The sequence below is a fragment of the Sphingobium xenophagum genome (assembly GCF_031457465.1).
Classification (GTDB): Bacteria; Pseudomonadota; Alphaproteobacteria; order Sphingomonadales; family Sphingomonadaceae; genus Sphingobium; species Sphingobium xenophagum_A.
In genome coordinates, this window is sequence record NZ_JAVDWV010000008.1 from 55940 (window position 1) to 112618 (window position 56679).

The 56679-nt window shown below is 64.1% G+C and carries 54 protein-coding genes and 1 tRNA gene (2 of these 55 only partly in view); 31 read left to right on the forward strand and 24 right to left on the reverse strand.

Features of this window, described 5'->3' with window-relative positions; translation table 11 throughout:
- The 21 genes from J2W40_RS09695 to J2W40_RS09795 form a co-directional block, all read left to right on the forward strand.
- Positions 1-773: the end of a CDC48 family AAA ATPase gene (locus J2W40_RS09695; protein WP_310224048.1), read on the forward strand. The gene continues 1519 nt to the left of window position 1, outside the view; 773 of the gene's 2292 nt are visible here — the last part of the coding sequence; its start codon lies off the left edge, out of view; it ends in the stop codon at positions 771-773.
- 142 nt (positions 774-915) lie between these two features.
- Positions 916-1551, forward strand: a complete 636-nt coding sequence (locus J2W40_RS09700; protein WP_310224050.1) for a class I SAM-dependent methyltransferase — start codon at positions 916-918, stop codon at positions 1549-1551.
- Positions 1552-1624: 73 nt separating this feature from the next.
- On the forward strand, positions 1625-2890 hold the full coding sequence (locus tag J2W40_RS09705) for a glutamate-5-semialdehyde dehydrogenase (protein ID WP_310224053.1): 1266 nt from the start codon (positions 1625-1627) through the stop codon (positions 2888-2890).
- A 311-nt stretch (positions 2891-3201) separates the two neighbouring features.
- Positions 3202-3462: a CopG family ribbon-helix-helix protein gene (locus J2W40_RS09710; RefSeq protein ID WP_310224055.1), complete on the forward strand. Its 261-nt coding sequence runs from the start codon at positions 3202-3204 to the stop codon at positions 3460-3462.
- The gene (locus tag J2W40_RS09715) at positions 3459-3758 is read left to right on the forward strand and encodes a type II toxin-antitoxin system RelE/ParE family toxin (protein WP_310224057.1); all 300 of its coding nucleotides are present in this window, start codon (positions 3459-3461) and stop codon (positions 3756-3758) included. The genes J2W40_RS09710 and J2W40_RS09715 overlap by 4 nt, the downstream gene beginning before the upstream one ends.
- Positions 3759-3941: 183 nt before the next feature.
- The gene (locus J2W40_RS09720; protein WP_310224059.1) at positions 3942-4742 is read left to right on the forward strand and encodes a hypothetical protein; all 801 of its coding nucleotides are present in this window, start codon (positions 3942-3944) and stop codon (positions 4740-4742) included.
- Positions 4743-4899: 157 nt separating this feature from the next.
- Positions 4900-5181, forward strand: coding sequence for a terminase small subunit (locus J2W40_RS09725; RefSeq protein WP_310224061.1), 282 nt, complete (start codon positions 4900-4902; stop codon positions 5179-5181).
- Positions 5182-5617: 436 nt separating this feature from the next.
- On the forward strand, positions 5618-7069 hold the full coding sequence (locus J2W40_RS09730; RefSeq protein WP_310224063.1) for a helicase HerA domain-containing protein: 1452 nt from the start codon (positions 5618-5620) through the stop codon (positions 7067-7069).
- A gap of 44 nt (positions 7070-7113) precedes the next feature.
- A complete protein-coding gene (locus tag J2W40_RS09735) occupies positions 7114-8238 on the forward strand; it encodes an 8-amino-7-oxononanoate synthase (protein ID WP_310224066.1) in 1125 nt (374 codons plus the stop codon).
- A complete protein-coding gene (gene bioD, locus J2W40_RS09740; RefSeq protein WP_310224068.1) occupies positions 8235-8864 on the forward strand; it encodes a dethiobiotin synthase in 630 nt (209 codons plus the stop codon). Before J2W40_RS09735 ends, bioD begins: the two co-directional genes overlap by 4 nt.
- A 102-nt stretch (positions 8865-8966) precedes the next feature.
- Positions 8967-11012, forward strand: a complete 2046-nt coding sequence (locus tag J2W40_RS09745; protein ID WP_310224070.1) for a M13 family metallopeptidase — start codon at positions 8967-8969, stop codon at positions 11010-11012.
- 213 nt (positions 11013-11225) lie between these two features.
- Positions 11226-11609: a DUF4168 domain-containing protein gene (locus J2W40_RS09750; protein ID WP_310224072.1), complete on the forward strand. Its 384-nt coding sequence runs from the start codon at positions 11226-11228 to the stop codon at positions 11607-11609.
- Positions 11610-11730: 121 nt separating this feature from the next.
- On the forward strand, positions 11731-13542 hold the full coding sequence (locus J2W40_RS09755; protein ID WP_310224074.1) for a cation:proton antiporter: 1812 nt from the start codon (positions 11731-11733) through the stop codon (positions 13540-13542).
- Complete coding sequence (locus J2W40_RS09760) at positions 13539-14144, forward strand: OmpA family protein (protein ID WP_310224076.1); 606 nt, start codon at positions 13539-13541, stop codon at positions 14142-14144. The genes J2W40_RS09755 and J2W40_RS09760 overlap by 4 nt, the downstream gene beginning before the upstream one ends.
- A gap of 32 nt (positions 14145-14176) precedes the next feature.
- Positions 14177-15466, forward strand: a complete 1290-nt coding sequence (locus J2W40_RS09765; protein WP_310224078.1) for an adenosylmethionine--8-amino-7-oxononanoate transaminase — start codon at positions 14177-14179, stop codon at positions 15464-15466.
- A 57-nt stretch (positions 15467-15523) separates the two neighbouring features.
- Positions 15524-15742, forward strand: coding sequence for a translation initiation factor IF-1 (gene infA / locus J2W40_RS09770; RefSeq protein WP_003049127.1), 219 nt, complete (start codon positions 15524-15526; stop codon positions 15740-15742).
- A gap of 10 nt (positions 15743-15752) precedes the next feature.
- Positions 15753-16325 carry a Maf family protein gene (locus J2W40_RS09775; protein ID WP_310224164.1) on the forward strand — a complete coding sequence of 191 codons (573 nt, stop codon included), beginning with the start codon at positions 15753-15755 and terminating at the stop codon, positions 16323-16325.
- 8 nt (positions 16326-16333) lie between these two features.
- Positions 16334-17323: a ribonuclease gene (locus tag J2W40_RS09780; protein WP_310224166.1), complete on the forward strand. Its 990-nt coding sequence runs from the start codon at positions 16334-16336 to the stop codon at positions 17321-17323.
- Positions 17313-17507: a DNA gyrase inhibitor YacG gene (locus J2W40_RS09785; RefSeq protein WP_310224168.1), complete on the forward strand. Its 195-nt coding sequence runs from the start codon at positions 17313-17315 to the stop codon at positions 17505-17507. The genes J2W40_RS09780 and J2W40_RS09785 overlap by 11 nt, the downstream gene beginning before the upstream one ends.
- Before the next feature lie 48 nt (positions 17508-17555).
- Positions 17556-17631 (forward strand) — tRNA-Phe (locus tag J2W40_RS09790).
- Positions 17632-17783: 152 nt separating this feature from the next.
- The gene (locus J2W40_RS09795) at positions 17784-20591 is read left to right on the forward strand and encodes a putative bifunctional diguanylate cyclase/phosphodiesterase (protein ID WP_310224170.1); all 2808 of its coding nucleotides are present in this window, start codon (positions 17784-17786) and stop codon (positions 20589-20591) included.
- Positions 20592-20601: 10 nt separating this feature from the next.
- Here the strand turns inward: J2W40_RS09795 and J2W40_RS09800 are convergent, their stop codons facing one another.
- Positions 20602-21216 (reverse strand): TetR/AcrR family transcriptional regulator, encoded by a 615-nt coding sequence (locus J2W40_RS09800; protein ID WP_310224172.1) that lies wholly within the window; start codon positions 21214-21216, stop codon positions 20602-20604.
- Between the two features lie 162 nt (positions 21217-21378).
- Here J2W40_RS09800 and J2W40_RS09805 point away from each other — a divergent pair, with 162 nt between their 5' ends.
- The 4 genes from J2W40_RS09805 (at position 21379) to J2W40_RS09820 (ending at position 26100) form a co-directional block, all read left to right on the forward strand.
- Positions 21379-23733, forward strand: a complete 2355-nt coding sequence (locus tag J2W40_RS09805) for a TonB-dependent receptor (protein ID WP_310224175.1) — start codon at positions 21379-21381, stop codon at positions 23731-23733.
- 94 nt (positions 23734-23827) lie between these two features.
- Positions 23828-25087, forward strand: a complete 1260-nt coding sequence (locus J2W40_RS09810; protein ID WP_310224177.1) for a spinster family MFS transporter — start codon at positions 23828-23830, stop codon at positions 25085-25087.
- A gap of 48 nt (positions 25088-25135) precedes the next feature.
- Positions 25136-25543: a SufE family protein gene (locus J2W40_RS09815; protein WP_310224178.1), complete on the forward strand. Its 408-nt coding sequence runs from the start codon at positions 25136-25138 to the stop codon at positions 25541-25543.
- Positions 25544-25608: 65 nt separating this feature from the next.
- On the forward strand, positions 25609-26100 hold the full coding sequence (locus tag J2W40_RS09820) for a hypothetical protein (protein ID WP_310224180.1): 492 nt from the start codon (positions 25609-25611) through the stop codon (positions 26098-26100).
- Here J2W40_RS09820 and J2W40_RS09825 read toward each other — a convergent pair.
- The 5 genes from J2W40_RS09825 to J2W40_RS09845 form a co-directional block, all read right to left on the reverse strand.
- Positions 26069-26605 carry a sterol desaturase family protein gene (locus J2W40_RS09825; RefSeq protein ID WP_310224182.1) on the reverse strand — a complete coding sequence of 179 codons (537 nt, stop codon included), beginning with the start codon at positions 26603-26605 and terminating at the stop codon, positions 26069-26071. The two genes, J2W40_RS09820 and J2W40_RS09825, sit on opposite strands and share 32 nt — an antisense overlap.
- Before the next feature lie 45 nt (positions 26606-26650).
- Positions 26651-27907, reverse strand: coding sequence for a mechanosensitive ion channel family protein (locus J2W40_RS09830; RefSeq protein WP_310224184.1), 1257 nt, complete (start codon positions 27905-27907; stop codon positions 26651-26653).
- Positions 27904-29109: a cystathionine beta-lyase gene (gene metC, locus J2W40_RS09835; protein WP_310224187.1), complete on the reverse strand. Its 1206-nt coding sequence runs from the start codon at positions 29107-29109 to the stop codon at positions 27904-27906. Before metC ends, J2W40_RS09830 begins: the two co-directional genes overlap by 4 nt.
- Positions 29106-29951: a 3-mercaptopyruvate sulfurtransferase gene (gene sseA, locus J2W40_RS09840; RefSeq protein ID WP_310224189.1), complete on the reverse strand. Its 846-nt coding sequence runs from the start codon at positions 29949-29951 to the stop codon at positions 29106-29108. Before sseA ends, metC begins: the two co-directional genes overlap by 4 nt.
- 69 nt (positions 29952-30020) lie before the next feature.
- Positions 30021-31220 (reverse strand): hypothetical protein, encoded by a 1200-nt coding sequence (locus J2W40_RS09845; protein WP_310224191.1) that lies wholly within the window; start codon positions 31218-31220, stop codon positions 30021-30023.
- 100 nt (positions 31221-31320) lie between these two features.
- On the opposite strand from J2W40_RS09845, the gene queF reads away from it, so the two are divergent.
- Positions 31321-31782 carry a preQ(1) synthase gene (gene queF / locus J2W40_RS09850; protein WP_310224193.1) on the forward strand — a complete coding sequence of 154 codons (462 nt, stop codon included), beginning with the start codon at positions 31321-31323 and terminating at the stop codon, positions 31780-31782.
- A gap of 7 nt (positions 31783-31789) precedes the next feature.
- Here queF and J2W40_RS09855 read toward each other — a convergent pair whose 3' ends face one another.
- Positions 31790-33001, reverse strand: coding sequence for an FAD-dependent monooxygenase (locus J2W40_RS09855; protein ID WP_310224195.1), 1212 nt, complete (start codon positions 32999-33001; stop codon positions 31790-31792).
- An 84-nt stretch (positions 33002-33085) separates the two neighbouring features.
- The gene (locus J2W40_RS09860; RefSeq protein WP_310224197.1) at positions 33086-34177 is read right to left on the reverse strand and encodes a branched-chain amino acid aminotransferase; all 1092 of its coding nucleotides are present in this window, start codon (positions 34175-34177) and stop codon (positions 33086-33088) included.
- Between the two features lie 138 nt (positions 34178-34315).
- Between J2W40_RS09860 and J2W40_RS09865 the strand changes: the two genes are divergently transcribed.
- Positions 34316-35335 (forward strand): threonine aldolase family protein, encoded by a 1020-nt coding sequence (locus J2W40_RS09865; RefSeq protein ID WP_310224199.1) that lies wholly within the window; start codon positions 34316-34318, stop codon positions 35333-35335.
- Positions 35328-36224, forward strand: a complete 897-nt coding sequence (locus tag J2W40_RS09870; RefSeq protein ID WP_310224201.1) for a DMT family transporter — start codon at positions 35328-35330, stop codon at positions 36222-36224. Before J2W40_RS09865 ends, J2W40_RS09870 begins: the two co-directional genes overlap by 8 nt.
- On the opposite strand, the gene J2W40_RS09875 is transcribed toward J2W40_RS09870, so the two are convergent.
- From J2W40_RS09875 to J2W40_RS09930, 12 genes are all read right to left on the reverse strand, one after another.
- A complete protein-coding gene (locus tag J2W40_RS09875; protein WP_310224203.1) occupies positions 36221-36376 on the reverse strand; it encodes a hypothetical protein in 156 nt (51 codons plus the stop codon). The two genes, J2W40_RS09870 and J2W40_RS09875, sit on opposite strands and share 4 nt — an antisense overlap.
- Before the next feature lie 50 nt (positions 36377-36426).
- Complete coding sequence (locus J2W40_RS09880; RefSeq protein WP_310224206.1) at positions 36427-37269, reverse strand: Rossmann-fold NAD(P)-binding domain-containing protein; 843 nt, start codon at positions 37267-37269, stop codon at positions 36427-36429.
- A 10-nt stretch (positions 37270-37279) separates the two neighbouring features.
- Positions 37280-37639, reverse strand: a complete 360-nt coding sequence (locus J2W40_RS09885; RefSeq protein WP_310224208.1) for a HesB/IscA family protein — start codon at positions 37637-37639, stop codon at positions 37280-37282.
- Positions 37639-38103: an SUF system Fe-S cluster assembly protein gene (locus J2W40_RS09890; RefSeq protein ID WP_310224451.1), complete on the reverse strand. Its 465-nt coding sequence runs from the start codon at positions 38101-38103 to the stop codon at positions 37639-37641. Before J2W40_RS09890 ends, J2W40_RS09885 begins: the two co-directional genes overlap by 1 nt.
- Positions 38103-39308, reverse strand: a complete 1206-nt coding sequence (locus J2W40_RS09895) for a cysteine desulfurase (protein ID WP_310224210.1) — start codon at positions 39306-39308, stop codon at positions 38103-38105. The genes J2W40_RS09890 and J2W40_RS09895 overlap by 1 nt, the downstream gene beginning before the upstream one ends.
- 130 nt (positions 39309-39438) lie before the next feature.
- Positions 39439-40191: a SufD family Fe-S cluster assembly protein gene (locus J2W40_RS09900; RefSeq protein ID WP_310224212.1), complete on the reverse strand. Its 753-nt coding sequence runs from the start codon at positions 40189-40191 to the stop codon at positions 39439-39441.
- Positions 40192-40288: 97 nt separating this feature from the next.
- Positions 40289-41035 (reverse strand): Fe-S cluster assembly ATPase SufC, encoded by a 747-nt coding sequence (gene sufC / locus J2W40_RS09905; protein ID WP_310224214.1) that lies wholly within the window; start codon positions 41033-41035, stop codon positions 40289-40291.
- 173 nt (positions 41036-41208) lie between these two features.
- Positions 41209-41664 (reverse strand): hypothetical protein, encoded by a 456-nt coding sequence (locus J2W40_RS09910; protein WP_037476824.1) that lies wholly within the window; start codon positions 41662-41664, stop codon positions 41209-41211.
- Between the two features lie 28 nt (positions 41665-41692).
- On the reverse strand, positions 41693-42046 hold the full coding sequence (locus J2W40_RS09915) for a hypothetical protein (protein ID WP_310224217.1): 354 nt from the start codon (positions 42044-42046) through the stop codon (positions 41693-41695).
- A gap of 127 nt (positions 42047-42173) precedes the next feature.
- Positions 42174-43673 carry a Fe-S cluster assembly protein SufB gene (sufB, locus tag J2W40_RS09920; protein WP_310224219.1) on the reverse strand — a complete coding sequence of 500 codons (1500 nt, stop codon included), beginning with the start codon at positions 43671-43673 and terminating at the stop codon, positions 42174-42176.
- On the reverse strand, positions 43670-44080 hold the full coding sequence (locus J2W40_RS09925) for an RrF2 family transcriptional regulator (protein WP_043149212.1): 411 nt from the start codon (positions 44078-44080) through the stop codon (positions 43670-43672). The genes sufB and J2W40_RS09925 overlap by 4 nt, the downstream gene beginning before the upstream one ends.
- Positions 44081-44162: 82 nt before the next feature.
- A complete protein-coding gene (locus J2W40_RS09930) occupies positions 44163-45107 on the reverse strand; it encodes a helix-turn-helix transcriptional regulator (protein WP_310224222.1) in 945 nt (314 codons plus the stop codon).
- 352 nt (positions 45108-45459) lie between these two features.
- Here J2W40_RS09930 and J2W40_RS09935 point away from each other — a divergent pair, with 352 nt between their 5' ends.
- On the forward strand, positions 45460-46527 hold the full coding sequence (locus J2W40_RS09935) for a quinone-dependent dihydroorotate dehydrogenase (protein ID WP_310224224.1): 1068 nt from the start codon (positions 45460-45462) through the stop codon (positions 46525-46527).
- A gap of 58 nt (positions 46528-46585) precedes the next feature.
- Positions 46586-48286 (forward strand): gamma-glutamyltransferase, encoded by a 1701-nt coding sequence (gene ggt / locus J2W40_RS09940; protein WP_310224226.1) that lies wholly within the window; start codon positions 46586-46588, stop codon positions 48284-48286.
- 152 nt (positions 48287-48438) lie between these two features.
- Here the strand turns inward: ggt and J2W40_RS09945 are convergent, their stop codons facing one another.
- From J2W40_RS09945 to acs, 3 genes are all read right to left on the reverse strand, one after another.
- Positions 48439-51084 (reverse strand): M1 family metallopeptidase, encoded by a 2646-nt coding sequence (locus J2W40_RS09945; RefSeq protein WP_310224228.1) that lies wholly within the window; start codon positions 51082-51084, stop codon positions 48439-48441.
- A gap of 155 nt (positions 51085-51239) precedes the next feature.
- Positions 51240-51752, reverse strand: coding sequence for a cytochrome b (locus tag J2W40_RS09950; protein WP_310224230.1), 513 nt, complete (start codon positions 51750-51752; stop codon positions 51240-51242).
- Between the two features lie 25 nt (positions 51753-51777).
- Positions 51778-53721, reverse strand: coding sequence for an acetate--CoA ligase (acs, locus tag J2W40_RS09955; RefSeq protein ID WP_310224232.1), 1944 nt, complete (start codon positions 53719-53721; stop codon positions 51778-51780).
- 185 nt (positions 53722-53906) lie between these two features.
- On the opposite strand from acs, the gene J2W40_RS09960 reads away from it, so the two are divergent.
- On the forward strand, positions 53907-54578 hold the full coding sequence (locus J2W40_RS09960; protein ID WP_037476369.1) for a glutathione S-transferase family protein: 672 nt from the start codon (positions 53907-53909) through the stop codon (positions 54576-54578).
- On the opposite strand, the gene J2W40_RS09965 is transcribed toward J2W40_RS09960, so the two are convergent.
- Positions 54575-56679, reverse strand: the 3' portion of a protein-coding gene (locus J2W40_RS09965) for a class I SAM-dependent DNA methyltransferase (RefSeq protein ID WP_310224234.1). 715 nt of this gene lie beyond the right edge of the window; the window shows 2105 of its 2820 coding nt (coding positions 716-2820); its start codon lies beyond the right edge, outside the window; it ends in the stop codon at positions 54575-54577. The genes J2W40_RS09960 and J2W40_RS09965 overlap by 4 nt on opposite strands.

The window sequence follows — 56679 nt, forward strand, 5'->3', positions numbered from 1 at the left end:
TCGGCATCCGCCCGGCCAAGGGCTTCCTGCTCTACGGCCCGCCCGGCACCGGCAAGACGCTGTTGGCCAAGGCGGTGGCGCGTGAGGCGCAGGCGAATTTCATCGCCACCAAATCGAGCGACCTCTTGTCCAAATGGTATGGCGAGAGCGAGCAGCAGATCGCCCGACTGTTCGCCCGCGCGCGGCAGGTGGCCCCGACTGTCATATTTATCGACGAGCTGGACAGTCTGGTCCCCGCACGCGGCGGTGGCCTCGGCGAACCGGCGGTGACGGAGCGGGTGGTCAATACGATCCTTGCCGAGATGGACGGGCTGGAGGAATTGCAGTCGGTGGTGGTGATCGGCGCGACCAACCGGCCGACGCTGGTGGACCCGGCGTTGCTGCGGCCCGGCCGGTTCGACGAGCTGATCTACGTCCCCGTGCCGGACGAGGCCGGGCGCGCGCGCATCCTGTCGATCCACACCGGCAAGATGCCGCTGGCCGAGGATGTCGATCTCGCCTCGCTGGCGGCGCGGACGCAGCGCTTTACCGGCGCGGATCTGGAAGATCTGTCGCGGCGCGCGGGCCTGTTCGCGCTGCGCCAGTCAATGACGGTCGAGACGGTAACGATGGCGCATTTCGAGGCCGCCCTGCTGGAAACCCGCGCATCGGTGACGCCCGAAATGGAGCGGGAATATGAGCAGATCCAGGCGACGTTGAAGCAGAGCGCGATGCAGATCGACCCGATCGGCTTTGTGTCGCCAGGCATGTTGCGCGGGCGCGACCGGGCCTGATTGGGGTCTGATCCTGGCGGTGGCAGGCGGCGGATGGGAAACCAATCGCCGCCTGCGCGTTCCTGCCCGATGCGCGCAATGCGGCTTGCAAGGCTTGCCGATTTTTGCGACGCCCGACCGTAATGACAACAGGCGGATATTGATGGCCTCCATTCCCATGAAAAAGACTGAAAATCGCGGCCGCAGGAGCGCGTTCCTGAGCCAGTGGAGGCTGTTTTTCCGGCAGTTCGTCAAGCATCCCGGCATGATCGGGTCGATCATTCCTTCGTCCGCGACGCTGGTGAAGCGCATGCTCGACCCCGTCGATTGGCACAATACCCGCCTGTTCGTGGAATATGGGCCGGGGGTCGGTACTTTCACGCAAGCGATCCTCGATCGGATGCACCCCGATGCGACGCTGTTGGCGATCGACCTCAATGTCGATTTCGTCGCCTATCTCGAAGCGCAGATTGATGATCCGCGTTTGAAGGTCGTGCATGGATCGGCCGCCGATGTGCGGCGCTTCATCCGGGAGGCGGGCCATGTTCAGGCCGATTATATCCTGTCCGGCATCCCCTTTTCCACCCTGCCCGACGGCGTGGGCGAGGGCATTGCGGCGGAGACCAACGCGGCGCTGCGACCCGGCGGCGCGTTCCTCATCTATCAATATTCGGCCTTTGTGCGCCGCCTGATCGACCCCCTGTTCGGCGATGTGCGCGGCGAGATGGAATGGCGCAATATTCCGCCTTGCCGCCTGTTTTACGCGGTGAAGGCGGACCGGCTGGCCAAGGCCGCCTGAGGCCGGTCCTGTCGTCTTCGCAACTGCCTGCGTTCATGCTAAGCCGCCGCCGAGCTAAATGGCGAGAGTAGCGATGAACGACCTGACCCAGACCCCTGAAATGCTGATCGCGACGATGGGCGCGCGTGCGCGCCGCGCCGCCGCCACAATCGCGCAGGCGAGCGACGTGCAAAAGGCCGACGCGCTGCGCCGCGCGGCGCAGGCGTTGCGGGATCAGGCACCAGCGATCATCGCCGCCAATGCGCGCGACATGGACAATGCGGTCGCGAACGGCCTGTCGCCCGCTTTGCTCGACCGGCTGCGGCTGGACGCGGGCCGGGTAGAGGCCACAGCGGCGGGCGTGGAGCAGGTCGCGGGCCTGCCCAATCCGCTGGGCAGCGTGATCGACCAGAGCGTGCGCCCCAATGGGCTGGATCTGCGCCGGGTGCGGGTGCCGCTGGGCGTGATCGGCATCATCTATGAAAGCCGCCCGAATGTGACCGCCGATGCGGCAGCGCTCTGCCTGCGCGCGGGCAATGCGGTGATTCTGCGCGGCGGCAGCGAGGCGAAGGAGAGCAACCGCGCGATCCACGCCGCGATCGTCGAGGGGATCGTGGCCGCTGGCCTGCCCGCCGATGTCGTGCAACTCGTGCCCACCACTGATCGCGCGGCGGTCGGCGCGCTGCTCAAGGCGGCGGAGTTCGTCGACCTGATTGTGCCGCGCGGCGGCAAGAGCCTGGTCGCGCGGGTGCAGGACGAAGCGCGCGTGCCGGTGCTGGCCCATCTCGACGGCATCAACCACAGCTATGTCGATGGCGCGGCCGATCCGACGATGGCGCAGCAATTGGTGGTCAATGCCAAGATGCGCCGCACCGGCATTTGCGGCGCGACCGAAACGGTGCTGATCGACAGCGCCTATGCCTATGCCCCCGCGCTGGTCAGGGCGTTGCTCGATGCGCAATGCGAAGTGCGCGGCGACGAAGCGGTGCAGGCGATGGACGCGCGGGTGAAGCCCGCCGACGAGGCGGATTGGGACACCGAATATCTCGACGCGATCGTGTCGGTCCGGCTGGTCGATGGCGTGGGGGAAGCGATCGCCCATATCGCCGCCCATGCCAGCCACCATACCGACGCCATCATCACCGACGACCCCGCCACCGCCGAGCGCTTCCTGAATGCGGTGGATAGCGCCATCGTGATGTGGAACGCCTCCACCCAGTTCGCCGATGGCGGCGAATTCGGGCTGGGCGCGGAAATCGGCATTTCCACGGGGCGGCTGCACGCGCGCGGGCCGGTCGCGCTGGAGGGGCTGACGACGTATAAGTGGATCGTGCGGGGGACGGGGCAGGTTCGGCCGTGACCGCATAGAGGGCGACGCAAGGGCGGCATCTACACCTCTCCCGCCTTCGCGGGAGAGGCTACGAAGACTTGGCACCTTGCTGCCTAGTCGCAGTCGGTGAGGGTCTTTCTTGCCGACTTCCAAAAGTTCATCAGGCTGAAAAAACCGGAGGCTGTTCAATCGGGAGCGCCCGGATTGATGGGACGATCGGCGGCTAAGGTTAGCTTCCACGGGCCAAACATGCCCGCCTCGACCAGGCTGATATAGATGCTTTGCTGGCAAGCGCAGCCACTTGTGTTACAACGTATGCGATCAGCGAAAAGGAATGCGACATGGCTGCCAGCACGACGATGACGATCCGGGTCACGCCCGATCTTAAGGAAAAGCTCGGCCGCCTCGCCCACAATACCCGCCGCACCAAGTCCTACCTCGCCGCCGAAGCGGTCGAAGCCTATGTGACTCGCGAATTGCAGATCATCGAGGGTATAGAGCGGGGGCTTGCCGACGTGGAGGCGGGCCGGGTCACGCCGCATGACGCCGCGATGGACCGGATCGACGCCGCGATTGCCGCAGCCGCCAAAAATGCTGCATGAGGCATGTGCAATGGTCGGATGACGCGCTTGACGATCTGGAACGGCAAATCGTCCATATCGCCAGAGACAATCCGGCGGCAGCGCGGCGGGTCGCGAAGCGGATACGCGAGACGGGCGACGCCTTGGCCGACTATGCGACCGGCCACCCCGGCCGGGTCGGCGGCACCTACGAAAAATCCGTCCACCGGCTCCCCTATATCCTCGCCTACGCGCTAAGCCGCGACGACACGGTGCTGACGATCCTCCATGTCATCCACACATCGCGCAACTGGAGCCCCGATGATTGGCCCGAATGAGGGGAATTGCCTGATTTTTGTTGTAATGGCCGATTTCGGTCGGGCAGGTTTTCGGACGGGTCAGCGGTATAGCGGCCATTTGCTGGGGCAGCAGCGAAGCGACCAAAAATTTAATAGAAGTGTTATAAGATCGCAGCCATTCTATCGTCGGTGCGTCAGCTAATGACGGGATAATCGAAATATATGCAACTCGATCCAGCATTTATCGAGGCCGCCTGCTTCCTGGGTGTAGAGGAAGAAGGAAAGGGCATTACGCCCAAAGCGACCGCATTTTATGTCGTTGTTCCATTCGAACACGACCGGGCGCAGGGGCGCGGATATCTGGTTACGGCACGCCACAACATTGAGTTCGCGCAGGGGCGGCAACTTTACGTATCTATAAATAAGGGTGTGCTTGGAGGCGATCGGATTGCCGAATGGCTGCCTATACTTACCGAACGTTGGTTTACGGACGAAATAGAGAGTACCGATGTCGCGATTGCTGATTGGCGACCATCGGACGAACATGCGTTATCGTATAGGGGGATTCTCACGGACAATTTTGTCGATGGCCCGCCTGATGGGGTAGTCCCTTTCCCGATAGCGGAGGGATTAGAAACTGCGACAGTAGGTCTTTTCTCCTATCATGCAGGTGCAATGCGACACACCCCCATCGTCAGAATAGGAAACGTTGCAGCAAAGCCTGTCGATCCAATCTTCACGCGAAGAGGTCCTATCAGCGGCTATCTGATTGAAGCTCGTTCCGTAGGGGGATTGAGTGGGTCGCCCGTGTTTGTAGGAGAAAATATTTTTCAGGGGCGGAAACGGCAACCCCTTCTTGGACTGATACACGGCCATTACGACTGGAAGGAAGAATTTTCATCAGCCACCCCTAATACGATTCATACAGGAATAGCTGTAGTCACGGCTTCAAGCGCCATATTGCGTATTTTGAAAGCCCCAGATTGTGTCGCGACACGGCAATCTTACCCCTGCATATTTTAGTTAAATTCGAATTTTAATGCAATTGAACAGTCATGCATTATGCCTGCGCCTGCTTGTGGGTATTGCAATTGGCGTGCTTAGCGGCAAGTTCTGGCGCACAACTGCCCTCCAAAAAATCCCCTTTCCTACTCGCACATCCTCTGATCTATCCTTTCCGATGGACCAGCACCCCACCCCGCCGCCGCCAGCCATGGCCAGCCGCGCCCACTGGACGCCCGCCAAGCAGCGGCGCTTCCTCGTTGCCCTGCTCGAAACCGGCACGGTTGCCGCCGCCGCGCGCAGCGTCGGCATGTCGCCTACCAGCGCGCATCGCCTGCGTCGGCGGCTGGCGGGGACGATGTTCGACCAGAGCTGGGACTGGGCGCTGGCCCATTATGCGCAGAGCATGGCCGATCCCTTCGCGCCGGACCCGCCGCCGCCGGTTGCGCCATTGAGGTGATTATGTGGTTTGCGAACGAGACACCAAAATCCTCCCCTGGAAGGGGAGGGGGACCGTTCGCGAAGCGAATGGTGGAGGGGTGTCACCCTATCGAGACGGCAACACCCCTCCGTCAGGGCTTCGCCCTGCCACCTCCCCTGCCAGGGGAGGATGGGCGTTGTTCGACACGCCAGGACCGGGTTTGCAAACTGCATGATCGCTACCGGACGACAAGGCCCACGCCCGCCATCCCCCTGTCGCGTCATAGTGACCCAGGCGTGACTTCACCGTGACCCAACACGAACCTCACCGGGTCTTCACAGCGCCCTCACCTTTACGATTGGCCCCATTTTCCCGACGACGGTGTGAACTTCGGCCGATCCTCGACAGACGCGCCGCTGTCGCCCTCGCCGCACCCCTCTTGCGCTCCCCCGCCCCCATGGGCCATGGGGTGGGCGTGACCGCCAGCATCAGCATAGGAACCGACAGCCACGGCAAGCCCGTGCTGGTCGACGTGGAGGAATTGCTCGCCACCCGGCTGCTCGTTCAGGGCAATTCGGGGTCGGGCAAGTCGCATCTGCTGCGCCGCCTGCTGGAGGAAAGCGCGCCGATGGTGCAGCAGGTGGTGATCGACCCGGAGGGGGATTTCGTCACGCTGGCCGATCGCTATGGCCATGTGGTGATTGATGCTGGCGACTATAATGAGCGCGAGATCGTCACCATGGCGACGCGGATTCGCGAACATCGTGCCTCGGTGGTGCTGAGCCTGGAGGCGCTGGAGATCGACGCGCAGATGAAATGCGCGGCCTCCTTCCTCAACGCGCTGTTCGATGCGCCCCGCGACCATTGGTATCCCGCTCTGGTGGTGGTGGATGAGGCGCAGATGTTCGCCCCCGCTGCGGCTGGCGACGTGTCCGACGAAGCGCGCCGGGTGTCGCTGGCGGCGATGACCAACCTCATGTGCCGGGGGCGCAAGCGCGGGCTGGCGGGCGTCATCGCGACGCAGCGGCTGGCGAAGCTCGCCAAGAATGTCGCCGCCGAAGCCTCCAACTTCCTGATGGGCCGCACCTTCCTCGACATCGACATGGCGCGCGCCGCCGATCTGCTGGGCATGGAACGGCGGCAGGCGGAGCAGATCCGCGACCTGGAGCGCGGGCGCTTCCTGGCGCTGGGTCCGGCCATCTGCCGCCGCCCGGTGTCGGTGAAGATCGGCGCCGTCCACACCAGCACGCGCGGCGGCACGCACAAGCTGATGGCCCCGCCGGTGACCAGCGGCGAGGATTTTCAGGAATTGCTGTTCGCCCCCGAACCGCAGGATGCGGCCCCCATCGCCCCGCCGCGCGCCGATCCGCCGCCCCGCCCGGCCGAGGAGATCATCCGTGCGCTGGCCGATTCGCCCTCGGCCAAGCCCGCCGCGCCTGAACTGGATTTCGGCCAGAATGAGCCGGTGGTGATGGCGGTGCTGGAGGAAATCGTCGCTGATCTGGGCGATGCGGCCCCCAGCGTGTCGACTTTGTACCAGGATTTCGGCGTGCGCTGCCGGATGAAGGGGCTGCGCACCCCGCCGCTGGACCTGCCCGCCTTCCGCAAGCGCTTTGCCATGGCGCAGGCGGGGATGATGGACGCGGCCGATCCGCGCTGGGAACCGGCGATGCGCGCCGCCGACACGCTGCCCGAAGATATGCTCGCTCCCTTCCTGCTGATCGCGCGCGCCGCGATGCAGGGGCATCAATGCCCCGACGATGCCGCGCTGGCCCGCGCCTATGGGACCAGCTCGCCGGGCCGCGTCCGCCGCCTGATCGACTATATGGAAAAACTGGGCGTCATCGTCGCCCGCACAGATTTTTCGGGCAAACGCTCGATCGGCGTGCCGGGACTTGGCCTGTCGACGGCGGTGGCGGAGGGCTGAGCGGCGGCTTGCTCCCCTTTCGGGAGCGGCCTATAGCGCGGCCCATGACCGCCGAACCCTTCGCCAGACAGCTTGCCGCTTTGGACGCGCGCGGGCGGTTGCGTCGCCTGATGCCCCGGTCGGGCCATGATTTCGCGTCGAACGATTATCTCGGCCTCGCCGCCGATCCGATCATCGCCGGGGCGGTGGCGGATGCGATTGCAAGGGGCGTGCCGGTGGGGTCGGGCGGATCGCGGCTGCTGCGCGGCAATGCACCCGAACATGAAGGGCTGGAGGCCAAGGCGGCAGATTTCTTCCGGACCCAGGCATCGCTGTTCGTCGCCAATGGCTATGTCGGCAATCTCGCTCTGTTCGGCACCCTGCCGCAGCGCGGCGACCTGATCGTCGCGGACGAACTCATCCACGCGAGCGCGCATGATGGCATCCGCATGAGCAAGGCCGCCGCCGTCTTCGCCCGCCATAATGATGTGCAGAGCTTTGCCGACCTAATCACTGCCTTCCGCGCCGAAGGGGGCAAGGGGCGCATCTGGATCGCGGTCGAAACACTCTATTCGATGGACGGCGACCTCGCCCCGCTTACCGATCTCGCCAAGCTGGCGGCCAAACATCATGGCATGCTGCTGCTCGACGAAGCCCATGGCACCGGCGTTTTCGGGCCGGGAGGACGCGGGCTTTCGGCGGGGCTGGACGGGCTGCACAATGTCCTTACGCTCCACACCTGCGGCAAGGCGATGGGGGTGGAAGGCGCGCTGATCTGCGGACCGCGCCTGCATATCGACTATCTCATCAACCGCGCCCGCGCCTTCATCTTCTCCACCGCGCCCTCGCCGCTGATGGCGGTCGCGGTATCCGCCGCGCTCGACCGGATCGAGGAAGCGAGCGACCTGCGTGACCGATTGAAGACGTTGCGGCAGGATGCGGCCGAAGCGATCTGCGCGCCGCTCGGCCTGCCCACGCCGCGCAGCCAGATCGTGCCGGTCATCCTGGGCACGGACGCGCGCACCATGGCAGCGGCGGCGGCCTTGCAGGATGCCGGGTTCGACGTGCGCGGCATCCGCCCGCCAACCGTGCCGCCGGGCACCAGCCGCCTGCGCATATCGCTGACGCTCAATGTCGGGCGCGCCGACATCGCCGCGCTTGGCCGCGAATTGCAGAGGATTATGAGATGAGCGTCCTCGTCGTCACCGGCACCGATACGGGCATCGGCAAGACGGTCTTTGCCGCTGGCCTCGCTGCCGCGTTGGGCGCGCATTATTGGAAGCCGATCCAGGCCGGGGTCGAACCCGATGGCGACAAGGAAGAGGTCGCCCGCCTGTCCGGCCTGCCCGCCGCGCAGATCCTGCCCGAAGCCTATCGGCTGGCGACGCCCGCCTCGCCGCATCTGGCCGCGCGGATCGACGGGGTAACGATCGCGTTGGACCGGCTGGCGCTGCCGCAGGTCGATGGGCCGCTGGTGGTCGAGGGCGCGGGCGGCGTGCTGGTGCCGATCAGCGAGACGCTGTCGATGGCCGACCTGTTCGCCCATTGGGGGCAGCCCGTCATCCTGTGCGCGCGCACCGCGCTCGGTACGATCAACCATAGCCTGCTTAGTATCGAGGCGCTGCGGTCGCGCGGCGTGCCGATCGCAGGCATCGCCTTCATCGGGGAGGCGCATGCGGAGAATGAGCGGATCATCCCGCTGCTGGCGGGTGTGCGCAGCCTCGGCCGCCTGCCGCTGCTCGATCCGCTGAGCCCGGCCACGCTGGCGCAAGCGTTCGCGGCGCATATACGGCTTTCCGATCCTTTCAACGGCTGATAATATTCGACCAACGACATGGACAGGCTTGTTGGACAGGCGTTCAAGTCCCCGTCATGCCGGGCGCGTCCGATGCGCCCACTTCAAGCAAGGGATGCTTTGATGAAACACCTCCTTCTGGGCGCTGCCGCCTCCGCACTGGCGCTGACCTCTGGTATCGCCCACGCGCAACAGCCCGCCGCGCCCGCGACCACCGCCTCGGCCCCAACCAAGCCAACTTATGGCAGCTATGGTTTCGACGCGGCGGGCATGGACCTGTCGGTCAAGCCCGGCGATGATTTCTACGACCATGCCAATGGCACCTGGGCGAAAAACACGCCGATCCCCGCCGACAAGTCCAATTATGGCGCGTTCAACACGCTCGACGAATTGTCGCGCACCCGCACCCGCGCGATCCTGGACGCGGCGAAGGATGATCCGGCGAGCAAGATCGGCGCGGCCTATGCCAGCTATCTCGACACCGCTGCCGTCGAAGCCAAGGGGCTGGCCCCGATCAAGCCCTGGATGGCCGAGATCAAGGGCGTGAAGGACAAGGCCGGTTACGCGACGCTCGCCGCCAAGGCCGCCCGCGCTGGCATTAGCGGGCCGTTCCGCTTCTATGTCGGGCAGGACGATAAAGACCCCGAAACCTATATCCTGTCGATGAGCCAGGGTGGGCTGGGCCTGCCCGATCGCGACTATTATCTGGATGAAAAGCCGGAAATGGCCAAGATCCGCGCCGCCTATGTCGCGCATCTGGAATCGATGCTGACGCTGGCGGGCGAAACCGACGCCAAGGCCCGCGCCGCCGCGCTGATGGCGTTCGAGACGGAGGTGGCCAAGGTCCACTGGACCCAGATCGACAGCCGCGACGCGGACAAAACCTATAACAAGCTGACGCTGGCCGCCCTGCAAAAGGCCGCGCCGGGCTTCGACTTCGCCGCCTATTTCAAGGCGAATGGCCTGACGCCGACCGACCTGCTGGTTGCCCAACCCTCGGCTATCACCGGCGAGGCGACGCTGATCGCCAAGACGCCGATTGCCGTGTTGAAGGACGCGCTATTGCTGCGCAGCCTGCATGCTTATGCCGACAAGCTGCCCGACAGCATCGCCAATGCCGACTTCGCCTTTTACGGCACAACCCTGTCGGGCACGCCAGAGCGCGAGGCACGGTGGAAGCGGGGCGTCGATTTCCTCAAGGATTCGCTCGGCGAAGAAGTCGGCAAAGTTTATGTCGCGCAATATTTCCCGCCCGAAACCAAGGCGGCAATGGATGTGCTGGTCAAGAATGTGATCGCCGCCATGGGCCGCCGCATCGACGGCCTGCCGTGGATGAGCGACACGGCCAAGGCGCGCGCGCACAAGAAGCTGGCCGCCTTCACCCCCAAGATCGGCTATCCCGACAAGTGGCGCGACTATGATGGCCTTGCCATCCAGCGCGACGACCTGCTGGGCAATGCGATGCGCGCCAGCCAGTTTGATTTCGACTATAATATCGGCAAGCTGGGCAAGCCCATCTATCGCTGGGAATGGGGCATGACCCCGATGGAGATCAACGCCTATGCCAATTTCGGCATGGTCGAGATCGTGTTCCCTGCGGCGATCCTGCAACCACCCTTCTTTGATCCCAACGCGGACCCGGCGGTCAATTATGGCGGCATCGGCGCGGTGATCGGCCATGAACTGAGCCATCATTTCGACGATCAGGGTGCGAAATATGACGAAACCGGCAAGCTCAACCAATGGTGGACTGATGCCGATGTCGCCAATTTCAAGGCGCTGACCGACAAGCTGGTCACCCAATATGACGCCTATGAGCCTTTCCCCGGCGCGCATGTGAAGGGGGCGTTCACGCTCGGTGAAAATATCGGCGATCTCGGCGGGCTGGCCGTGGCGCTCGACGCCTATCATGCGTCGCTGGACGGCAAACCCGCGCCGGTGATCGACGGAATGACCGGCGACCAGCGCTTCTTCCTCGGCTGGGCGCAGGTATGGCGGCGCAATTATCGCGAGGCTAATCTGCGCCAGCGACTGGTGACCGATCCGCACGCGCCATCACAATATCGCGCTGACATCGTGCGCAATTTCGATAGCTGGTATGAGGCGTTCAAGCCTGCGCCGGGCGGCAAGCTCTATCTGGAGCCCAAGGAGCGCGTCAAAATCTGGTGATGACGAGCGTGCGCCGACTCCATTTCGGAGTCGGCGCACGCTTGTTGCTGTATCGCAATGATATACGTGGCGGACGGCCCGTTGCCCAAAAAGGACGAGCCGTGGGGAACCTGTCCATCGTCCCCCTTATGCCACGACTCGCCGGAACGGGGCTTCTCATTGCCCGCCATTCTTCACAGCTTATCCGGGTAATCATGTTCAAGGAGATGCATTTTGAAGAGCCTCACCCTTTCGCACGCCCTCAAGGCTGGCATTGCCTCGGCCGCTCTTTTCGCCGTTGCCCCGCTCGCCGCCCAGATGACGGATCCAGCCCCGGCCGCGCCCGCTTCCCCTTCGGCACCCGCCGCCGACGCCAGCAGCTTCAGCGATAGTGACATCCAGCAGTTCGCTGCCGCAGCCACCGAAGTGACGAAGATTCAGGCGGACGCATCGATCCCGGCCGACGAGAAGCAGCCCAAGATGCTCGCCGCGTTGCAGGCGTCCGGCCTGCCGCCTGAAAAGTTCAACCAGATCGGCCAGGCGGCCGCCACCGACCCTGCGCTTCAGCAGCGCATTCAGGCCGCCGCGCCGGCTGCCCCCGCGCAGCCGCAGCCCTGATAAAAGAGTGATGGGCCGGTCCTCGACCGGCCCATTTCTTGTGCCTTCCCCGGTAGTTCCCCGACCGGTTAAAAATATCAGGGGGTGACGGCGGCCGCGCTGTCTGTCTATCGTGCCCGCCATGCAGCAACTGGCCCTTTCCATCGCGCTGATCGGCATATTGGGGATCGGCGCGCAATGGATCGCTTGGCGCACGGGCTGGCCTGCCATTGCGCTCATGCTGGCGGCGGGCGTCATCGGCGGCCCCGTTCTCCACATCATCAATCCCGAACATGTGTTCGGCGAACTGCTCGAACCCATGGTGTCGATCGCGGTCGCGCTGATCCTGTTCGAAGGTGGCCTCAGCCTCAACTTCCGCGAGTTGCGCAAGACCGATGGCGCGGTGATCCGCCTCGTCCTGCTCGGTGCGCCGATCGGCTGGGTGTTGGGCGCGATCGCCTGCTATTATGTCGCCGGGTTGGTCTGGCCGGTCGCGATCCTGTTCGCCGGGATATTGGTGGTCACGGGTCCGACCGTCGTCCTCCCGCTGCTGCGCCAGTCGAATGTCGCCGCACGGCCGCGCGCCATCCTGAAATGGGAAGCGATCGTCAACGATCCGGTCGGAGTGCTGTTTGGCGTTGTGACCTATGAATATCTGCGCCGGGCGGGGGAGGGCGGCACGCTGGCGTCGGTCATTCTTTCGCTGCTGGGCGCGGCGGTCATAGCGGGCCTGATCGGCTGGCTTGCCGCCCGTGCGATCGGCTGGGCCTTTCCAAGGGGCCATGTGCCCGAATATCTCAAGGCACCGATATTGCTGGTCGCGGTGATCGGCGTCTTTGTCGGATCGAACATGATCCAGCAGGAAACCGGATTGCTGGCGGTCACCGTCATGGGTGTGGCACTCGCCAATATGCGTTTCGATTCGCTGCGCGACATTCAGCCGTTCAAGGAAAATGTCACCGTCCTGCTGATATCCGGCGTGTTCATCATCCTGTCCGCCTCGCTCAATCTGGAAGTGCTGCGCCAGTTCGAGTGGCGCTTTATCGGGTTCCTGCTGGCGCTACTGTTCCTGGTGCGGCCCGCGACGGTATTGTTCAGCCTGGCCTTTTCGCCTGTGCCCTGGAATGAACGGTTGCTGATCGCGTGGATCGCGCCGCGCGGCATCGTCGCGGTGGCGATTTCCGGCCTGTTCGCGCTGCGGCTCGATCGGCTCGGCTATGGCGACGGGTCGATCCTCGTCACCCTGTCCTTCTCCGTCGTCATCGCGACGATCGTCTTCCATGGTTTTTCGATCAAGGCGGTAGCCCGGTGGCTCAAGGTGACCGGTGCGTCGGAACAGGGGCTGCTGATCGTCGGTGCGACCCCATTTACGCTGGGACTTGCCGATCAGTTGCGCCAGCTCGACATACCCGTGACGATCGCCGACAATAGCTGGCAGCGGCTTGCTCCGGCCCGGCAGAAGGGCATTCCCACCTATCATGGCGAAATCCTGTCGGAAGCCACCGAGGAGCGGCTGGACCTGACCCAGTTTCAGGTGCTGGCCGCCGCGACCGGCAATGAGGCCTATAATGCGCTCGTCTGCAACGAATTCGCGCCGGAGATCGGGCGCGATAATGTCTATCAGCTGGGCGACGCCAGTGATGACGAAGATCCGCGCACCTTGCCCGAATCGCTGCGCGGCCGGACGCTCTTCACGTCGGGCCATGGCGTGGAGGAGATCGTGGAGCGCGAGGAGCAAGGCTGGACTTTCCGAAAGACGAAGATCAGCGAGCAGTTCGATTATGAAGCCGCCCGCGCCGCCTTGCCGCCGGAAGGGGACATGCTGTTGCTGCTCCGCCGGACCGGAGCGCTGCGTTTCTTCTCCCATGCTTCGCGCCCCACGCCCCAGCCCGGCGACACCATCCTGTCCTATGTGCCGCCCGCCCCGATCCGATCGAAAGGAAAGGAAGAATGACCAAATTGGCCCCAACCGCGCTGCTCCTGTGCGCGAGCCTGGCTGCGTGCCAGCCGCCAGGCGGGCAGGAGGCTGCCAATAGCGCGATCGCCGACAATGGGCTGGCGAATAATGGCGAGGACAATATGGTCGAGCCGCGACGCTCCATCCTGCGTCCCGAAGTCGTGCCGACAGTGGAAGAACCCAAAATCGAGCCGGAAGAGGCGCTGATCGGGTTCGGTGCCCTGTCGCTCCAGCTGGACGATGCGGCGAAGGCGGCGCTCGACGCGCTCGTGACGACCCCGGCGATGCAGGCGGGGGGCAGGGTTGCGTTGCGCGGGCACAGCGATTCGCGGGGCACTGACGGCGACAACCGCGTCGCCTCCCGCCGCCGCGCCGAGCGGGTACGCGATTATCTGGTCGAAAAGGGCGTGGCGGCTGAGCGCATCACGCTGGTTGCGCTGGGGGAAACCCGGCCGATCGCGCCCAATGCCAAGGAGGATGGCAGCGACGATCCCGAAGGCCGGGCGAAGAATCGCCGGGTCGAGGTGCGCGTCACGCCGCCGCCAGTCGTCATCCCGCCCCCCGTGCCGGTCGGCGCGCCGGACGCGGAGAAGCCATAGCCTTGCAAGCGGCTCTCGCCTAAAGGCAAGCCATGACCTCTCCTGTCTGGCACCCCTTCACCCAGCATGGCCTGAACGAGCCGATCCCCCACGTCGTGCGCGCCGAGGGTGCGCTGTTGCATCTGGCCGATGGCGGTACGTTGATCGACGCGATTTCGAGCTGGTGGGTGACAACCCATGGCCATTGCCACCCGCGTATCGCCGCCGCCATTGCGGCGCAGGCGGGGCAACTCGATCAACTCATCTTCGCGGGCTACACCCATGCACCGGCCGAAGACGTGGCGCGCGGCCTGATCGACCTCGCCCCGCACGCGCCCGATCAGCCTAGCCTTGCCCATGTCTTCTATTCCGACAGCGGTTCCACCGCCGTCGAAGTTGCGCTGAAAATGGCGCTTGGCTATTGGCATAACCGGGCGCTGGACGGACTGGGCGACGCGCGCAGCCGCATATTGGTGCTGGACCATAGCTATCATGGCGATACGATCGGCACGATGTCGATCGGCGAGCGGGGCGTCTATAATGCCGCCTGGACGCCGTTGCTGTTCGATGTCGGGACCATTCCCTTTCCTGCACCGGGCCAGGAGCAGGCCTGTCTCGACGCGCTTGACGCCGCATGCCGGGAAAAGCCCGCCGCCTTCGTCGTCGAGCCGCTGATCCTGGGGGCGGGCGGGATGCTGGTCTACCCGCCTGCGATCCTTCGCGAAATGGCCGCGATCTGCCGCCGCCACGACGTGCTGTTCATCGCCGATGAAGTGATGACCGGCTGGGGCCGCACCGGCACGTTGTTCGCCTGCGAACAGGCAGGGGTCGTGCCCGACATCATGGCCGCGGCGAAGGGCATTACCGGCGGCGCGATCCCGCTGGCGGTGACGCTGGCGACCGCGCCGATTTTCGAGGCGCATCGCTCGACCGACCGGGCACGGCTCTTCTACCATTCGTCCAGCTATACCGCGAACGCCATCGCCTGCGCGGCGGCGGCGGCCAATCTCGCCATCTGGCGCGAGGAGGATGTGCTGGGCCGCATCGCCATGCTGGCCAATGGCATCGCGACCCGGTTGGCAGACCTGGCGCAGCATTCCGCCTTCGCCAATCCACGGAAACTGGGCACGATCGCCGCGATCGACCTGATCGCGCCGGATGCGGGCTATCTGTCGGACCTCGCGCCCCGGCTGCGCGCCTTCTTCCTGGAGCGGGGCATATTGCTGCGGCCCTTGGGCAACAGCATCTACCTCATGCCGCCCTATTGCCTGGATGAAACCCAGCTCGATCACATCTTCGCAGCGCTCATCGCGGCAGGGGATCGGTTCGGCGTGAAAGCGTGACTTCCATTTTGCGGAGTTTAGCGCTATGGCGACGCGATTTTGCGAATTTGGGATATTATGGCGAAAGAAGAACTGCTTGAAATGCGCGGACAGGTTGTGGAGCTTCTCCCCAACGCCATGTTCCGTGTCCGGCTTGAAAATGACCACGAAATTCTCGGCCACACCGCCGGCAAGATGCGCAAGAATCGCATCCGCGTGCTGGTGGGTGACGAAGTGCTTGTCGAGCTGACCCCTTACGACCTGACCAAGGGTCGGATCACGTACCGTTTCAAATAAGTCGTATCTGATGCGACTCATATTGGCTTCGGCATCCCCCCGGCGGCTCGCGCTGCTGGGGCAAATCGGCGTTGTCCCTGACGCGGTCGATCCCGCCGACTTGGACGAAACGCCTCACAAGGCCGAACTGCCCGCGCTCTATGCCGCGCGCATTGCTGCTGAAAAGGCGGTGGTGGTGGCGGCGCGCCATGACGGGGCGCTGGTCCTGTCTGGCGATACGGTGGTGGCCGCCGGGCGGCGCATCTTGCCCAAGGCGGAAAGCGAAGCGGAGGCGCGCGCCTGCCTGACATTCTTGTCGGGCCGTCGCCATCGCGTGCTGAGCGCCATCACGCTGATCGACGGCGCGGGCGTGGCGCGCCATCGGCTTTCTACCAATATCGTGACGTTCAAGCGGCTGGAGGCAGCGGAGATCGACCGCTATATCGCCAGCGACGAATGGCGCGGCAAGGCGGGCGGCTATGCCATCCAGGGCAAGGCCGCCGGGCTGATCCGGGCGATCCAGGGCAGTCATAGCGCGATCATGGGCCTGCCACTCTACGAAACCCGCACGCTGCTCAAGGCAGCGGGCCATCCCCTCGATTAGGAACCGACATGGCCGAGTGGCTTTATGAAGAAGGCATTGGCGAGGCCCGTGCCGCGCTGATCGAAAAGGGTCAGTTGGTCGAGGCGCTGATCGAGCGCGAGGGCGATGCCGCGCGCGCAGGCGCAGTGATGCAGGGCAAGCTCATCACTACGGTCATTCCCAAGAAGCGGGGCATCGTCCGCCTGATCAGCGGCGAGGAAGTGCTGATCGAACCGATCCCGCCGCGATTGGCGGAGGGCGCGAACCTGCTCGTCGAAATCCTGCGCGAGGCAATCCCCGAAGAAGGCCGCCCTAAGCGCGCCAAGGGGCGCAGCACCCAGCCGGGCATGAAAGCGCAGGCTGGCCCCAGCCTGCTCCAGCGTATCCGCGCTACCGGCGTCCCTGTCGTTCCATGCCCCGCGCATGAGGAAGACCGGCTGGAAGCCCATGGCTGGAGCGAGCTGATGGAGGAAGCGATCAGCGGCGAAGTCGGCACCGAGGCCGCTGCTTTGCGCCTCTATCTGACGCCCGCGATGCTGTTGATCGACATTGACGGGTCGCTGCCGCCCGCGCAGCTAGGGCCAAAGGGCGCAAAGCTCGCGGCGCAAACGGTGCGGCGTATGGGCCTGAGCGGATCGATCGGCATCGACCTGCCGACAATGAACAACAAGGACGAACGGATCATCGCCGCCGCCCAGATCGACAAATATCTGCCGCTCCCGTTCGAGCGCACGGCGGTCAACGGTTTCGGTTTCGTCCAGATCATCCGCCGCCGCGAACGCGCCAACCTGATGGAGCTGTTGCGCGAAGATCCGGTGGCTACCGTTGCGCTGGCACTCTTGCGGCGCGCCGAACGGCATGGCCAGGGCGGTCCCGCGACGCTGGTCGCCGCGCCTGCCATCATCGACTATTTGCACAAGCGGCCCAACTGGATCGAACAGCTTGCCAAGCGTCGCGGCGGCGCGATCAGCATGCAGGCCGATGCCACCCTCGCGATCGCGGGTGGCCATGTCGCCTAAAGCCGCCGCTTGTCCGGTCTGCAAAAAGCCCGCCAGCGCGGAAACGCGCCCCTTTTGCAGCGCCGCCTGTCGCGACCGCGATCTGCTGCAATGGCTGGGCGAAGGCTATCGCGTCGCCGGGCCACTTGCCGAGGATGACACGCAAAAAATCGGCGATTATGGGCTAGACAGCGAACGGGATTGACGCCTATAGGCACCCCTCCATCGAGCGGAACCTTCCGCGGTTGGCTGTGCCTGGATAGCTCAGTTGGTAGAGCAAGCGATTGAAAATCGCTGTGTCGGCGGTTCGAATCCGTCTCCGGGCACCATTTTTACGCTCCCCGTTAAAATACATGATCAGATAATTGGATGCTCACGCGCGTCGGCCATGTTTCTGACATGAACGTTCGATGCTGCGAGCTCTATGCGTTTGTTAACGGGTTGCTCCTATGCGTGGCGAGGGAGAGCTTGGTGCGCATATATGGTATTTGCTCGGTTCAGACGGATTGCTGAAAAATCGCAGGTGGCGTTGCACGAGCAGTATAAGGCGCTGACGGGGCAGGTTCCCCTGATGTATGCCTTGATGTTCATCAACGTCTTTTGCCTGGGCATGGTGACCTATGGCGATGTGTCGATCTGGCTGAGCCTCGGCGTTCCGGCCACCCTATCCGTCATTATCTTCATCCGGGGTCTCCTGTGGATGGCGCGCAAAAAGACCGTGCCCTCCCCAAGCAAGATGCGGCGGCATCTTGCCGGCACCATCGTCATGTCGGCGGTCCTGAGTGCCGCGTTCGGTGCCTGGGGGCTATTCCTACTCAATGAAGTGGCGACCGACCGGATCACATCGGTTGCGCTCTATGTGTTCGTTGGCTCGATCAGCTGCTGCTATTGTTTACAATCCTTGCCCGTCGCCGGACGATTTGTGCTGATGTTCGGTGCGGCGCCGGTCACCTTGTGCCTGCTGACATCGTCCGACGTCTATCTGATCGGGATCGGCGTCACCTTCCTCATCATTGCGGCGGTGATCATGCGGACGCTTGCCACCAGCCAATCGGCGTTTAGCAAGCTTTTGATCTCGCGGTCCGAGATGAGCGCGCTGGTCACCGCGCTTCGGCAGAGCGAAGATCATTACCGCTATTCGGTCGACCTCAATCCGCAAATGCCGTGGATTAGCGATCCCGTCGGCGCGATCCTCGAACTCAGTCCCAAATGGGAGGCGGTGACCGGCATGCCCACGACGGATGCACTGGGTAGTGGGTGGACGGCCGCTGTCCATCCCGCCGATCTTCCTCCGGTTCTCGACCTGTGGCACCGAACGACGAGCGCGCCCGATGCCTCGGCGGTGGATGTGCGCTATCGCCTGCGCGACCGCGGTGGCGTGTATCGCTGGCATCGCGCCCGCGCGCAGCCGCGTCGGGCTGAAGACGGCACCATCCTGAAGTGGTATGGGACGCTTGAGGATATCGACGATCAGGTCAAAGCGGAAAACGCGCTGAGAGAGAGCGAAGAGCGGTATCGGCTGGCGTCGCGGGCAACCAACGACATCATCTGGGACTGTTCGCTCGAACAGGATCGAATCGATTGGAGCGAGGCTGCTTTCGATGTTCTGGGTTATGCCGAAACCCGCACGGGCACGTCCCGGTCATGGTGGGTCGATCATATCCATGCTGACGATCAGAAGCGCGTGGTCGATAACCTTGCCAGCCTGGACGACGCGCATTTCAACCAATGGGTCGAACAATTCAGATTTCGCGCGGCCGATGGCCGCTATCTCAATCTCGTCGCGCGGGGCTATGTCGTGCGCAACAAGGATGGCAAGCCGATCCGTCTGCTGGGGTCGCTGCATGATGTCACTGCGCAGTTGCAATATGAGGCCAAGCTCAAATGGTCGGCGTCGCATGATGCCCTGACCGGGTTGCCCAATCGCGCGATGTTCGCCGAGCGCCTGGACCAAGCGTTAGAGGAGGCGCGCCGACAGGGGCAGTGCGTCGGCCTGATCGTGCTGGATGTCGACCGGTTCAAGACCATCAACGATACGCTTGGCCATCATGCGGGCGATGCGGTGCTGCATGACGTGGCGGCCAAACTGAGCAAGCGTTTGCCGATCGGCGCGACATTGGCGCGTCTGGGTGGGGACGAGTTCGCGATCATCCTGCCGGGACTGACCCCGGAACAGGCGCGACAGGAAACCGTCGACACCATCATGGGCAGCCTGACGGGCTCCCTGCTGCATGATGGACGCCATATCGATGTCAGCCTGAGCGCGGGTGGCGCGCTGGCATTTCGGGACGGGTTGGACGCCGAAGAACTGCATAAATGCGCGGACCTGGCCCTCTATGCCGCCAAGAGCGAGGGACCAGGTCAGATACGGGGCTTCACGCCTGCCATGCGCGAAGCGGTAGACATGGAAAAGGCGATGTTGACCAAGGCGCGGGCGGCCCTGACCAACAACCATATCATCCCCTTTTACCAGCCGAAGGTGAACCTGCGTACCGGGGCGCTGGAGGGTTTCGAAGCCTTGCTGCGCATTCACGACCAGCAGCAGGGGCTTCAGCCGCCCGGCGCAATCCGTGCCGCGTTCGAGGACGCCGATCTGGCGGTCCGGCTGACCGATCGGATGCTTGATTGCATCATGGCAGATATGGTCGCCTGGCGCGACCAGGGCCTTGCCTTTGGCCGGATCGCGTTCAACGGCGCACCGGGCGATTTTCGCCGGGGTGATTTCGTCGATCGCATCCTGGGGCGGATGCACAAGCTGGGACTGCCCGCCAGCCTGCTGGAACTGGAAGTCACAGAAACCGTGTTCGTGGGGCAATTGTCCGATCGGGTCCATAATTGCCTGGAGACGTTGGCCGAGGCGGGCGTGACGATCGCCTTGGATGATTTCGGGACGGGCTATGCGTCGCTGACGCACCTGCAGCAATTTCCGGTTCACACGATCAAGATCGACCGGTCGTTCGTGTCGCGCCTCAATGCCGCGGAAACAGGTGATGCCGCCATTGTCGGGGCGGTCATCGACCTTGCGAAAAATCTGGGCATAACCACGGTCGCCGAAGGCATAGAGACGGCCGCCCAAGCGGCGCATCTGATGGTCAAGGGGTGCGATGTCGGTCAGGGCTTCCTGTTCGGGCGCCCCATGGCACGATCGCAAATCGCCCCTATCCTGGCGCAGTGGGATGCGCCTGGGATGATCGGTTTGTGCGCCGGGTCTGATTGGGCGGATATGCTGCGGTCCAGCATGGGGATGCACGATAGCGGGCCGCTCTCCCTCTCGGAATCGGGACGCTGATCCGGCTCGATCAGGCTTTGGTGCCGATGCCGCGTTCCACCAGCGCGTTGGCAATGGCGGCGACCTCCTCGGCCGGGCGGCTGTCGTCCCATACACCAAAGCGCAGGCCCAGAAACACGTTCATGCCCATGATTGCCCAGGCATGGACCTCCTCGACGTCAGCACGCACGTCGCCACGGGCCGCCGCCTTGGTCAGGCGAGCGGTCATGCGGGATGCGGTATTTTCATAATGGGCGCGGTAGGCGGCTTGATCGACGAACTCGGCCTCGTCGATGATGCGGTAAATTTCCTTATGTTCGCGCGCGAACTCCAGGAAGCTGAGTAGGCCAATCCGTTCCGCCTCGATACCATTGCGAGCGTCAGCAATACGCGGCCCGACGTAATCGCGCACCTGGCCCGACATGTCGGCGACGAGCGCGCGGAAGATATCATCCTTGCTGTCGAAATAGGTGTAGAAACTGCCCAGCGCACAGCCCGCGCGGCGGGTGATGCCGCTGATCGAGCCGTCGTGAAAGCCCTTTTCGCCAAATTCGGCCGCCGCGGCTGCCAGCAATGCGCGGCGAGTCCGCTCACCCCTGGCGGTGCGCGGCGTCTTGTCGTCCTTGGCGGCGGCATCCTCGGCCATGTCCACTCCTCCCAAAATCTGTGTTCTTTTTGCCGCACTGAACCGGCCTTGTCTCCGCCTCTCTATTTGAAGTTGAAAGATGGTTCAACTTTCATTATCGAATCGAGCAACGCAAAAGTGATCCGGCAGACCGGACACCGCATTTTCAGGAGAGGACCGACCATGAAGGCCCATTTCAGCATCCGCGCTCTTGCTCTCGCCTCTGTTGCGTGGAGCGGCGTATTAGCCATCCCCGCCGTCGCTCAGGACGCTGCCGCGCCTGCGGTCGAAGAAGAGGCGGCTATCGTCGTCACCGCCCGTCGCCGCGAGGAAACGCTGGTCAGCGTGCCGATTGCGGTCAGCGCCTTTTCGGGCGAAGCGTTGGAACGGGGCGGGGCGATCGACATTACCGACCTTGCCAACATGACTCCCAACACCACGCTGGAAGCCTCGCGCGGCACCAATTCGACATTGACCGCTTTCATTCGCGGCGTGGGTCAGCAAGACCCGGTTTCGGGCTTTGAACAGGGCGTCGGCATCTATCTCGACGATGTCTATCTCAACCGGCCGCAGGGCGCGATCCTCGACATTTACGATGTCGAGCGGATCGAAGTGCTGCGCGGGCCGCAAGGCACGCTCTATGGGCGCAACACCATCGGCGGTGCGGTCAAATATGTGACCAAGATGTTGCCGCAGGAATTTTCGCTCAAGCTCAAGGGCACTTATGGCAGCTATGACCAGGCCGATGGCATCATCAGCGTGTCGGCACCGTTGAGCGACATGATCCGCGTCGGTGGGGCCTTTGCCCGGCTGTCGCGCGGCGGCTTTGGCGACAATCTCACCACCGGCGATGAAAATTACAACAAGGATATCTGGGCGGGCCGCGCCACCTTTGAAATGGGTGGTTATGGCCAGCCCGTGCTGATGCGGATCACCGGCGATTATACCAAGGATAACAGTAGCGCGCGCGGTGGCCATCGGTTGATCCCCGGCCAATTGTCCGGTGCCCCAGTGCTGGGCAATGTGTTCGACACGCGCGGCGGCTTGGTCGATCCCAAGCAATATGTGAAGTCCTACGGGCTTTCCATGAACATCACGGCGGAACTGAGCGACGCGGTCACGCTGCGGTCGATCAGCGCCTGGCGCAAGGATGACAGCGCCTCGCCCATTGATTTCGATGCGTTGCCAGCAGTCGACGTGGATGTGCCGGCCTTTTACTTCAACGAGCAGTTGAGCCAGGAATTTCAGCTCCTCTATGACAAGGGGCCGCTGCACGGCATGATCGGCTTCTACTATCTCGATGCCAAGGCCGACACCGCGTTCGACGTGCGCCTGTTCACGACGGTTGCGGGGCTGACCGCCTATACGCAGGCCGATGTGGACACCGAAACCTATGCCATATTCGGCGACTTTACCTTCGACATCACGGAAAAGCTCAGCCTGTCGGCCGGTGGCCGCTACACCTGGGACAAGCGCCGGGCCGACATATTGCGGCAAAATTATCTGGGTGGCGGATCGCCATTGTTCGGCGGTGCTGGCGTGGCGTTCGGCGCGCCCAGCACCAATTTCAATGGCGAGCGCGAATATAAGAAATTCACCCCGCGCGTTTCCATCAGCTACAAGCCGACGCCGGATCATAACATCTACGCCAGCTTCTCGCAGGGCTTCAAGGGCGGCGGTTTTGATCCGCGTGGCGTCGGCACCAATGCGCCAGACCTTAATGGCGACGGCATCCGGCAGGATGACGAAATCGCGTCTTTCCTGAGCTTCGCACCCGAACAGGTCGACAGTTATGAAGTCGGCTATAAGGGCAATTTCCTCGACGGCGCGCTCTATGTTGCGGTCGCGGGCTTCTATGCCGACTACAAGGACGTGCAGATTCCGGGGTCCGTCGCCTGCACCGTCAGCGTCGGTGGCGTCGCTACGCCCTCCTTCTGCGGCGTGGTGTCCAACGCGGGCAAGGCGCGGTTCAAGGGGCTGGAGTTTGAAAGCACCGCGCGGCTGGGCCGCGACCTGATGACGCCGGGCGACCGGCTCAACCTGTCGACCGCGATCGGCTATATCGACGCGGAATATCGCGAATATATCACCAACATCGGTGGCGTGCCGACCGACGTCGCGGCCAATCGCGAAGTGCAGAATACGCCCAAATGGACCGCCAGCGGCACGATGAGCTATTCGACCCCAGTCGGCGCGGGCAGCCTCTATCTGGCGAGCAGCGTGTCGTGGCGCAGTAAGACCTATCAGTTTGAAATCCCCAACCCCTATATCGACCAGAAGGGCTATGCCCTGTGGGACGCCAGCATTGTCTATACCGCGCCAGACGATCGCTGGACGCTGGGCCTGCATGGCAAGAATCTGATGGACAAGGAATATAAGACGTCGGGTTATACCTTCGTCGGTGCCAATGCGGTGACGGGGGCCATCATCAACAATGCCGCCGGTTTCCCGACCCCGACGCTCGGCCGCGAGGGCACGCTGACCGCCTTTTACGGCAATCCCCGGCAGGTGTTCTTGACGGGGACGGTGAAGTTCTGATCTCCATCCCATCTCCGTTCGGTTCGCGCCTGTCGAGAACCCTTGCGCAACGGTTCTCGACAAGCTCGAACTGAACGGAGATGGGTGACGCCATATGACCGACCGATCCGCCACCCCCGCTTCCCCTGCCTATCGCGGCGTCGTGCTGGCGATGCTGCTGCTGGTCTATACGTTCAACTTCCTCGACCGGCAGATCCTGGGCATCCTTGCCGGGCCGATCAAGGCGGAACTGGGGCTGAGCGATACGCAATTGGGGGCGCTGGGCGGTATTGCCTTTGCGCTCCTCTATTCGACGCTGGCGATCCCGCTGGCGCTGCTGGCCGATCGCACCAGCCGGACTTGGGTCATCACCGTCAGCCTTGCTGTCTGGAGCGGATTTACCGCGCTGTGCGGTCTGGCGGGCAATTTCATGCAGTTATTCCTGTGCCGCATCGGCGTGGGCGTGGGCGAAGCGGGCGGGGTCGCGCCCTCCTATGCGGTGATCTCCGACTATTTCCCGGCGCATCAGCGGGCGCGGGCGCTGTCCATCTATTCGCTCGGCATCCCACTAGGATCGGCGGGTGGTGTGCTGCTCGGCGGCTATATCGCTCAGACAGTGGAGTGGCGCACCGCCTTCATCGTCGTCGGCTTGCTCGGCCTTTTGATCGCGCCTGTCTTTCGCCTGGTCGTGCGCGAACCCGTGCGGCCAGTGCAGGCCAGCGACGCTGCTCCGGTTTCGGCGGTGTTCGGCATCCTCGCGGCCAAGCGCAGCTTCTGGTTCCTGGCGGTGGGTGCGGCATGCAGTTCGATGTGCGGCTATGGCGTCGCCTTCTGGCTGCCCAGCCTGCTGATGCGCAGCTTCGGTCTCGACCTGATGGGGGCCGGGCAGTTTCTGGGCGGGCTGCTGCTGATCGGCGGCGTGGCGGGCGTGTTGCTGGGTGGCTGGCTGGGTGACGCGATGGGTGGCAAGGACAAGGCCTATTATGCCTGGGTGCCCGCGATCAGCTATGTGGTGGGGATGCCGCTGTTCGTGGTCGGGGTGCTGTCCGACAGCGTCGGCTTTGCCTTTGCCCTGTTCCTCGTGCCGCAGGCGCTGGTCTATGTCTGGCTCGGTCCGGTGCTGACCGCCGTGCAGCATCTGGTCCCCGCGCATATGCGCGCCAGCGCGGCGGCGAGTTTCCTGCTGATCAACAATCTGGTGGGGCTGGGGCTTGGCAGCTGGTTTGTCGGTGCTTTGTCCGACGCGCTGACCCCGGCTTATGGTATCGAAGCGCTGCGCTACGCCATCGTCGCGGCGCTTGGCTTCTATCTGCTCGCCGGGCTGTTCATGGCATTGGGCGGCCGGGCGCTGCGCAAGGATTGGGTAGCGGCCTGACCAAGTGGGGGGCTTACCTGCCGTCCTTTTCCCCCTATAGGGGCGGGCATGACGATCCTTGCCGACATCCAAGAAGAATATCAGTTTCTCGACGCGGACGACCGCTATCGCTTGCTGATCGACCTCGGCCGCGCGCTTGAGCCGATGCCGGACGCGCTCAAGACCGATGCGACGCTGGTGCGCGGCTGTTCGGCGGCCGTATGGGTCTATCCGACCGTGCTGGACGATGGGCGACTGCATTTCCTGGCGGACAGCAATGCGGCTATAACCAAGGGGATCATCGCTCTGGTGCTGCAAACGGTGCAGGATCAGCCGCCAGCCGCCATCGCAGCGGCGGATGTCGAGGAGGCGCTGGCCCCCTTCGACCTGCGCAACCAGCTCAGTTCCAACCGGACGCAGGGCATTCCCAACATGATTGCCCTTATCCGGCAAACGGCTGGTCGCTACACCGGCTGAACGCTGCAACCTGCAAGTGGCCTCGACCATTATCCTTCCGTAACCAGATGGAAGGACAAGAGCCGATGCGCATCCCCTTGATGATGACGGCCATGGCATTGCTGGCCGCCTGCTCGCAGGAACCCGAAGAACCAAGCCAGCGCGAGCAGATCGGCCAGGCGTGGAAATATGAAGGCGGGACCGGCGATGCCGCGAAGGTCGCCTATATCGGCAGTGCTAATACGGTCGCGACGATGACCGCGCCCGACACTTTTGCCGTGCTGCTGGTCCAACCGATGAGCAATGGCGAAAAGACCGTGACGGTGAAACTGGTCGGCGCGCCTTTTCAGTGCGACCTGTCGGCCTGCACAGTCAGCGCGACGGGCGATGATGGCAAGACGCATAGCTGGCAAGGTCGCATGACCGATGCGAAGGACGGCATTGAAATCATGCCGTCGCAAAATGCCTATGACGTCATCGAGAAGGCCAAGACGGTGAAGGTCGACCTAGTGGTCGGCCCGCAGGACAAGACCGCGCCTTTTGCGTTCAACGTGGCGGGGCTTGACCTGCCGGGGTGACCGGGTCGGCAGCGGAAGGCGCACGCACGCCCGCCCGGTTGCGGCGGGCGAGTTCGCGTTTCAGATCCTCCGGGCGGGGGGCGACGAGAAAGCCGAAGCTGACCGTGCCCTCCTTCGTCTCGACCACATGATGCAGGCGATGGGCCTGGACGATCCGCTTCATATAGGGCGACCGCGCGACATAGCGGTTCTTGACGCGCTGATGCACGATGATGTCGTGAAAGCCGAGATAGATGGCGCCATAGGCGGCGATCCCGGCACCCATGGCCGTCGCCCAGCCGCCCCAGCCCCATTGCACGCCGCCCAGTAGCAGCAGGATGGAGGGCACGGCGAAGATCACGAAATAGAGGTCATTGGCTTCCCACCGGCCAAGGCGCGGGCGATGGTGGCTGGCATGCAGGAACCAGCCGGGACCGTGCATGATCCAGCGGTGCATGACATAGGCGAAACCTTCCATCGCGACGACGGTGGCGAGGAAGATCAGCAGGAGCAGGACAAGATTCATGGCTCTGATATAGGCGCGCAGGACGACGGAAGCGACCCCGTAAAGTTACGGCTTTTGGGGTAGATCGGCCGCGCTATGGATGACCCGTTGCGGATAGGGTATGGTGATGCCGTTGTCGCGGAAGAGTTGCCACACGCGGCCCAGCACGTCGGACTTCACATTGCCGACCCCGCCCTCCGGGTCGCTGATCCACACCAATATGTCATGTTCGACGCGGCTCTCGCCAAAGCCGGTCAGCCAGACATTGGGCTTGGGGTTGCGCAGCACGCGGGGGCTTTCGGCAGCAGCCTGCAGCATCAGCGCCTGGGCGAGCTTGAGGTCGCTGTCATAGCCGATGCCGACGGGAATGCGGACACGGACATTGCGGTCGGAATAGGACCAGTTCTCCACTTCCTGCGTCATCAAATTTTCGTTCGGGATCAGATGTTCCTTGCCGTCGCGGGTGATGACGCTGACGGCGCGCACGCCGATCTTGTTCACCCAGCCGAAACTCTCGCCCACGACGATGACATCGCCCGGCTTGATCGACCGGTCCATCAGCAGGATGATGCCCGCGATCAGATTGCCGAACGTCTTTTGCAGGCCGAAGCCGACCGCGAGGCCTAGCGCGCCGGAAAAGACGGCAAAGGCGGTCAGGTCAATGCCCAGCATGTCGACGCCGATGAAGAAGGCTGCGATGATGATGGCGATAGCGGCGAGTTTCTGCGCCAGCAGCTTTTGCGTGGGATCAAAGCCTTCCGCTTGACCGATTGATCGGCCGATCAATTTGTTGGCGAGGCGGACGAGCGCGAACAGGGCGACGCAGGTGGCGGCGATCGACAGCAGGCTGAGCAGCGTGACCCGGCGTTTGCCAAGGCTGATGCCGACCGTATCGAGGGTGGCACCTACAGGCGCGAGGCCGCCATTAGTGCCGGAGACGATCGTCAGGAACAGCAGGAGCGCCAGCGGGAGCGTGGCCCATCGCGGGATGGAGAGCGTGCGCAGCGCATAACCCGCGAGCAAAGCGACCGAGAGGCCCAGGCCGATGCCCAGCACCAGATGCCCGACCGAATCGGCCGGCCAGAAGGCCGTGGCGATACCGATCAGCAGCGCCGAGAAGGCATAGCGCAACATGGCGCGCAAACGGGTGGCGAAGGATTCGCCCAAGGCTTCCATGGGGCCGCGCAGCCGCGGCTCGACCCGGCGCGAGAGGCCCGCAGCGGCGAGGTGCAGGACAAGTGCGAGGCCCAGCGCGATCAACGGATGGATCAGCCCGCCGCTGTCGGGCACGCGGTTGAGCAGCCAGGCAATGCTGAGCGTCATCGCGCGGCCCGGAAGCGGGTAAGCCCTGCGTCGAGGTCGGCGATCAGGTCGTCGGGGTCTTCGAGGCCGATATGCAGGCGGACCATTGGCCCTTCTACTTCCCAGCGGGTTGCGGTGCGGTGGCGGGCGGGATCGACCGGCAAAGCGAGGCTTTCAAAGCCGCCCCAGCTATAGCCGATGCCGAAATGGGCGAGGCCGTCGATCAAGGCGGCGCGGGCGGCCTCATCGCCGCCGTCCAGCACGAAACTGAACAGACCGGTCGAGCCGGAAAAGTCGCGCTGCCACAGTTCATGGCCGGGGCAATCGGGCAAAGCGGGGTGCAACACGCGCGCGACGCCGGGCTGATCCTTGAGCCAATGGGCGACCGCGAGCGCGCCGTCCTGATGCTGGCGCAGGCGGACGCCGAGCGTGCGGAGGCCGCGCGAAGCGAGCCAGGCATCGTCGGGGCTGGTCATCTGGCCGAACAGGTAGGCGGCCTGGCGGACCTTGGCGAACCAGTCGGCGTTCGCCGTGACGCTGCCCATCATCACGTCGCTATGGCCGACGATATATTTGGTGCAGGCCAGGATGGTGATGTCCACGCCATGGGCCATTGCCGGGAAAAAGAGCGGCGTCGCCCAGGTATTGTCGAGCAGGGTGACGATGCCCCGTTCGCGCGCGATGGCGGTGATGGCGGGTATGTCCTGCACCTCGAACGTCAGGCTGCCGGGGCTTTCCAAGAAGATGGCCCGCACCTTTTCATCGCCAAGGCGGACAGCGACCCGGACAGCATCGCAGGGATCATAATAGATTGTTTCGACGCCGTAACTATTGAGCATCTGATCACAGAAGTTGCGGGTCGGATCATAGGTGCTGTCGGGCATGAGCAGTCGGTCGCCCGGCTTCAGGGCCGCCATCAGCGCGCAGGCGATCGCGGCGACGCCCGACGGGAAGAGCATCGTCCCTTCCGCGCCCGGTTCCATTTCGGTCAGTGCGTCGGCGAGCGACCAGGCAGTCGGCGTGCCCTTGCGCCCGTAGAAGAGCCGTTCATGCGTGCTGCTGCCCGCGGCCTTTCGCAGATGGGCGACATCGTCATAGAGGATGGTCGAGGCGCGCCAGACCGGCGGGCTGACGATGCCGCCGGGCTGAGCGGGCATGCCGGTCCATTCGGGCTTGCGTCCGGCCTGTACCAGTTTCGTCAGGGGTTTGCGGTCGTCACTCATGCCGGGCCGGTCGCCTTGGGCGTGGCGGGGTCGAACCCCCATTCGGACCAACTGCCGTCATAGAGGGTTACATCGTCCTTGCCGAGCGACTCCAGCCCGGCGAGGAGGATGGCGGCGGTGACGCCGCTGCCGCAACTGGTGATGATCGGGCGGTCGAAGTCAATCCCGGAGTCGGCATAGAGGGCGCGCAATTCGTCGCCCGATTTCATGCTGTTGTCGGGATTGAACAGCGACGGCGAGGGCAGGTTGCGCGATCCGGGGATATGGCCCGACGCCATGCGGAGGCGCGGTTCGGCCTCAGCGCCGGTGAAGCGTCCAGTGCCGCGCGCATCCAGCACCTGTTCCGCGCCGGTGGCGAGATTGGCGATCAGGTCCGCCTTGGTCCGTACCTGTCCCGCCGCGCGGCGGGCGATGGCGGTGCCAGCGGTGGACGTGACGATGCCGGCCTCCGTAGGGCGACCTTCCGCCACCCATTTGGGCAGGCCGCCATCGAGAATCGCGACCGACGCGCCCAAGCCATAGAGGCGCATCATCCACCATCCGCGCGCGGCGCTGTGCAGCGGGCTATTGTCATAGACGATGATCCGGCTGTCGGGATTGATGCCCAGCGCCTGGCAGCGCTGCGTCATCAGCGCATCGGGCGGCAACATGCCCGGCGTCGCGTCGTCGGGGTCGTTGAGCGACGCCAAATCCATAAATACGGCGCCGGGGATGTGCGCGGCCGCATATTCGGCGAGCGGATCGCGCGGGGTGCCGGGCAGGAACAGGCTGGCGTCGAGGATGCAGAGATCCGGCGCGCTTAAGTGCGCGGCGAGCCAGTCGGTGGAAACGAAAATGGTCATGCGGTCCCCTATGGCCTGCGTCTTGCCGCCCCTTCTAGGCCGGGGGGCGGAGGCTGGAAAGGGCCAAGCCTAGCGCGGTGGCAGTTCGGCGGCGGCGCGGGCGGCGGGGCGGCGATATTGGCGCGGCCCCTGATCGAAGCGCAGCGGCGCGAGGCGCTCGGCGGGCGGCTCCTGCTCCTGCCCGACGATGAAGGCGCGAGCGGTGCGGCCCTTGTCGTCCGCCGCGTCATTGAATTGATAGGTCACGTCGAAGGCCGCGATCGGGATCAGCAGGCTGCGATCGCCCATGGGCACTGGCACGATCTGGTCGGGTGCAAGGCGCAGTTCGCCGTCCAGCCGCAGCGTTTCGCCCGGTGCCAGCGCCACGGCGGCATGGAGCGGCAAGCCGGTTTCGCCGATGAAGAAGCCGTCGAGCAGCGCCTGCTGGTTCGCGCCGCCATTACCGATGACGCCGCGCACCAGCACGTCCTGCGCGGCAAGCGACCCGCGATTATGCAGCAACAGGCCATAGGCGATGGTGACGCCCATCAGCGAATAGCGCGCCTGCGTGACCACGAGTTGCATGTCGATCCAGGCCCGGTCGGTGTCGACAGGGGCAGGCGGCGGCGGGGGCGACGCGACGGGCGCGGGAGGCGCTGTCGACGTCGGCGGAGGGGCGGCGAGGGGCTGATCGACGGGTTCTGATTCGACCGTCTCGGCTTCGACGGGCGAGCGACGGCGACGCAACAACAGGGCGACGGCGGCGAGGGCAAGCAGACCAGCGATGATCCAGCCCCAAGGCGTCGTATCGGCGCTGGCCGATGGCGCGGGCGTTGCCGCTGGGGGCGGTGTGACGGTGACGGCGGGGGCGGTCTCATTGACCACAGGCTGGGGCAGGGGCGCTTCTGGCGTCGGCGCGCTGTCATTGGCCGGTTCCGGTTCCGGTTCCGGTTCCGGCTCCGGCTCGGCGCGGGGGGCGGGTGTTGGCGCAGGGCGGGTTTCGGTTGGTCGAGTAGGCTGTCGCGTGGCTGGCTGTGCTGGAGTGGGGACCGGCACGGCAACGGGCGGCGGCGTCACGGTCGGCGCGACGATGGGCGGCGGCGCTACCGGGGTGGCGGGCGCGCGAAAGACATCCAGTTCCGGTCCCTGTCGGCGGGTATCGACGGGCGGCGCTGTCCGCGACGGCGGCAGGCTGAAACCACCCGGCGCAGGCTCTTCCGCCTGCTGGGCATGGACGGGCGCGGCCAGCAAAAGCGGCGCGGCGAGCATAAGTGAACGTACAGACCCCATATGGTGGCCAAGGCACAAGCCGCGCTGAATGGCAAGTGAACAACGTCGCCTGCCCCGTTGGACCGATGACAGCGGGCGGGCAATCGCGTAAGGGGCGGCCATGACCGACCTTAGCCAAACCCCGCTCCATCTGGGCCAGACCAGCGCGCTTCCTGCCAAGCCGGAAGCCGCCATCCTCGATTATGTGCCCAATCCGCGTCCAGGCAAACCCTATCTGGTGCGCTTTACCGCGCCCGAATTCACCTCGCTCTGCCCGGTGACCGGCCAGCCCGACTTCGCCCATCTGGTGATCGACTATGCGCCCGCCGCGACGATCGTCGAATCCAAGTCGCTCAAACTGTTCCTGGGGGCGTTCCGCAACCATGCGGCCTTTCATGAGGATTGCACGGTGGGCATTGGCGAGCGGCTGTTCGCCGAAATGAACCCCATTTGGCTGCGGATCGGCGGCTATTGGTATCCGCGCGGCGGCATCCCGATCGACGTTTTCTGGCAATCGGGCGAACCGCCTGCGGGGCTGTGGTTGCCGACGCAGGACGTGCCAGGCTATCGCGGCCGGGGCTGAGCGCCGATCAGACCAGTTCGCCGGTTAGTAGCCGGGGGAGCGCCCCGGACTGGCCGCGCGCTTCGGCCATGAAGCGCCCCTTGAGCAACGAGGTGCGCTGCACTGCTGCCAGTCCTGCGCGCCGCGCCAGCTTTGGCAGGCGGCCGGGAATGTCAAACAGGCGGACAAGGCCGTCCATCGCCACGCTGGTCATGATCGCGTCCAGCCCGCGCCAACGCTGATAGCGCGCAAGCAGTTGCGCATCGCCCGGATCGAGGCCGAGGCGCATGCCATCGACCAGCACTTCGACCAGCGCGGCGACATCGCGCAGGCCAAGGTTCAATCCCTGTCCCGCAATCGGGTGGATCGCATGAGCGCTGTCCCCCACCAGCGCCAGCCGCGTATCGGTGATGCGGGCGGCGTGGTGGAAGCCCAGCGGATAGGAGGAACGCGGCCCCGCCATGCGGATGTCGCCCAGGAAGCCACCGATCCGCTTCTGCGCTTCGGCGAGCCAGGCGCGTTCCGACAATTTGAGCATGGCGGGCGCCTGCTCACTCGGCACGGTCCATACGATCGCGGAGCGGGTGCACGGCAGCATCGGCAGCAGCGCGAAGGGGCCACCGACATAGAAAATCTCATAGGCGGTGTTGCCGTGCGGCACGTCATGGTCGATCGCGCTGACCATGGCGGTGTGGCTATATTGCCAGCGGGTGGTGCGGATACCCGCCGCCTCGCGGGTCGGGCTGTTGCGCCCCTCCGCCGCGACCAGCAGCGCGCCGCGGATCGTCGCGCCGCTCGCCAGCGTTAGCACGACGCCATGCTCATTGCGATCCACATGGGTCGCACGGTCGGGCTGGTAACGGGTCAGGTTGGTCGCCCGTTGGGCGGTCTGTTCCAAAGCGATGCGCAAGTCGCGATTGGGGAACATGGTGCCCATCACGCCGTCATCGTCGGCGTCCGGCACGAAATCGAGCGCGCCGGGTTCCAACCCATCGCTCACCCAGATGCGGTCGATCGGGCAACCCTTGCCATCGAGAAAGGGCATGACCCCGATCGCCGAGAGCATTGCGCAACTGGTCGAGGAGATGGCTGAGACGCGGCCGTCGAAACCGCTGGCGGTGGTATCCACCGGATCGGCGGGATCGACGATGGCGGTGCGTACGCCATGGCCGGAAAGAGCTATGCCAAGGGTCAGGCCGACAAGGCCACCGCCCAATATCACGACGTCGAAGCGTTCCATGGCCCCTGTCTAGGCGGTCGGGGCCGACTTGAAAAGCGATGGCTGGCCCGCTCGCCCAAAAGGGCAGGGGCCAGCCTGATCACCTCAGACGATATGCACCCAACCGGCCGGATCGGCGACGGTCCCGCGCTGTATGCCGGTCAGTTCGCCGCGCAGGCTTTCGGTGACGAGGCCGCCGTCGCCATTGCCGATGGTGAAGTCGCCATCCTTGCTTCTGACGGTGCCGATCGCGGTGACCACCGCCGCCGTGCCGCAGGCAAAGGCTTCGCGCAGCGCGCCGCTGGCGGCATCGGCGCGCCATTGGGCAAAGCTGTAGGGCTCTTCGCGCACATCATGGCCCTTGGCGCGGGCGAGGGTGATGATGCTGTTGCGGGTGATGCCGGGCAGGATCGTGCCGGTCAGTGGCGGGGTGACGATCGAGCCATCCTCCATCACGAAGAAGACGTTCATGCCGCCCAATTCCTCGACCCATTTATTTTCGGCGGCATCGAGGAAGACGACCTGGTCGCAGCCCTGTTCGGTCGCTTCCTTCTGCGCGACCAGGCTGGCGGCATAATTGCCGCCGCATTTGGCCGCACCCGTGCCGCCGCGCGCGGCGCGGGTATAATGTTCCGACACCCACAGGGTCACAGCCTTCTTGCCGCCCTTGAAATAGGCACCGGCGGGCGAGGCGATGACGCAGAAAATATATTCCTTTGACGGGCGTACGCCGAGGAAGGCCTCGCTCGCGAAGAGGAAGGGGCGCAGATAGAGGCTGCCTTCGCCGCTCGGAATCCAGTCTGCGTCGATCTTCACCAGCTCCGCGACGGCTTCGAGGAACAGGTCTTCGGGGATTTCCGGCATCGCCAGCCGCTCGGCAGACTGGGCGAAGCGGCGGGCATTTTCCTCCGGCCGGAACATGGCGATGCTGCCATCAGCGAGGCGGTAGGCCTTCATGCCTTCGAAAATTTCCTGGGCATAATGGAGTACGGCGCAGGCCGGGTCGATCTGGAACGGTTCGCGCGGACCGACGCTATGGCTATGCCAGCCCTTACCCTCGGTATAGCGGATCGTCACCATATGGTCGGTGAAGAGGCGGCCGAAACCGGGATCCTCCAGCAGGGCGGCGCGCTCGTTCGCCGCCACAGTCTTGCTGCTGCGGGTAACGGTGAAACGCGAACTATGCTGGCCGTCCATAATCTGTCTCCTTGGGTTGGACGGGCTGCCTATGTCACAAAGCGGGACTGGAAACAACGTCACCTATGCTGACCCATCGGGCCGCTTGGCTCAAGCTGGCCTCTTGGCGCTGGGCCATAGCCTCGCTAACGCTGGCCGATGCATTTTTTCTCCGACAACGCCACCCCGCTTTGCCCACCTGTAATGGCCGCGATCGCCGCTGCCGACCGGGAGGATCATGGCTATGATGGCGACCAGTGGAGCGCGCGGCTCGACGCGGCCTTTGGCGATCTGTTCGAAACCCCGGTCAGCGCGCTGTGGGTCGCGACCGGCACGGCGGCGAACAGTATCGCACTGGCCTGCCTGTGCCCGCCTTATGGCGGCATCGTCTGCCATGAAGAGGCGCATATCGTCGTCGACGAATGTGGTGCGCCGGGCTTCTTCACCCATGGCGCGAGCCTGATGCCGCTGCCGGGCGAGGGCGCGAAACTCACGCCGGACGTGGTGGCGGAGCGGTTGGCGGCGATTCGCCCCGACGTGCATCAGGTGCCCGCGCGTGCGATCAGCATCACCAACGCGACCGAATATGGCCGCGTCTACACGCCCGACGAGGTTGCGGCGCTGGGGGAGATTGCCCGTACCCATGGCCTGGGCTTCCATATGGACGGGGCGCGGTTCGCCAATGCGGTGGCCTTTTTGGGTTGCGCGCCCGCCGACGTGACTTGGCGCGCGGGCGTCGATGCGCTGAGTTTCGGCTGTGTCAAAAATGGCGGGATGGTGGGGGAAGCGTTGCTCTTCTTCGGGCCGGAGCGGGAGCGCCGGGCCGCAGAAGCGATGCGCTGGCGCAAGCGGTCGGGCCATTTATTTTCCAAGGGGCGCTATCTCGCCGCGCAGATATTGGCGATGGTCGAGGATGGGCTGTGGCTGGCCAATGCCAGCGCCGCCAATGCCGCCGCGCAGGCGCTTGCCGAGGCGACGACGGGGCGGTTGCTGCATCCGGTCGAGGCGAACGAGTTGTTCCTGCGGCTTTCCGCTCCTGAGGCGGCGGCTTTGCGCGCGCAGGAGTTTGATTTCTACGATTGGGGCGCGGGCGCGGCGCGGATCGTGACTAACTGGTCGCAGGACGCGGACAGTGTCGCGCCGCTGGCGGATGCGCTGCGCAGGCTCGACCATGGCTGACGACAGCCGGGGCGGCATCGTCCTGCCCTTCATCCTCGTCACGCTGATCTGGAGTTCGACCTGGATCGTCATTCGCGATCAGTTGGGCAGCGTGCCCGCCAGTTGGTCGGTCTGCTATCGCTTCGCGCTGGCCGGGGTCGCGATGATGGCCTTTGCCCGGATGCGGGGTGTATCGCTGCGAATCGGCGGGGCGGGGATGATGTTCGCGGCCTTGTTGGGGACGGCGCAGTTCGTTCTGAACTTCAACTTCGTCTATCGCGCCGAAGAACATCTGACGTCCGGGGTGGTCGCGGTTTTCTACGCGATGCTGCTGATCCCCAATTCGATTCTGGCCTGGATCGTGTTTCGTCAGCCGGTCAGCCGTGCTTTCATCGCCGGGTCGGCTGTGGCCATGACCGGGATCGCGATGATGCTGGTGCATGAATATCGGGCGGCCAGCGTGGATCCGGACAAGGTTCTTTTGGGCGTCGGCTTTTCGGTTATCGGGCTGTTCAGCGCTTCGGCCGCCAATGTGATGCAGGGCATGGATATCGCACGGCGGCTGCCGATGGTGGCGATGCTGGCCTGGGCAATGCTGATCGGCGCGGGGATCAATGCGCTGTTCGCCTGGGCGACGGCAGGGCCGCCGGTGGTCGAGCTGCGCCTGACCTACTTGCTGGGCATAGGCTGGCTGGCTTTGGCGGGATCGGTGGTCACCTTCCCGCTCTATTTCCGGTTGATCCAGCGATTGGGCGCTGGGCGGGCGGCCTATACGGCGGTGTTGATCCCGGTAATCGCGATGCTGATTTCGACGTTGGTGGAAGGCTATCGCTGGACGGGCCTCGCTGCATCAGGCGCGCTGCTGGCCATCGTCGGGATGGTGATCGCGTTGCGCGCGAAAAAGGCTTAGCGACGCAGGCCTGGCTGATAGTGCTGCTTGGCGGCGTTGACCCGGTCGATCAGGCTGGACAGCGACGGCTGGACGCTCGCGATCGGCGCGGGTGCGGACAGGCGGGTCATGCGATGGCTGAGCGCGGTGAAGGCGATTTCGATACTGTCCATGCGAGGGCGTCCTGCTCTGTTGCGGCAAGGCCCTCTTCGCGTCGATATGGTTAAGAAGGGGTAAGCATAGTCGGCGCTTGCGGCGAACCGATTTCGTCCTTCAGGCAGGCCATTAGCCCGTGGGCGTAGGTGGGATAGCGAGGCTGCCATCCCAGCAACCGTTTGGCGCGGCCATTGGCGACGCGGCGATTTTCGGCATAAAAGCCCCGCGCCATGGGCGAGAGTTGGGCCTGATCCATCGTCAGCAGCGGGGGATAGGGCAAGGCCAGCATATCGCAGGCGGCTTCGATCACCCGATTTTGGGCGCAGGGCAGATCGTCCGACAGATTATAGATGCCGGGCGGGCCGTCGAACGAGGCGATGATGCCCGCGACAATGTCATCGACATGGATGCGGCTGAAAACCTGGTCCGGCAGGTCGATGCGATGCGCGCGGCCCTCCCGCACCCGGTCCAGCGCCGACCGGCCCGGCCCGTAGATGCCCGGCAGGCGGAAGCGCCGCATGTCGGGGCGCAATGCTCCCCAACCGGCATCCGCATCGGCGCGCGCCGTGCGGCGGCCTGCGCCGATCGGACTGGCTTCGTCCACCCATGCGCCACTGGTATCGCCATAGACGCCCGTCGAGGAGAGATAGCCGGTCCAGCAGGTAGGCGCGGCGGCGATCGCCGGGCCGTAGCGCACGAGGACGGGATCGACGTCGCCTTCGGGCGGGACCGAGGAGAGGATATGCGTGGCGCTGGCGATGGCGGCGCGGACGGCGGGTTCGTCATCGAAGGCCAGCGTGTCGGCCCCGGCGCTGCGGCGCGTGCCGGTGACGTGCCAGCCTTCACTCCGCAGCCAGGTGGCGAGGCGGGCGGCGGTATAGCCCAGCCCGAAGATCAACAGATGGGGCATGACCGCCCTGTCAGACCGTAAAGCTCTCGCCGCAGCCGCAACTCCCCTTGGCATTGGGATTGGCGAAGGTGAAACCGGCGGTGAAATCATCCTCGACCCAGTTCATGGTCGATCCGATCAGATAGAGGACCGACCCGCCATCAATGTAGAAAATGCCGCCGGGGGTCTCGATCTTCTCATCGAATTTCGCTTCTTCGGTGACATAGTCGACCGAATAGGCAAGGCCCGAACAGCCGCGCTTGGGAGTCGAGAGCTTGACGCCGATCGTGCCTGCGGGCGCCTGCGCCATCAGGTCAGCGATACGCTGCTCGGCGCTCTTCGTCAGGATGACGGCGGCCGGGCGGGCGCGGGTCTTGGTCTCGGCAGTCATTACAGCATTCCCAGTTCGAGCTTGGCTTCGTCGCTCATCTTCTGCGGATCCCAGGGCGGATCCCAGATCAGGTTGACCTGCGCATCGCCAACGCCGGGCACTGCACCGACGCGCAGTTCGACTTCGCCAGGCATGGATTCGGCGACCGGGCAATGCGGCGTGGTCAGCGTCATGGTGACGACGACATGCGCCTCGTCGGTCACATCGACGCCGTAGATCAGGCCAAGGTCATAGATGTTGACCGGGATTTCCGGGTCGTAAATCTCCTTGAGCGCGTCAACGACGGCATCATAGAGATTGCCGCCCGGCTCGCCTGCGGCGATCGGGGTCGGCTTGGCGGCGAGGAAGCCGTCGAGATAGTCGCGCTGGCGTTCGCCGGAAGCGGGCGGGTTATCGACGCGCGCCTTGGGCGGGGCCTCGACCGTTTCGACTTCTTCCACCATGATCTTGCGCTCTTCGCTCATCATCCAAAAATCTTTCTTACCCGCTCCAGGCCGCGCACCAGCGCGTCCACGTCGCTTTCGTCACTGTAAATGCCAAAGCTCGCCCGTGCGGTCGCTTCGACGCCCAGATGCCGCATCAGGGGCTGGGCGCAATGATGCCCGGCCCGGATCGCGACGCCGGTTTCGTCCAATATGGTGCCGACATCGTGCGGATGCACCCCCTCGACCGCGAAGGAGAGGATGCCAGCCGAGTCTTCGGGGCCGAAGACGCGGATGCTGTTGAGATTTTCCAGGGCCGCGCGAGCCTTGGCCACCAGCGCGCATTCATGCGCGTGGATCGCGTCCAGACCGATCGCCTCGACATAGTCGATCGCCGCCGACAGGCCGACGACGCCGGTGATGTGCGGCGTGCCCGCTTCGAACCGGGTCGGGGCGGGGGCATAGGTCGTTTTCTCGAACGTCACCTTGTCGATCATCGATCCGCCGCCCTGATAGGGGGGCATGGCGTCGAGCAGTTCCCCACGACCCCACAGCACGCCGATTCCGGTCGGGCCATAGAGTTTGTGCGCGGAAAAGACGTAGAAATCGCAATCCAGCGCCTGCACATCGACGGCGATGCGGGGGACAGCCTGACAGCCGTCGATCAGGATCTTGGCCCCGACCATATGGGCGATATCGGCAGCGCGGCGGCAATCCAAGACACTGCCCAGCACGTTCGAGACATGGGACAGCGCGACCATCCGGTGACGCGGCGTGATCATCGCGCGCATCGCGTCGAGGTCGATCCGGCCATCGGCGGTCAGGGGAAGGACGTCGATCTGCGCGCCGATCTTTTCCGCCACGATCTGCCACGGCACGATATTGCTATGATGTTCAAGGGTGGAGAGCAGGATGCGGTCGCCTGCCTTCAATTGTTCGCCCGCCCAGCATTGGGCGACGAGGTTGATCCCCTCGGTCGCGCCGCGGACATAGACGATCTCGCTGTCCGACGCCGCGCCTATGAAGCTGGCGACCTTGCGGCGCGCAGCTTCATAGGCGAGCGTCATGTTTGCCGAGCGTTCGTAGACACCGCGATGGACGGTCGCATAGTCGGGGCCATAGGCGCGGGCGATGGCGTCGATCACGGCCTGCGGCTTTTGCGCGGTCGCGGCGCTGTCGAGATAGTGCCAGTCGAGGACGCCGGGGAAGTCGTGGCGCAGGGAGAGGGTCGAAAGGGTGGTGGTCATATCATCCTCCCCTTGCAGGGGAGGTGGCTGGCCAAAGGCCAGACGGAGGGGTGTCCCGCCATCGAGAGGGTGACACCCCTCCACCACTTCGTGGTTCCCCTCCCCTTACAGGGGAGGATGGTGTTGCTCGTCATACCAGCGACTCCAGCTTGGCGATCGCGGCTGCTTCGAATTGCTCACGCAGCGCTTCGTCGGGCATGTCGTCAAACACGCCCGCCACGAAGGAGCGCAGCAGCAGCGTCTTGGCGGTCGCCGGGTCCATGCCGCGCGAGGCCATGTAGAAGAGCGCGGCCTTGTCCAGTTCGCCCACCGTCGCGCCATGGGCGCATTTGACGTCGTCGGCGTAGATTTCCAGTTCGGGCTTGGCATTGGCGGTCGCGGTGCGATCGAGCAGCATCGCCTTGATCGATTGAAACGCATCGGTGCGCTGCGCGTCGCGGGCGACGTTGATGCTGCCGAGATAGCTGCCGGTGGCGCGGCCGCCCAGGATCGACCGGACGGTCTGGCCGCTGGTCGCGTCGGGCTGCGCATGGGTGACCGAAGTGATGATCTCCAGCGTCTGGTCACCGCCGCCAATGATCGCGCCATGCAACCCGAAATGCGCGCGCGCGCCCAGCGTGACGGCAAAGGTCACGCGGCCGAGCGTGCCGCCGATGTTGAGCAGATGGAAATCGCAGCGCGCATCGTCGGCGACGGTGATGACATAGTCATGCACCGCTGCGCTGCCATCGGCAGCGTCCAGCAACAGATGATGGTTGGCGGTGTCGCCAGGGGTGACATCGATGCGCGTCGGCGCCGGCAAGGGCCATAGCGAGGCGACAGCCTCCAGATCGCTATAGCGCCAGTCTTCCTGGCGGCGAGTGGGCAGAGCGAGAGCGGTCACAGGCACGACTCCTCCGCGTCTCTGCGTCTCCGCGTGAACAAAGTCATCTCACGCGGAGGCGCAGAGACGCGGAGAAAAAGGGAGATGCCTGCGGCGCTCATGCGGCAACTACCTCAGCATAGCCTTCGCGTTCCAACTCCAGCGCCAGTTCGGGGCCGCCCGATTTGACGATGCGTCCGTCCGCCAGCACATGCACATAGTCTGGCTTCACATAGTCGAGCAGCCGCTGATAATGGGTGATGAGCAGCACGGCCTTGTCGGGCTTGCGCATGATCGCGTTGATCCCTGCGCCGACGATCTTGAGCGCGTCGATGTCGAGGCCGGAATCGGTTTCGTCGAGGATCGCGAGCTTGGGATCGAGGATACCCATCTGCACCATTTCGGCGCGCTTCTTCTCGCCGCCCGAAAAGCCGACATTCACCGGGCGCTTGAGCATCTCCATGTCGAGGCCGAGCAGCGCGGCCTTTTCCTTGGCGAGGCGGATGAATTCGCCGCCGTTCAGTTCCTTCTCTCCACGCGCGCGCTTCTGGCTGTTGAGGCTTTCGCGCAGGAATTGCAGGTTGGAGACGCCGGGGATCTCGACCGGATATTGAAAGCCGAGGAACAGCCCGGCCGCGGCGCGCTCGTGCGGCTCCAATGTGAACAAGTTCACACCGTCGTAGAGCGCCTCGCCGCCAGTCACGTCATAGCCTGGCCGTCCGCCCAGCGTATAGGCCAGCGTCGACTTGCCCGCGCCGTTCGGCCCCATGATCGCGTGGATTTCTCCTGCATTGATGGTGAGCGACAATCCTTTAAGGATCGTCTTGCCGTCGATGGTGTTGGTCAGGTTGTCGATATTAAGCATGGATCATTCCCGGCAGCAGCGCTTCTATATTTATCCTCCCCTGGAAGGGGAGGTGGCAGGGCGTAGCCCTGACGGAGGGGTGTCGCCCTCTCGATAGGGCGACACCCCTCCACCACTTCGTGGTCCCCCTCCCCTTACAGGGGAGGATTGAGGCGGTTCGCCGCATCATCGTCTTATCCTTCATGCGCGCGCTGGAGCGTGCGGGCGGTCCAGAAGGCCATGTCGCGCACATCGCCCGGCGCGGGGAAGAGCGTGTCGATGTAGCGCTTCACCGGCATATAGGGCCACCAGTCGGCCTCGCCCTCTGGCGGTCCCTTTTCCAGCAGGGCGACGACAAATTCGCTGACCGGGCCCATGCGGGCGAGGTTGGGTGCCTTCGCCTTGTGGAACGCCTTGTCCTTGCGCAGCTTCTCGGTCATCGCCGCGTCGGCTTTTTGCAGCGCATCGCGGCTCGCCGCCTCGAACGCGTCGAGATCGCCGAAATCGGCGCGGGCGCGCGGCTCCAGCTCGCCCTCTTCCAGCTCATAATCCTCGGTCAGGATACGGATCGCGGCGGTCCATGACTGGCCATTGCCAACATCCTCCGCGAAATCCGCGAGGGCATCCTGAATATCGTCTTCGTCGCTCAAGTTACTCTTCCCAGTTTAAAGCCAATTTTTAATTTGCGGCGCTCGGCGTCACTTTGAAATTCGGGTGCCCATCGAACCGCGACACGAAAGCGTCAAAATCCAGATCGCGTTTTTGGAGCGAGTTCAGGTTACGCAGCGCGTTGTGAATGCTGGTGAATACATAGTGCTCGACAGAACCGATTATTTCGCAAATTTCTGATCGAAAATCGGCTTTGACTGCCCAGTCCTCAATGGGATCATGTACCTCATTCAAACGCCGCATGTTGCATCCGTTATCTAGGTGAAACGTCTTTTCGCCAGGCTCGATGACGTCAGGCCATTGCGCCAAAACGAGATCATATGCCTCTCGCAGAAGATCGCGAGGAACGACGGTGACACTCACACCACATTCCTTTTGCCAATGCCGTCACCCCAGACTTGATCCGGGGTCCCACTGCCTTCCAATGCGGCGCAAAGAAAAGCGGGATGCCGGATCAAGTCCGGCATGACGTGGGGAGAGGCGGTGGGGGTCATCCCACGCTGCCTTCCAGGCTGATACCCAGCAATTTCTGCGCCTCGACCGCGAACTCCATCGGCAATTGCTGCAGAACCTCCCGCGCAAAACCATTCACGATCAGGCTGACGGCGCTCTCCGCGTCCAGGCCGCGTTGCATGGCGTAGAAAAGCTGGTCGTCGCTGATCTTCGATGTCGTCGCTTCATGCTCGATCTGCGCTGATGGATTACGGACCTCGATATAGGGGACGGTGTGCGCGCCGCACTGGTCGCCCAGCAGCAGGCTGTCGCATTGGGTGAAGTTGCGCACGCCCTCCGCGCCCGGTGCCACCCGTACAAGTCCGCGATAGGTGTTGTTCGATCGGCCTGCGCTGATCCCTTTCGACACGATGGTCGAGCGGGTGTTTTTCCCGTTGTGGATCATCTTGGTGCCGGTGTCGGCCTGCTGCATATTATTGGTCAGCGCGACGGAGTAGAATTCGCCGACGCTGTTGTCGCCGTTCAGCACGCAGGACGGGTATTTCCAGGTGACCGCCGACCCGGTTTCCACCTGGGTCCAGCTGACCTTGCTGTTCTTGCCCTGACACAAGGCGCGCTTGGTCACGAAATTATAGATGCCGCCCTTGCCATCCGCATCGCCAGGATACCAGTTCTGGACGGTCGAATATTTGATCTCGGCATCATCGAGCGCGACCAGTTCCACGACCGCCGCGTGGAGCTGATTTTCGTCGCGCATCGGCGCGGTGCAGCCTTCGAGGTAGGAGACGTAACTGCCTTCATCCGCGACGATCAGCGTGCGTTCGAACTGGCCGGTATTTTCCGCGTTGATGCGGAAATAGGTGGACAGTTCCATCGGGCAGCGAACGCCCTTGGGGATGTATACGAAGGTGCCGTCGGAAAAGACCGCGCAGTTGAGCGTGGCGAAATAATTGTCGTGCATGGGCACGATCTTGCCCATCCACTTTTTCACCAGATCGGGATATTCGCGCACCGCTTCGCTGATCGAGCGGAAAATGACGCCCGCTTCCTCCAGCTCCTTGCGGAAGGTGGTGGCGACGGACACCGAATCGAACACGGCATCGACCGCGACGCGGCGGCTGCCCTTCACCCCCGCGAGCACTTCCTGCTCGGCGATGGGGATGCCCAATTTCTTGTAAGTGGCGAGGATTTCGGGATCGACTTCATCAAGCGAATCCAGCTCCACCTTCTTTTTCGGCTCGGCGTAATAATAGGCGTCCTGATAGTCGATCGGGGGGACATTGAGCTTCGCCCAGTCGGGCGGCGTCATCGTCTTCCACATCGCAAAGGCCTTCAGCCGCCAGTCGAGCAGCCATTGCGGCTCCTTCTTCTTGGCGGAGATGAAGCGGACGGTATCTTCGTTCAGCCCCTTGGGCGCGAAATCCTGTTCAATGGCGGACGACCAGCCATGTTCGTAGGTCGAGGCGCGATCGGCCGCGTCCTGCGCCTCCTGGTTACGGCCAGAATAGCCTGGGACAGTCGTGATTTGCTCGGTCATGCCATTTCTCGTGTAAGGCTGGCGATGGTCACGCCAGCCAGGGCAGCGCGGATCGCTTCATTGGCGACGTTCATATGCGGGCGAATGCGGCAATCCTGCTCCAGCGTGCAGTCATGCGTGCCCGTGTCGGCGCAGGCGGTCATGGCGATCGGCCCTTCGACCGCTTCCACCACATCGGCGAGCGTGATGGTGGCGGGCGGACGCGACAGGCGGACGCCGCCGCCCGTGCCCCGGCTCGATTCGAGCAGGCCCGCCGATGACAGGCGCCCCACCAGCTTTTGCGCAGTGGGTAGCGGGATGCCGGTTTCGGCGGCCAGGGTGGTCGCGTTCATCTTGGCAGCACCGCAATGGCGCGCAGCGGCGGACATCAGCACGACCGCATAATCAGCGAAGCTTGATAATCTCATGCCAGTTGCGAACCATTCTTAAATCGGATCAATATCGTCCGATTGGCATTTGGTCCTCTCAGGCTCGGGAATCAAGGGCTAATTAGGATAGGCGGTTGAGCATCGCCACGTCGCTGCCCAGTGATCGGCGCAGCAGAGTGAGCTGGGCGACGGCAGAGGGCTCGGTCTGCAACTGGTGCGGGGTCAGGCCGATGAAGTGTTTGATTTCACGGATACAATGGGACTGGTCGTAGAAGCCCGCCTCCTCGCATAATTGCTGCCAGCTTTCGCCGTCGAGGGCGATTCGGGCGGAACAGCGCAGCGCGCGATATTTGCGCGCCAGCAGCTTGGGCGGGGCACCATAATATTTGTTGGTGAGGCGCGCGAGTTGGCGCGGCGACAGGTCGGTCGCTTCGGCCAGCGCCTCGATTCGCGGCGACCCTTCGCCCATCAGCCAGCCATCGACCGCATCGAGCAAGGCCCAGGTCGTGCCGCGTAGCGGTTTGACCAGGCGGCCGAGCGCGGCCCAGCAACGCGCGGCGATCTCCTCGGCCTCTGCTTCGTCGATCGTCCGCAATTCCGCCAGCAGATCGGCATGATGCGCGCCGCCAACCGCCGCCAGGTCGCACAATCGGTCCGCCAGTGCGCTGGCGTCGCCGCCATGGAGGGATTGCCATCCGGCCGGTAGCAGCGAAATGCCCAGAACCCGGCTGGGTCGGTCGAGTTCGAACCGGGTCGCGCCCATCGTCGGACCGAGCAGGCAGACGTCGGGCGTCTGCATCACGACATCATCCTGAAAATGATAATGGCCACCACCGGCCAGCATGAAGCGCAATTGTGGCACATCAGCACGGGTCGCGTCGCCATAATGATCGGCATCGACGGTGAACAGATAAAGCGAACCGAAATAGGCGCGCAATTGTTCGGGTGGCGCAAAATAGCGCAGCCGCACCGGCCCCTGCGCCGCGGCCACTGTATAGGACAGTGGCCCCCCTTCGTCCGGCAGGGCAACAGCGCCCCCGGTCATGCCGAATTTGTGCAACCCCATTTTCTTCACCCCAAGGGGATTACTATGCGCCAACTGCGCCCGCACGCAAGTAACATGGTGAAAGAACTGTTACTTTTCTGGTTCGATACTGCACCGCACATAAAAATGGCCCGACGATTTGCATCGCCGGGCCAAGGAAAAGGTCTCATCGGCTGTAAGCCGTCGAGCCTTCGGGTCGCAGGGACGCTTTAGGCGTGAATCGAAGCAAGATTATTGGATGAATCAGACATTCCGCTGCCCTAAACCGTCTCATTCATGACGTTTTCTGTCATGATATGTCACTAACCGCCGGTTGTGGCGCTTTGGCCACAGCGACTCGACGTCTTCGTGCCGCGCTGGCATAGGCGGGACCATGTGCTATCGCCTGATCCGCCCGCTGCTGTTTGCGCTCGATGCCGAGCGCGCCCATCATCTTTCCCTTGCTGCGCTGCGGATGATGCCGACGCCATCGCCGCTGGCACCGGACCCCATGCTGGCGATAAAGGTGGCGGGCATTTGCTTCCCCAATCCGGTCGGCTTGGCGGCAGGCTATGACAAGGATGGGCGGATCGCGCACAAGATGCACGGCCTTGGCTTTGGCTTTGCCGAACTGGGGACGTTGACCCCGCTGGCCCAGCCGGGCAATCCGCAACCGCGCCTGTTCCGGCTGGTCGAGGACAGGGCGGTCATCAATCGCTTCGGTTTCAACAATGGCGGGCAGGGTGCGGCAGCGGATCGCATCGCGCGCTATCGGCGGCCGGTCGTTCGCGAATCAGAGGGCGAGGGGCCGGTGATCGGCATCAATATCGGCGCGAACAAGGATGCGGCGGCGGCCGGACGAGGCATTGCCGACTATGTCACCGGCGTCACCTGCATGGCGCCGCTGGCCGATTATCTGACGGTCAATATCTCGTCGCCTAACACGCCGGGCCTGCGCGCCTTGCAGGACCGCAGCGCGCTCGACGCCTTGCTGAGTGCCGTAATGGCCGCGCGCGCGCCGGGTGGCCCGCCCATTTTTCTGAAGGTCGCGCCCGACCTGGAACCGGCCGATGTCGAGGATATCGCCGCGGCCTGTATCGATCATCGGGTCGATGCGCTGATCGTGTCCAACACCACCATCACCCGGCCCGCGCTGCGATCGGCCCGTGCGGGCGAAGCGGGCGGGCTATCGGGTGCGCCGCTGACCGATTTGTCGCTGGCGCGACTGCGCGATTTTCGCCGGTTGCTGGGCGATCGGCTACCGCTGATCGGGGTGGGCGGCATCGCGACCGGCACGCAGGCCTATGCCCGCATCCGGGCGGGGGCGTCATTGGTCCAACTCTATAGCGCACTGGTCTATGAAGGGCCATATCTGGCGCGGCGGATCAACCGAGAGTTGAAGGCGCTGATGGCCCGCGACGGTGTGGCGACGGTCGCCGATCTGGTGGGTATCGACGGCTGATCCGTCCAAGGGGCTGGAAAGGGTTGCGATCGGCAACTCCCGCTATAGGGTAAGCCCCATGACATGTCGTTTCTCTGGCCTACTGGCCCCTTTAGCCCTTCTCGCTCTTGGGCCGCTACCCGCTTTGGCGCGCGATCCGGTATCGACCAACGCCACTGTTTCGGCTGCCGATCCGCGCGCGGCACAAGCGGGGCAGGAGATATTGCGCAAGGGCGGTAGCGCCACCGACGCCGCCATCGCCATGATGCTGACGCTGAACGTCGTCGAGCCGCATAATAGCGGCATCGGCGGTGGCGGATTCCTGATGCATCATGACGGGGAGACCGGGCTGCTGGAATCGATCGACGGGCGCGAAACGGCCCCGGCCGCCGCCCGGCCCGACCGGTTCATGGGGGCCGATGGCCAACCGCTGTCCTTCCGCGATGCCTGGCCGGGCGGCTATTCGGTCGGAGTGCCGGGCAATGTGCGGTTGGCCTGGGACGCGCATCGCAAATGGGGCAAGCTGCCCTGGGCCGATCTGTTCCAGCCCGCCATTCGCGCGGCGGAAGAGGGCTATGAAGTGCGCCAGCGGCTCGACACCGCGATGAAGGCGGTCGCGGGGGTGTGGGCCGACTTCCCTGAAATCCAGAAATATTTCTGGATCGATGGCAAGCCCGCGCCGATGGGTACGATGCTCAAAAACCCGCCGCTTGCTGCGCTGTTCAAGCGGATCGCGGCGGAAGGGCCGGACGCTTTCTATACGGGCGAAAATGCCCGCATCCTGGCGCAAACCGTCACCAACGCGCCCAAGAACCCGGTGCCGATGACGGAAGCCGACATTGCGGGCTATCAGACCAAGGAGCGTAAGCCGGTTTGCGGCAAATATCGCGTCTATACCGTGTGCGGCATGGGTCCGGCTTCGTCAGGCGGGGTGACGGTGCTGGAGATATTGGGCATGGTCGAGCGCTTTCCGCTCGGCACATGGGGGAAGGATGATCCCCGGTCGTGGCACGTTATCGGCGAGGCGATGCAACTCGCCTATGCCGATCGTGGCACATGGCTGGGCGACCCGGATTTCGTGTCGGTGCCGCTGACGGGGATGATCGATCCCGCCTATCTCAAGCAGCGGTCGGCGCGCATCCGTTTGAACAAGGCGCTCAACGATTATCAGCCCGGCACGCCGCCCGGCGCGCAGCCGCGCACGGCTTCGCGGCCGCAACCCGAAAGCGGCACCAGCCATTTTGTCGCGGTGGACCGGGATGGCGACATCGCCGCCTGGACATCGACGGTCGAGAGTTTCTTCGGCAGCCAGTTGATCGCCAATGGCGTGATCCTGAACAATGAACTGACCGATTTCAGCTTCACCCCGGAAAAGGTCGGCGCGCCGGTCGCCAACCGGGTCGAGCCGGGCAAGCGCCCGCTATCGTCCATGTCGCCGACCATCGTCTATGATGAGGCGGGCACGCCCGTCTTCACCGTCGGCGCGGCGGGGGGCAAGACCATCATCATGCAGGTGGCCAAGGCGCTGATCGCCCATTTCGACTGGGGCCTGTCGGCGCAGGAGTCGATCGCCCATGGGCTGATCTACTTCAACGGCGAAGGGCTGGTGCTGGAGCAGGGCACGTCGCTGGAGGCGATGAAGGCACCGCTCGAAAAGCTCGGCCATCGCGTGACGCTGTCGCGCATGGGGCTCAAGGCCAATGCGGCCGAGCGATTGCCCGATGGCCGCTGGCAGGGCGCAGCCGATCCGCGCAGTCCTGGCGTATCGTTGCAGGAGTGATGTCGAAAAAATGGCATCCTCGCCTGGTAGGGGAGGTGGCAGGGCGTAGCCCTGACGGAGAGGTGTCACGCTCTCGATAGGGCGACACCCCTCCACCACTTCGTGGTCCCCCTCCCCTTACAAGGGAGGATTTAAGGGACTTGGCAAAACAGTCACTTCTTGGCGAACCAGGCCGTCAGCGCGGGCTTCAGGCGGGTGCGGGTTTCGATGCGGGTGTTGATCGCGGCGATGGCGCGATCGACCACCTTGCGCGATTCGGGCGTCAGATATTGGGTGGCATAGGCGTCCAGCTTGGTCGCCATCGCCGGGTCGGCCGATCCGCCGCCCAGCCGCGCGAGCGCTTGACTGCGCGCGGAGACGTCGATCAGCCCTTCATATTGCGCGCGGTGCGCCAGCACATAGTCCACCGCCAGCATCGGATGTTCGTATCCAACCTGCGCAATGATCGCCGCGCTGGTGGTCTTGCCCGGCTCGTCGGTCAGCGCCAGATCGAGGCCTTGGCGGGCGAGCTTTTCGTCCTTGGCCCCGCCGAGCAGCGCATAGAGGGTGCTTTTTTCCAGGTCGGTCTTTGCGCCCTTGGCCAGCGCGCGCAGCCTGTCCCAGGTCGCCTGATCGGCATTTTTGGCGATGATCGCCATCCAGACGTTGCGTAGGGGGCCGTCGAGCGCGGCAGGATCGCTTGCCAGCGCGGCGAAGCGGCGATTGGCTTCGGCCACCACGGCCTTGTCGCCCATCTCGCCCAACGTTCCGACGAGCGCCGAGCGTAGCACGGGCACCTGCGGATTTTCACCCGGCTTGGCATCATAGCCGATGCCGGTCAGCACTGGTGTCAGCTTGGCGGACGTGTAAGCGGCGACCTTCGCCTGTCCGGCCGTATCGCCCTCCAGCATGGCATAAGCGCTGTCCAGATAGCCCGGCACCTGTGCCAGCACGGCGGGGGTGGCGGTGGTGGGTACGGCGTCGATCAGGTCGAGCGCCAGGCCCATGGGCTGATAGCCGCCGAGGCCAAGCTGGAAATTGTCGGCCAGCAGCCCGGTCTGGTCGATCGCGGGCAGCTTGGTGAAACTGGCGGCCAGCGCGTTCACATTAGCGGCGGGATAGAGCGAGCGATAATAGCCCGTCTGCCCGGCATTGACGACATAGGCACCACAGCCCGGCAGCGTCATCTGCCCCTTGCCCTGCAGGATCAGCCGTTGCGGCGCGCCGCCGATGGTCTGCGCCATCACGGGCACGTTCCAGCTCAGGGGTGCCTTGTCCTTCTTGTCGCGGCTGAATTCGCCCTGGCTCAGGGTCAGCAGCGTGTTGCCGCCCTGGCATTGTGCGCTATCGACCTTGACCAGCGGAATGCCGGGCTTGGACGTGAAGTCATGCGCGATCGACACCAATCCCTTGGCCCCTGCGCCCTCGACCGCCTTCCACAGGTCGTCGGTGACGGTGTTGCCATAGGCATGGGCCTTCATATAGCTGCGGATGCCGGTCTTCCACACATCCTCGCCGGCATAGCCCTCCAGCATGGTGATAACCGCTTCGCCCTTCTGATAGGTGATGGCGTCGAACGCCTGGTTCACCTGATCGACGGTGGTGATCTTCTGCACGACGGGGTGGGTGGTGGCGAGCGAGTCGAGGCTCATTGCCGCCTCGCGGCCGTCGACGCGGGTCAGCAGCATCTGCCAATCGGGCTGCAACTTGTCGGTGACCTTGGTCGCCATCCAGCTGGCGAAGCCTTCGTTCAGCCATAGATCGTCCCACCAGGCCATGGTGACGAGATCGCCGAACCATTGATGCGCCATTTCATGCGCCACGGTTTCATAGATGCGGCGCTTGGTCGCTTCGGAGGTGAAGCGCGGATCGACCAGCAGAGCGCGCTCGAAGGTGAAGATCGCGCCCCAATTTTCCATGGCGCTGAAAAACTGGCTCTGACCCGGCCCAGCGACATTGTCGAGCTTGGGCAGGGGATAGGGGACGCCGAAATAATCGTTGAAATAGGGCAGGATCGACACCGAGGCGTCGAGCGCCAGTTGCGCCTTGCCGGTATTGCCCTTGCCGGTGATGACGCCAACTTCGGTCGCGCCCGACATCTTGGTCGCGCGCTCCAGCTCGCCCAGGCCGAAGAAGAGCAGGTAGGAGGACATTTTGGGGCTGGTGCCGAACGTCACCTGGGTCTTGCCGCCGCCCAGATCCTTGGTCGATGTGACCGGCATGTTGCCGACCGCCAGTTCGCCGGTGGGGATGATTGCGCTGAGGTCGAAGGTCGCCTTGTAGCTTGGCTCGTCCCAGCTCGGCACGAAGCGGCGCGCGTCGGGCGCTTCGAACTGGGTGAAGAGCGCGCGCTTCGCTGCACCGTCATTGTCGGTATAGTCGAGCGCGAACAGGCCGTTCGCCTGGGTGTTGATGACGCCGGCATAGGCGATGGCGAGCTTATAGTTGCCGGGTGCCAGCGGCTCGCCGAAGTCGAGCGTTACCGTCTGCGCGTCGGCATCGACCTTGGCCGTGCCCTTGATCGCCTTGCCCTTCGCAGGGGTCAGCATCACGTCTCCGAACGTCAGATCAGCGGCGTTCAGCACCAGCGTCGGCATGGCCGTGCTGACCGCTACGTCGATCGTCACTTTGCCGGTGAACTTCAGATTGGCGGCGTCGGGGGTGACGGTGATCGCATAATGGCTGGGCACGGCGCCGCGCGGCAATTGGGTGGTGATCCCGGCGGCGGGTCCGGTGGGGGCCGTCTGGGCCAGCGCGGGCGTGGCAAGGGCGATAGGGGCGGCGGCCAGCAGCAGCGGCAGGATTTTGGCGAGGGACATAGGTTTTTGAGACTCCGACACGTCTTGACGGCGCGGCCATATGGCTCTGCGCCCTGATGAAACGCGGGATCAACCGTTTCGCTGCGTCGGTCAAGCGATGTAATGCTATTACAACGTCGTTGGTCGAACCCGAACGCCCGTTGGTCGGCGGGTGCCTACAGCATCCGCCGCATCACATTGTCCTTGAGCAGATAATGATGCCGCAACGCCGCGCCGATATGGAGCAGGATCAACGCCGCCCAGATGAAGCCCATTACCTCATGCCCTTCACCCGCCAGATCGACGAGCATGTCGCCCTTGGCCACCGGGAGCTTGGGGACGTCGAACAGGAAGAACCAATTCAAGGGCCGCGTGCCCTCCGACGTCATGATCCACCCGGACAGGGGCAGCACGATCATGAAGATATAGAAGAGCGCGTGGGTGGCGTGCGCCGCTCCTTTTTCCCAATTGGGCATGGCGGCGGACAAGCGTGGCGCGGGATTGGCCAGCCGCCAGATGATCCGCACCAAAGTCAGCGCCAGCACGGTCAGCCCGATCGACTTGTGGATCGGGATCACGGCCCAATCCTTGGGCAGCGCATCATGGCCGATGCCAAGCACCAGTGCGAGGATGATGAGCAAGGCCATGGCCCAATGCAGGGCGCGGGCGACTCCATTATAGCGGTCCATGGCAGCGCTTCCTTCTGTTCGTTTCCTAGCCGTGACGATTGGCGACGAGATTATCCACCACCGAAGGATCGGCCAGGGTGCTGGTATCGCCTAGCGCTTGCGCGGAGACTTCGCCCTCCGCAATTTTACGGAGGATGCGGCGCATGATCTTGCCGGACCGGGTCTTGGGCAGGCCGGGCGCGAACTGGATAACGTCGGGGGTGGCGATCGGGCCGATTTCGGTGCGGACCCATTTGACCAGCAACTGGCGCAGATCGTCGTCCGGCTCGATCCCGGCGTTCAACGTGACATAGGCATAGATGCCCTGTCCTTTGATATCATGGGGGAAGCCCACCACCGCCGCTTCGGCGACGCTTTCATGCAGCACCAGCGCGCTTTCGACCTCCGCCGTGCCCATGCGATGGCCCGACACGTTGATGACGTCATCAACGCGCCCGGTGATCCAATAATAGCCATCGGCATCGCGGCGCGCGCCATCGCCTGTGGTATATTTGCCGGGGTAGGTGGTGAAATAGGTCTGAAAGAAGCGGTCATGGTCGCCATAGACGGTGCGCATCTGCCCCGGCCAGCTGCGTGCGATGACCAGATTGCCCTCGATCGCGCCTTCCAGCACTTTGCCTTCGGTATCGACGATCTGTGGCACCACGCCGGGCATGGGCAGGGTCGCGGACCCCGGCTTGAGGTCGGTGGCGCCTGGCATCGGCGCGATCATCGCGCCGCCGGTTTCGGTCTGCCACCAGGTATCGATGATCGGGCAGCGGCCTTCGCCGACGACGCCATGATACCAGCGCCATGCCTCCGGGTTGATCGGTTCGCCGACCGTGCCGAGCAGGCGGAGCGAGGTACGTCTGGTCGCTTTTACGTGGGCGTCGCCTTCCTTCATCAGCGCGCGCAGCGCCGTGGGGGCGGTGAAGAGGGTCTGGACCTGATGCCGGTCCACCACTTCCCACATCCGCGCCGGGGTCGGCCAGTTGGGCACGCCTTCATACATCAGCGTCGTCGCGCCATTGGCCAACGGGCCATAGACGATATAGCTGTGCCCCGTAACCCAGCCGATATCGGCCGCGCACCAGTAGATGTCGCCGGGCCGATAGTCGAAGCAGAGTTCGTGAGTGAGCGCGGCCCAGAGCAGATAGCCGCCCGATGTGTGTAGCACACCCTTGGGCTTGCCGGTCGATCCCGACGTGTAGAGGATGAACAGCGGGTCTTCGGCATTCATGGGTTCGGGCGGACAGTCGGCCTCGACGGTGGCCGCCGCTTCATGCAGCCACAGGTCGCGGCCTTCCGCCATCGTCACCGCGTCGCCGGTCGCCTGCACGACGACGACATGTTTGACGCCGGGGCAATGTTTGAGCGCGGCATCGACATTGGCCTTCAAGGGCACGGTCTTGCCTGCGCGGCGGCCTTCGTCGGCGGTGATGACCAGCGTCGAATCGCAATCGACGATCCGGCCCGCCAGCGCTTCGGGCGAAAAGCCGCCGAATACCACGCTATGCACCGCACCGATCCGCGCGCAGGCAAGCAGGGCGAAGGCGGCCTCCGGGATCATCGGCATATAGATGGTGATGCGGTCGCCCTTCTTCGCGCCGACGCTTTTCAGCACATTGGCGAAGCGGCAGACTTCTTCATGGGCTTGGGCATAGGTGTAGCGGCGTGGTGCCTCGTCCGGGGAATCCGGCTCCCACAGGATCGCGACCTGATCGCCGCGCTTTGCCAGATGGCGGTCTATGCAGTTGGCGCTGACGTTGAGCACCCCGTCGGCGAACCATTGGATGCCGAAATCCGCTTCGGCAAAGCTGCTTTCGTCGCTTTTCGTCGGCGGTGTGATCCAGTCGAGCCGTTGGGCGCGCTCCAGCCAATAATCGTGCGACGCATCGATCGAACGCGCATAGTCCGCATCGCGCGCGGCCCGGTCCATCAGCGCGCTGCTGGCCCAGTCCCCCGGCACCGGGAAGAAATCGTCAGACATGGGGGCATCCTTTCCATCGCGTAATCATTATCGCAGTCTCTTCTATCGTCCCGCTTGGCGGATCGGAAGGTCGGACCATGCCGTTTCTTGCCATGCTTTTGGACGATATGACCGAAATTCTTGCGTCGGCTTCCACCATTTTGCCGCTTCCCCCCCGACCCGCGCGCGCCTAACAAGGATCGCCTATGTGGCTGCTTTATCAATTTCCGCTCTGCCCCTTCTCTCGCAAGGTCCGGCTGCTGCTGGGCGAAAAGGGGATCGGCTATGATCTGGTCCGCGAATCGCCCTGGGCGATGCGGGACGAATTTCTCGATCTCAACCCGGCCGGCACCACGCCGGTCATGGCGGATCATGACAAGGGGCTGACCCTGATCGACAGCCAGGCGATCTGCGAATATTTCGAAGAGACGGTGGAAAAGGTGCCGCTGATTTCCGGCACCGCCGCCGGGCGCGCCGAAGTGCGGCGGCTCACCGCCTTTTTCGACCAGAATTTCTATGGCGATGTCGTCGGCCCGCTGCTGCACGAGCGGATGAAGAAGCGGCTGATCGAGCGCGCGCCACCCGAAGCCCGCATCCTGCGCGAAGCGATGAAGCGCGCGAATGTGCATATGGACTATATGGACTATCTGCTCGACCATCGCAGCTGGATGGCGGGCGGTACGCTCAGCCTCGCCGATATCGCAGCGGCGGCGCATCTGTCGGTCGCGGACTATCTGGGCGGGATCGACTGGCAGGGGCATGAGCCGGTGCGACGCTGGTATGCCGGGTTCAAGTCGCGCCCGTCCTTCCGGCCGCTATTGTCGGAGCGGATGGAAGTGATTGCCCCACCACCCCATTATGAAAAGCCGGATTTTTAAGCGGGCCTACCAGGCCGGGTGCGCTTTGCATTATGCAGCGTGTCGATCAGCCGCTGATAGAGGGTGAAGAGATATTCCACCCGTTCGCGGTCGGACCCGAAAGCGGTCTTGCGGTAAAGCCGGTCGATCGCGAGATCGAGGTCGTGATGCGCCTTGCGCAATTGCGCGGGCATGGTGTCGGGGTCGTAGAGATCGGCCAGGGTCGATGTCGCGTTGCGGGGCAGGGCGCGGGCGTCGAGGACGGCTTGGGCGAAGGTTTCGATCTTGGCGCGCTGGATCGGGGTGGCATCGGGCCATGGGAAATTGTTGTAAACCAGGCCGATGGAGTAGCGATAGCGGCTTTCCAGCCTGCCGCCGATCTGGCGCATCCAGGCCATATGCATATGGCTGGTGAGGATAGCGAAATGCCAGAGGGTCGCGCCGGGCAGAATGCGGATGAGATTGCTGGGAATGGTCGGCGGTTCCAGCCAGCCGATCGGGATATAGTCGCGGCGTTCCGAACTGACTTCGGGGATGGCGAGGAAGGGCTGGGTCGGGATGACGGTGACGTGAAAGGCCGATGGCGTATCGGCCAGCGCCAGCGACGACTGGCCGGGCGTCTTCTTGCTCTCCTCGGCTTTGCCCAGTGCCGCAATCTCGCCGCGGCGATAGGCCGTCACTTGACGCAGCCTTTGCCGGACGGTGGGAAGTTGCCGAATATCCGCCGGGGCGGCATCCTGTAGCGCCAATATCCACCGTTCGCCGCCATTGAGATATTCCTGCGCCCCAACATAGGGGCGTAAAAAGGGTTCAGCGTCCGGCTCCTGCGCTAGCAGCTTTGCCCGCGCGTCGGCGTCGAAGATCAGATAGCCGCCATCAATCGGTTTGGACCCGATGACGATGCGCGGTGCGCCGTTGATCGGTCGGCTTTCCTCTCGCACCAACAGATGGCGGTCGGCGTCGCGGGCATCGAACAGATAGGCGGTCAGCACGCCATGGCGGGTTTCGCTCGGCTCGCCCTTCGCGTCCGCATAGCTGAAAAGCCGCTTTTGCGCGGGCTCGTCGCGGCGCTGGGCGAGGCCGATGATGACGCAATGGACCGCCGCCCGGCCGGGCCAGACGAAGGTGCGATGGGCGAAGGCGATTTCCAGGCCTGCGCGAAAGATCAGCGGCCAAAGCTGCGCCACCTGTTCGCCCTGCACGATCGAATTGGTGGAAACGAAGGCGATGCGCGCGTCGCCGCCCCCGACATAGTGCGCGGCCTTGAGGAACCAGGCGGCGACATAGTCGAGCGTGCCGCCACTGCCGGGCAGGGCGGCGAGGCGGCGGACCTGCGCGCGCTGCGCCTCGCTCTGATATTTCGCGCCGACAAAGGGCGGGTTGCCGAAGACGAAGGTGCAGCCCTGCGCCGGGATGACATGGTTCCAGTCCAGCTCCAGCGCGTCGCCATGGTGGATGCCGGGGGCTTTCACGAGCGGGATGCGGGCATAATGCTGGCCGAAATCCTCGGCCAGGCGGGTGTTGGCTATATGGTCGGTCATCCACAGCGCGACCTGTGCGATCATGGCGGGAAATTCGTCGATTTCGATGCCGAAGAAATGATCGACATCCAGCTTCGAGAGGGCGGCGACATCCATGACCAGTTCGACCCGGCCGTCGATGGTGAGCAATTCGCGCAATATGTCGCGTTCCAGTTCGCGCAGCTCGCGATAGGCGACGACCAGGAAATTGCCCGCGCCGCAGGCCGGGTCGAGGAACGCCATTGCCCCAAGTCGCTGATGCAGCGCGCGCAAGGCGCGTTCGCGGCCGGATTTGAGCGCGCTGGCGCGGGCGAAGTCGGCGCGCAGATCATCCAGGAACAGCGGTTCGATGACTTTGAGGATCGCCTGCTCGGGCGTGTAGTGTGCGCCCTGCTTACGCCGGGTCACCGTGTCGATCACGCTTTCGAACAGCGATCCGAATATCGCGGGCGACACATCGCCCCAGTTGAACAGGCTGGCGTCGAGCAGCATCGTCCGCATCGCGGCATCGAAGCTGGGCATGGCGATGCGTTCGCGGAACAATTCGCCGTTTATATAGGGAAAGTCGGCGAGGTCAGCATCGAGGCTCTGCTGTCGCCGGT

Excerpts from the sequence above, each read along its gene's own strand:
- J2W40_RS09805 (WP_310224175.1), top strand. The coding sequence starts at position 21,379 with ATGAAGGCCCATTTCAGCATCCGCGCTCTTGCTCTCGCCTCTGTTGCG.
- sufC (WP_310224214.1), bottom strand. The coding sequence starts at position 41,035 with ATGCTTAATATCGACAACCTGACCAACACCATCGACGGCAAGACGATC.
- J2W40_RS09855 (WP_310224195.1), bottom strand. The coding sequence starts at position 33,001 with ATGGAACGCTTCGACGTCGTGATATTGGGCGGTGGCCTTGTCGGCCTG.
- queF (WP_310224193.1), top strand. The coding sequence starts at position 31,321 with ATGACCGACCTTAGCCAAACCCCGCTCCATCTGGGCCAGACCAGCGCG.
- J2W40_RS09885 (WP_310224208.1), bottom strand. The coding sequence starts at position 37,639 with ATGACTGCCGAGACCAAGACCCGCGCCCGCCCGGCCGCCGTCATCCTG.
- J2W40_RS09930 (WP_310224222.1), bottom strand. The coding sequence starts at position 45,107 with ATGGGGTTGCACAAATTCGGCATGACCGGGGGCGCTGTTGCCCTGCCG.
- J2W40_RS09735 (WP_310224066.1), top strand. The coding sequence starts at position 7,114 with ATGACCGCCGAACCCTTCGCCAGACAGCTTGCCGCTTTGGACGCGCGC.
- J2W40_RS09950 (WP_310224230.1), bottom strand. The coding sequence starts at position 51,752 with ATGGACCGCTATAATGGAGTCGCCCGCGCCCTGCATTGGGCCATGGCC.
- sseA (WP_310224189.1), bottom strand. The coding sequence starts at position 29,951 with ATGACCATTTTCGTTTCCACCGACTGGCTCGCCGCGCACTTAAGCGCG.
- J2W40_RS09780 (WP_310224166.1), top strand. The coding sequence starts at position 16,334 with ATGGCCGAGTGGCTTTATGAAGAAGGCATTGGCGAGGCCCGTGCCGCG.
- J2W40_RS09880 (WP_310224206.1), bottom strand. The coding sequence starts at position 37,269 with ATGCCCCATCTGTTGATCTTCGGGCTGGGCTATACCGCCGCCCGCCTC.
- J2W40_RS09795 (WP_310224170.1), top strand. The coding sequence starts at position 17,784 with ATGGTATTTGCTCGGTTCAGACGGATTGCTGAAAAATCGCAGGTGGCG.
- J2W40_RS09960 (WP_037476369.1), top strand. The coding sequence starts at position 53,907 with ATGTGGCTGCTTTATCAATTTCCGCTCTGCCCCTTCTCTCGCAAGGTC.
- J2W40_RS09765 (WP_310224078.1), top strand. The coding sequence starts at position 14,177 with ATGACCTCTCCTGTCTGGCACCCCTTCACCCAGCATGGCCTGAACGAG.
- J2W40_RS09890 (WP_310224451.1), bottom strand. The coding sequence starts at position 38,103 with ATGAGCGAAGAGCGCAAGATCATGGTGGAAGAAGTCGAAACGGTCGAG.
- metC (WP_310224187.1), bottom strand. The coding sequence starts at position 29,109 with ATGAGTGACGACCGCAAACCCCTGACGAAACTGGTACAGGCCGGACGC.
- sufB (WP_310224219.1), bottom strand. The coding sequence starts at position 43,673 with ATGACCGAGCAAATCACGACTGTCCCAGGCTATTCTGGCCGTAACCAG.
- J2W40_RS09815 (WP_310224178.1), top strand. The coding sequence starts at position 25,136 with ATGACGATCCTTGCCGACATCCAAGAAGAATATCAGTTTCTCGACGCG.
- J2W40_RS09870 (WP_310224201.1), top strand. The coding sequence starts at position 35,328 with ATGGCTGACGACAGCCGGGGCGGCATCGTCCTGCCCTTCATCCTCGTC.
- J2W40_RS09825 (WP_310224182.1), bottom strand. The coding sequence starts at position 26,605 with ATGAATCTTGTCCTGCTCCTGCTGATCTTCCTCGCCACCGTCGTCGCG.
- J2W40_RS09925 (WP_043149212.1), bottom strand. The coding sequence starts at position 44,080 with ATGAGATTATCAAGCTTCGCTGATTATGCGGTCGTGCTGATGTCCGCC.
- J2W40_RS09710 (WP_310224055.1), top strand. The coding sequence starts at position 3,202 with ATGGCTGCCAGCACGACGATGACGATCCGGGTCACGCCCGATCTTAAG.
- J2W40_RS09725 (WP_310224061.1), top strand. The coding sequence starts at position 4,900 with ATGGACCAGCACCCCACCCCGCCGCCGCCAGCCATGGCCAGCCGCGCC.
- J2W40_RS09845 (WP_310224191.1), bottom strand. The coding sequence starts at position 31,220 with ATGGGGTCTGTACGTTCACTTATGCTCGCCGCGCCGCTTTTGCTGGCC.
- J2W40_RS09785 (WP_310224168.1), top strand. The coding sequence starts at position 17,313 with ATGTCGCCTAAAGCCGCCGCTTGTCCGGTCTGCAAAAAGCCCGCCAGC.
- J2W40_RS09935 (WP_310224224.1), top strand. The coding sequence starts at position 45,460 with ATGTGCTATCGCCTGATCCGCCCGCTGCTGTTTGCGCTCGATGCCGAG.
- J2W40_RS09860 (WP_310224197.1), bottom strand. The coding sequence starts at position 34,177 with ATGGACGGCCAGCATAGTTCGCGTTTCACCGTTACCCGCAGCAGCAAG.
- J2W40_RS09800 (WP_310224172.1), bottom strand. The coding sequence starts at position 21,216 with ATGGCCGAGGATGCCGCCGCCAAGGACGACAAGACGCCGCGCACCGCC.
- J2W40_RS09865 (WP_310224199.1), top strand. The coding sequence starts at position 34,316 with ATGCATTTTTTCTCCGACAACGCCACCCCGCTTTGCCCACCTGTAATG.
- acs (WP_310224232.1), bottom strand. The coding sequence starts at position 53,721 with ATGTCTGACGATTTCTTCCCGGTGCCGGGGGACTGGGCCAGCAGCGCG.
- J2W40_RS09895 (WP_310224210.1), bottom strand. The coding sequence starts at position 39,308 with ATGACCACCACCCTTTCGACCCTCTCCCTGCGCCACGACTTCCCCGGC.
- J2W40_RS09760 (WP_310224076.1), top strand. The coding sequence starts at position 13,539 with ATGACCAAATTGGCCCCAACCGCGCTGCTCCTGTGCGCGAGCCTGGCT.
- J2W40_RS09720 (WP_310224059.1), top strand. The coding sequence starts at position 3,942 with ATGCAACTCGATCCAGCATTTATCGAGGCCGCCTGCTTCCTGGGTGTA.
- J2W40_RS09830 (WP_310224184.1), bottom strand. The coding sequence starts at position 27,907 with ATGACGCTCAGCATTGCCTGGCTGCTCAACCGCGTGCCCGACAGCGGC.
- J2W40_RS09755 (WP_310224074.1), top strand. The coding sequence starts at position 11,731 with ATGCAGCAACTGGCCCTTTCCATCGCGCTGATCGGCATATTGGGGATC.
- J2W40_RS09705 (WP_310224053.1), top strand. The coding sequence starts at position 1,625 with ATGAACGACCTGACCCAGACCCCTGAAATGCTGATCGCGACGATGGGC.
- J2W40_RS09745 (WP_310224070.1), top strand. The coding sequence starts at position 8,967 with ATGAAACACCTCCTTCTGGGCGCTGCCGCCTCCGCACTGGCGCTGACC.
- J2W40_RS09715 (WP_310224057.1), top strand. The coding sequence starts at position 3,459 with ATGAGGCATGTGCAATGGTCGGATGACGCGCTTGACGATCTGGAACGG.
- J2W40_RS09945 (WP_310224228.1), bottom strand. The coding sequence starts at position 51,084 with ATGTCCCTCGCCAAAATCCTGCCGCTGCTGCTGGCCGCCGCCCCTATC.
- J2W40_RS09700 (WP_310224050.1), top strand. The coding sequence starts at position 916 with ATGGCCTCCATTCCCATGAAAAAGACTGAAAATCGCGGCCGCAGGAGC.
- J2W40_RS09820 (WP_310224180.1), top strand. The coding sequence starts at position 25,609 with ATGCGCATCCCCTTGATGATGACGGCCATGGCATTGCTGGCCGCCTGC.
- bioD (WP_310224068.1), top strand. The coding sequence starts at position 8,235 with ATGAGCGTCCTCGTCGTCACCGGCACCGATACGGGCATCGGCAAGACG.
- J2W40_RS09875 (WP_310224203.1), bottom strand. The coding sequence starts at position 36,376 with ATGGACAGTATCGAAATCGCCTTCACCGCGCTCAGCCATCGCATGACC.
- J2W40_RS09775 (WP_310224164.1), top strand. The coding sequence starts at position 15,753 with ATGCGACTCATATTGGCTTCGGCATCCCCCCGGCGGCTCGCGCTGCTG.
- J2W40_RS09810 (WP_310224177.1), top strand. The coding sequence starts at position 23,828 with ATGACCGACCGATCCGCCACCCCCGCTTCCCCTGCCTATCGCGGCGTC.
- infA (WP_003049127.1), top strand. The coding sequence starts at position 15,524 with ATGGCGAAAGAAGAACTGCTTGAAATGCGCGGACAGGTTGTGGAGCTT.
- ggt (WP_310224226.1), top strand. The coding sequence starts at position 46,586 with ATGACATGTCGTTTCTCTGGCCTACTGGCCCCTTTAGCCCTTCTCGCT.